This is a genomic window from Roseateles sp. P2_H4 (genome assembly GCF_056403315.1).
This window is the reverse complement of sequence record NZ_JBFUFR010000017.1, coordinates 1-55530: the sequence shown is the minus strand read 5'-3', so window position 1 is coordinate 55530 and position 55530 is coordinate 1. Positions and strand designations below refer to the sequence as shown.

Genomic DNA, 55530 nt, shown 5'->3' with positions numbered 1-55530 from the left:
TGCGCCGGCGCAACGTCGACACCGCCAGCGTCGTGCGTGCGCGGGTGATGCCGACGTACATCAGCCGCCTTTCCTCCTGCAGGGCCTCGGCCGTCAGCTCGGCCTCCTCGCGCTTGAAGGGCAGCAGGCCCTCGTTGACTCCGGCCAGCACGACATGGGGCCATTCCAGGCCCTTGGAGGCGTGCAGCGTCGTCAGCGTGACCTGGTCCTGCTCGTCGCCGCGCTCGGCCAGCGACAGGATGACGCTGATGGTCTGCGCCACGTCCAGCACGCTCTGCTTGGGCTCGGTGAAGCTGACGCCGCCTTCCTCGCTCTGCTGGCCGCCGCAGCGCTTGGCGACCCAGTCGACGAAGTCCAGCACATTGCCCCAGCGCGCCTGGGCGACCTTCTCGTTCTCCTCGTTGTCGAGCAGATGGGCTTCGTAGGCGATGTCCTTCAGCCATTCCGTCAACATCGCGTGGGCGGCGGTGTGGCCTTCGGTGTGCCTGGCCTTGTATTGCAGCTCGTTCACGCTGCGGCCGAACTCGTGCAGCTGCGCGAGCGCACGGGCCGTGACGGCCGTGGCCAGGCTCTCGGAGAACAGGGCCTCGAACATGCTGCACTTCCACTGCGCCGAGAACGTGCCGAGCGCGCCCAGCGTGGTGTGGCCGATGCCACGCTTGGGCGTCGTCACGGCGCGCAGGAAGGCCGGGTCGTCGTCCTGGTTCACCAGCAGGCGCAGCCAGGCGCACAGGTCCTTGATCTCGGCCTTGTCGAAGAAGCTCTGGCCGCCGGAGACGCGGTACGGGATCTGGGCGCGGCGCAGCGCCTGCTCGAAGACGCGGGCCTGGTGGTTGGCGCGGTAGAGGATGGCCACATCGTTGTACTGCGGCGCCTTGCCCTCGCTGCGCAGGGCCTGGATGCGTGCGACCGCGCGTTCGGCCTCGTGCTCCTCGCCGTCGGCCTCCAGCAGCACAACCGGTTCGCCGTCGCCGAACTCGCTCCACAGCTTTTTCTCGAAGATCTTGGGGTTGCCGGCGATGACGTTGTTGGCGGCGCGCAGGATGGAACCCGTCGACCGGTAGTTCTGCTCCAGCGGAATGACCTTGAGCGTCGGGTAGTCGGTCGGCAGGCGCTTCAGGTTCTCGATGGTGGCGCCGCGCCAGCCGTAGATGGACTGGTCGTCGTCGCCCACGGCCGTGAACATGCCGCGCTCGCCCACCAGTGCTTTCAGCAACTCGTACTGCACGGCATTGGTGTCCTGGTATTCGTCCACCAGCACATAGCGCAGCTTGTTCTGCCACTTCTCGCGCGCTTCCGCGTCCCTCGTCAGCAGCTTCAGCGGCAGCGTGATGAGGTCGTCGAAGTCCACCGCCTGGTAGGCCGCCAGGCGCTCCTGGTAGCGCACCATGACGGCAGCGGCCGAGCGCTCGTCCTCGTCCTTGGCGACCTGGGCGGCCTCGGCGGGGCCCAGGCCCTGGTTCTTCCACAGCGAGATGGTCCACTGCCAGCGCCGCGCCTGGTTGATGTCGGTCGTGCTGCCGGCATCCTTCAGCACGTTCAGCACATCGTCGCTGTCGAGGATGGAGAACTGCTCCTTCAGCCCGACCCGCGAGCCTTCCTCGCGCAGCAGGCGCACGCCCAGGCTGTGGAAGGTCGAGATGGCCAGGTCCTTGGCGGCCTTGTTGCCGACGAGGGCCTTGGCGCGCTCGCGCATTTCCTGCGCGGCCTTGTTCGTGAAGGTGATGGCCGCGATCTGGCTGGGCCGGTAGCCGGACACCAGCAGCTGGGCGATCTTGGTCGTGATGACCCGCGTCTTGCCCGAGCCCGCGCCGGCGATGACGAGGCAGGGGCCGCTCAGGTGGTAGACGGCTTCGAGCTGGGCCGGATTGAGTCCGGCGGACGGAGGGGCGCTGGACATGGGGCGCGCATCATGCCACTCGCGCGACGCCTTCCCCTGGCAGGGCCCGCAGGCCCAGGCCGAGCAACAGCAGCATGAAGAAGACGAAGCCGACGCGCGGCACGTCCAGCAGGCTGTCGAAGGCACCGACGGTGCCGAAGCCGATCAGCGCGGCGACGATGGCCGGCGCCAGCGGGTGGTCACGGCCACGGCCGAAGGACAGCCGCGTCAGCGCCAGCAGGTAGGCGCCGCCCAGCAGCGCCAGGCCCACCAGGCCCTGCTCGAACAGCACATGCAGGGCGGCGTTCTTGATGTGCCAGGGCAGGTGGTTGCGGTCGCTGGAGAAGAACCAGCGCGCCATCTCGCGGTTGAAGTCGCCGTTGACCAGCAGCTGGCGGCCCTGGGCGTCCTGCATCGCGATGCGGGCGATGTCGACGCGCGCGCTCCGCGTGTCCAGCGACATGGAGAAGGTCACGAAGCGTGGCGCCCACCAGTCGCCGCCCATGGCCGGCACCGGGCCGAGCTTGAACTGGCTGGTCTGCCAGGCGCCCATGCCAGCGGCATCGGCCGGCGGCGCGGCGGCCTCGGTGGCGCCCTCGACCGGCGCCTCGGTGCGCAAGGGCTTCAACGTCGGCTCGATGCCGTAGCAGTTGTCCGGGTAGATCAGGTTCTTCTCGCAGATCTGCAGCAACAGATGGGCGTCGGCCGCCGTGCGGTGCACCAGGGTGATGGCGACGGGCCCAGGGGCGGGGGCACCGATCCGCTGGCTGACGCGGAACTGCTCGCCGCGACCCAGCACATGCTTGCCGGCCGCCAGCGCGAGATAGGACTCGGTCGGGTCGTGGCGCAGCCGGTAGTCGCCGATCTGGCTGCTGATCGGGCCGTCGTAGAAATTGCTCGGCACGAAGCGCCCGGCGCCCTTGCCCAGCAGCCACTGGCGGCCACCGTGCAGCAGGTGCAGGCCCTCGCGCCAATGCGTCAGGCGGGTGCTGCCGTCTTCCTTCCAGGTGGCCACGCGGTCGCGCAGATAGGCGCCGCCACCCAGGGCTGCGACGATGGCCATGACCAGCAGCAGTCCGGCCACCAGCAGGGCGCGCTTGCGCCAGCCGGCCTTGCCCGTGCTGCCGGCACCCTGCAAGGGCCACAGCCGCGGCTCCAGCAGCATGGCGGCCCACAGGCCGGCCAGGGCCAGGCCGGCGGCCGAGGCCGTCCAGCGGCCCGAGGTGCCGCCCCAGTAGTCGGCCACGATGACCATGGTGGCCAGCAGCCAGAACCAGCAGGTCGACACCAGCAGTACATAGATGGGGCGCGCCTGGCCAGGCGCGTCGCGCCAGCGCAGCGCGGCGCAGCACAGCAGCGCGACGACGTTGAGCAGATAGGCCGCCTTCGGGATCGCCAGCGACAGCGCCCAGCTCGCCCCGCCCAGCAGCAGGGCCAGCAGCCCGCCCATGACCACCGCCGTCAGCCGCTGGCCGAAGGCCGGCAGCCACAGGCTGGCCGGCATGGTCAGCAGGATGATCATGACGAAGAACAGGGCCAGCAGGCCGCGGTAGCCGCCGCCGCCGAAGACCAGGGCGGCCGCCAGCGCGAAGGCGCCGGCCATGGCCAGTGCGCCCACCTTGGCCAGGCGTGGCAGCGGCGCATCCACGGCGCCGAGCGTGCTGTCGATGCTGCTGCTCTCGGGCCCGGAGGCCACGGCACGGCGGCGCTGGCCGTCGGCCAGCATGACCATGGGGATGAGGGCCAGCGGCAGCGCGAGATAGACGCCGCGCGAGAAGGTCGTCAGGCAGGCATAGGCGGCCAGCAGCGCGACGACCAGGCCGATGGCGAAGCGCCAGGGCGAGCGCGTGCGCAGCAGGGCCAGCAGCGCGAAAGGCAGGGTCAGCACCAGGAAGCCGTCCAGGGCCGCGCCGCCGACATGCATCTCCCAGAACAGTGCCGTCGTGCGGTAGTCGGTGGAGAAGTCCAGCAGGCCGGTATAGGCCAGGCGTTCCCACAGCGCCGCCGCGCTGGCGCCGGCCAGGGCCAGCACCAGGCCGAGCAGCAGGCCGCGGGAGAAGCCCCGTGGACGCGCGGTCGCTGCGGCCGTCCACAGCGGCAGCAGGGCCAGGGCCAGGAAGATGGCCTTGGCATTGCGCACCGAATTCATGGCCTCGTGGTAGCCATGGAACCAGCCGAAGGTGAAACCGCCGGCGTCGGCGAACCCGCGCCGGATGCTCCAGGCCGCCGACAGCGCCAGCGCCATCAGCAGCACGACGACGACCGGCGAATAGACCAGGCCGTGGCGCCAGGCCGGGGCGCGGTCGCGGGCGTTCAGTTGCAGCGCATAGGCCAGATAGCCGCCGCAGCCGCAGGCGCTGACGAGGAGGTCCATCTCCTCGAAGCTGATCCAGCCGGTCCACGGCGCCAGGCCCACCAGGGGCAGGGGTGCGAGCAGCAGGACGGGAGTCTTGACCCAGAACAGCGCCGCCAGCAGCACGACGGCACCCCAGGCCGCCAGCGCGAGCTGCCCCGACAGCGGGTGATGCCAGGCCAGTTCGGCGCCGATGAGGCCCATGCCGACGCCGGCCACGAGGGCCAGCCACTGCGCCTTGGTGGCGGGCAGCTTGAGCTGCAGTTCGCCGAAGCCCATCAGGCCCGATGTGACGTTGGCGGGCGCGGCCCCGACGGCGGCCATCAGCGCACCTGCCGGCTCAGGCCGGCGGGGAGAGTGACAAGACGGGTCGCGTACAACGGCGCAAGCAGCGGGCGGGCCATGGAACCTCCGGGGAAGCGCGCATTGTTGCCGAGCACCGTGGGCCCCGCATCCCGGGCAACCCCGGCCGCTGGCGGCGTGGACTCAGCGCCGGCGTCGCAGCAGCGCGAGCAGGCCCAGGCCGCCCAGCAGCAGGGCCGCCTCGCCGGGCTCGGGCACGGCCGTGACCTGGATGTTGTCGATGCCGACGATCTCGGTCACGCCGGCATGGAACTCGCCCTTGATCGTCAGGCTGGTCACGCTGGACAGCACGGCCGACGCCGGCAGCACGAAGGTGTAGTGATGCCATTGGCCGTCGGCCGGCGGGGTGCCGGCTGCCGCCATGTCGAACACCAGGCTGCCGCCCGTGCCGGTGATGGTGACTTCGCCGAAGGGGCTCCAGTCCGGCGCGTCGCCGTTGACATTCCTGGCATCGAAGGACAGCGTGCCGCCGGCATAGGCCGACCAGTTGCCCAGCCAGGCGACGGGGGCGTTCAGCAGGAAGTCGTCGTTGCTGACGTCGGTGACCTGCAGCCAGCCGCCGCCATTGCCGCCAGTGGGCATCCAGACCTGGTCGCCGCCGTTGCTGGTGGTCCAGCCTTCGGCATCGGTGTTGAAGCCGGCCGCCAGCACGGCCGAGGTGGCCAGGGTCAGCGTGGCGGCGACGAAGGGCGCAAAGAGACGACGGGCCATGGCAGGCGCTCCAGGATCGGGTGGGGCGCGCATTGTTGGCCGAGGGGCGGCCTGGGCGACATCCCTAGACAGCCTTCCCTCAGCCGGGCGGCTGACTGTGGGTGCTTGCCGAGGCGGCCGGGCGTTCCGAGACATGGGCCGCCATGGCCAGCAGGCCCACGCCGGCCGCGGCGCCCAGCCACAGCCAGCGCTTCCACCAGGCCACGGGCTTGGGGCTGGCGGTCTCCACCGGCTCGGTGGCGCTGCCGGCATTGCGTGAAGGGCTCAGGCCCAGCCATTCACGCAGTTCATCGGCCATGCTCTCGGCGCCGCGCATGCGCAGTTCGGGCGAGTCGGCCATGGCCGAGCGCAGCACCGCATCCAGCTTGAGCTGCTGGGCTTCTTTCATCGTGGGCCATTGGTCGGCCGCGCTGCCGCGCAGCGGCGCCAGGCCCTTGGGGGTGTCTTCCCAGCCGCAGATGAAGACGCGGGCCAACGCGCCCAGGCCGAACACCTCGCTGGCCAGGCTGGGCGGTTCGCCGTTGCGGCGCTCGGGGGCGACGAAGGCGGGCGAGGCACCCAGGCTCAGGCCGCGGTCGAAGGGATCGGTCGGGTCGGGAATCTTGGCCAGGCCTAGGCCCATCAGGCGCACACCGCCTTCGGGGCCGAGCCAGATCATGGCGGGGTCGATCTCGGCCAGCAGCCAGCCTTGCTGGTGGGCGGAGCGCAGCGCCTCGCAGAGCTGCACCAGCAGCTCGACGCGCGCGCGCAGGCCGAGTTCGTGCAGGCGCGGCAGCACCGGCACGCCATGCTCGCCCTCGACGATCAGATAGGGGTGGGCGTCGGGCGTCACGCCGCTGTCGCTGGGCACGGCGATATGGGTGTGCTGCAGCTTGGCGAGGTCGCCGGCCTGGTCGGCATAACGCAGCATGACGCCGGCGCCCTGGTCGCTGCGATCCAGCACGAGGACGGCGGACTTCTGCTCCTTGGCCATCGCRTGATGGGCGCTGTACCACTGGCCTGCATGGGCCTGCTCGCCGTCGGGCAGCGGCTTTTCCAGCCTCCACACGCCCAGGGCCTGCCCTTCGTCCAGGGGCGCGGCGGCGGCTGGGGGTGGCAGGGAGAGATTGGGCATGCGCATGGCGCGGCATATTAGGGGTGACCCCAGGGGGCTCGCCATCCCCCGTTGTTACAAACGGCGACCGTCCGAGCATTCGCTCACGGGCTTGATACTCGCGCGCCAAGATGCTCGCCGTCCTCGCCACGACCTTCCCATTCTTCGCTCTCGTGCTGTGCGGCTGGCTGGCCGCCGAGCGCGGCCTGCTGCCGGACAGCGCGATTCCCGGCCTCAACGGCTTCGTGCTGTTCTTCGCGCTGCCCTGCCTGCTGTTCCGCTTCGGGCGCGACACGCCGCTGCTGGAGTTGCTGAACCCCGCCCTGCTTGGCGTCTATCTGAGCTCGGCCCTGCTGATCGTCTTCTTCACGGTGGCGACGACGCTGTCCGAGCGCGTCGGCATGAAGGACGCGGCCTTCGGCGCCCTCGTGGCCGCCTTCCCCAACACCGGCTTCATGGGCGTGCCCCTCATCGTCGCGCTGCTGGGCAGTACCGCCGGCGGGGCTGTCGTCAGCACCATCCTGGCCGACCTCTTCGTGACGAGCTCGCTGTGCATCGCGCTGGCCCAGGCAGGCGCCAGCGGTCATGCCGGCCGGGTGGCTTTCGTGCAGGCGCTGAAGGCGGCGGCGTCCAACCCCTTGCCCTGGTCCATCGCGCTGGGCGCGGCGCTGGGCGCCAGCGGCCTGGTGCTGCCGGGGCCGCTGGCCAAGGTGATCTCGATGCTGGGCGATGCGGCCTCGCCGGTGGCCCTGTTCACGATCGGCGCCGTGCTGAGCCGCTCGGGCCGGGCCAACCGCAAGGCGGGCCGGGTGACGCCACCGGCGCTGTATCTGCCGGTGGCGGCCATCAAGCTGCTGCTGCACCCGGCCCTGGTGTTCGCGCTGGGTGCCGCGGCGCGCTGGCTGGGCGCGCCGCTGGCCTGGCCCCAGCTTGTCGCGCTGACGCTGGCGGCGGCCCTGCCCAGCGCCAGCAATGTGTCACTGCTGGCCGAGCGTTATGGCGCCGACAACGGCCGTGTGGCGCGCATCATCCTGGCGTCGACGGCGCTGGCCTTCGTCACCTTCAGCGTGCTGGCCGCCGTCCTCATGTAGGGCGCTAACAGGCCCTCACCTGCGGCAGGCTGATGGCCACGCGCAAACCGCCGTCGTCGCGGTTGTTCAGCGCGATGCGGCCGTCATGCGCCTCGGCGATCTCGCGCGCCAGTGCCAGGCCCAGGCCGGTGCCGCCCTGGGAGCCCGGCTCCGAGCGCTTGGTGGAATAGAAGGGCAGCAGGGCCTGGGCCAGCACCGCCTCGCTCATGCCGGGGCCGCGGTCCAGCACCTCGATGCGCAACTCGCTGCCGACCAGGCCCAGGCGCAGCGAGATTTCATCCGGATCACTGCCCGACTCGTGCGCGTTCTTGATCAGGTTCAGCAGGGCCTGCTCGATCTGTGCCGCGTCGAACCAGCCGGGCTGGCCCGGCACCTCGCCATCGAGATTGAATTCGCCCAGCGTCGCCAGCCGGTTCAGGAAGGCGGCCCAATCGACCTCCTCGCGGCGCGGTGCGGGCAGCTTGGCGAAACTGGCATAGCCCGACAGGAAGCGGTGCAGATGGGTCGCGCGCTCGCCGATGCTGGCCAGCACCTGCGGCAGGCGCTCGGTGTCGCCGCGCCGCGCCAGCTCGGCGCCGCTGTGCGCCAGCGACGAGATCGGCGCCAGCGAGTTGTTCAGCTCGTGGCTCAGCACGCGGATGACGCGCTTCCACGTCGCCACCTCGGCGCGCGACAGCTCCCGCGTCATGCGCCTGAGCAGCCGCAGCCGGTGCGGCTGGCCCTGCAGCCTGAASGCGCGGGTGCTGTGGTGGAAGGTCTCCTCCGAGCCGTCGGGCAGCGTCACCGCGAACAGCCGGTCGCCATCGCCGGAGAGGGCCTCGCGCAGCGTTTCCGGCAGCGCGGCGATGACGGTGGGGAAGTCCAGGCCGGTCAGGCTGCGACCGTCGCCCAGCAGTTGGCGCGCGGCCAGGTTGGCGATGGCGATGCGCTCGCTCGGGGCGGTCAGCACCAGCGCAACGGGCGTGTTCTGCACGACGGTGTCCAGCAGCAGCTCGCGCTGGGCCAGATGCTGGCGCTGCTCGCGCAGGGCCAGGCCCAGTTCGGCATGCAGGCGCGTCAGCATGGCCAGCTCGGGCGGGCCGTCGGGCGCCAGGTTGAGGCTGAAGTCGCCGTCGCGGTAGCTCAGCACCGCGCCTTCGAGGGCACGCATCAGCCGCAGCAGCGGCGCCAGCCAGAAGGCCGCCAGCCAGGCGACCAGCGGCAGCATCACCAGCACCGCGACGGCCAGCGCAATGCCGGCGTCCAGCCCCGCGCGCCGCACGCCGAGGATGACCAGCGGCGGCACGACCGCCGCGGCGCCCAGGGCCAGCAGCGCGCGGGCGCGCAGCGAGAGATGGGGTATCAAGGCGCGATCCCGTAACGCTCCAAGCGCCGGTACAGGGCCTGGCGCGACAGGCCGAGCTGGCTGGCCGCGCGGCTGACGATGCCGCCGGCCGCATTCAGTGCCGCGACGACGGCCTCGCGGCTGGGTTCATCCAGGTTCCGGTAGGCGCCCGCGCCACCGTTGGCCTCTTCCAGGCCGAGCAGGGCCGGCGTGATCTCGCCGCCCTGGCAGAGCAGGGCCGCGCGTTCGACCGCGTTCTTCAGCTCGCGCACATTGCCCGGCCAGCGGTGCGCCAGCAGGGCCTCGCGCGCGGCCTCGCTCAGGCGCGCCCGGCCGGCCAGGAAATGCTCGGCCAGCGGCAGCACGTCGTCGCGGCGCTCGGCCAGGGCCGGCAGCTTCAGCTCGATGAGGTTGAGGCGATAAAACAGATCTTCGCGAAACTGACCTGACTTCACCATCGAGCGCAGGTCGGCATTCGTCGCGCTCAGCACGCGCACCTTCACCTGGCGCGTCTTGCTCGAGCCCAGGCGCTCGAACTGGCCCGTCTCCAGCACGCGCAGCAGCTTCACCTGGCCGGCCAGCGGCAGATTGCCGATCTCGTCGAGGAAGAGGGTGCCGCCGTCGGCCGCCTCGAAGCGGCCGACGCGGGCCTTGGCCGCGCCGGTGTAGGCGCCGCTGTCGCTGCCGAAGAGCTCGGCCTCGATGAGGTCGGCGGGCAGGGCGCCGCAGTTCAGCGCGATGAAGGGAGCGTCGCGCGCGCTCGAATTGGCATGCACGAAGGCCGCGATGCGCTCCTTGCCGGCGCCGTTGGGGCCGGTGATCAGCACGGGTACCGGTGCCGCGGCGATCTGCCCGGCCAGCTCCAGCAGGTTCAGCATGCCGTCCGAGCCGAACACCAGGCCGGCCAGGTCATGGCGCCGGGCCAGTGCGGCACGCCGCTCGCGGCGCGCCTCGCGCAATTGCGCGATCTCGCGGTTGGCTTCGTCGAGCTCGAGCAGGTTCTCGACGGTGGCGATCAGCTTGGCGTCGTCCCAGGGCTTGGCCAGGTAGTCGGCCGCGCCGGCCTTGACGAGGGCCACGGCGGCATCCAGCCGCGTCCAGGCCGTCAGCAGGATGACGGGCAGGTCGGGGCGGCGCGCACGGATGGCGCGAAAGAGCTGCTCGCCCTCTTCGCCCGAGGTCGTGTCGGCCGTGAAGTTCATGTCCTGGATGACGAGACCGAAGGCGCGCTTGTCCAGCAGGGCCAGGCCTTCCTCGGGGCTGGTGGCGACGCTGGCTTCGATGTCGTGCAGGGACAGCAGCAGTTCCAGCGCCTGGCCCACGCCAGGGTGGTCGTCAATGATCAGTGCGCGTCGCATGGCGCGGGAGGATAGGGCGGTTTTGCCCGCGGCCGCGCGGTCCGCTTTAACGTCCGGTTACCTCTGACCATCGGCTCTAGGTATTTACCTGGGCGGCTTTACATGGCAGTGCAACACGCCCCACCGTATTCTGCGCACCTTGCGCGCGAAGACGCGTAATTCTTACCGCCGCGGGGCGCGCGGCCCAACAAACGTCGAAGGGAATTTCTCCATGTCCTCTGTGGGAATTGACGCCGTGCCCGGTCCGGGCCGGAATGCCGGTCTGCTCGACAAGGAGCGCACCATTGCTGGTGCGGGCTTCAACCGCTGGCTGGTGCCGCCGGCGGCCCTGGCCATCCATCTGTGCATCGGCATGGCCTATGGCTTCTCGGTGTTCTGGCTGCCGCTGTCCAAGGCGCTGGGCATCAAGGAAGCCATCAAGTGCGGCCCCGAAGTCGGCTTCTTCCAGGAGCTCTTCGTCAGCAACTGCGACTGGAAGGTTTCCACGCTGGGCTGGATGTACACCCTCTTCTTCGTCTTCCTGGGTTGCGCTGCGGCCATCTGGGGCGGCTGGCTGGAACGCTCCGGTCCGCGCAAGGCCGGCGTCGTGTCGGCCGTGTGCTGGTGCGGCGGCATGCTGATCTCGGCCCTGGGCATCCACCTGCACCAGTTCTGGCTGATGATCCTCGGCAGCGGCGTCATCGGCGGCATCGGCCTGGGCCTGGGCTATATCAGCCCGGTGTCGACGCTGATCAAGTGGTTCCCGGACAAGCGCGGCATGGCCACCGGCATGGCCATCATGGGCTTTGGCGGCGGCGCCATGATCGGCTCGCCGCTGGCGGCCGAACTGATGAAGACCTTCGCCACCGCGACGGACGTCGGCGTGACGCAGACCTTCATCGTCATGGCACTTGTCTACTTCGTCTTCATGATCGGTGGCGCCTTCGGCTATCGCGTGCCGCCCACGGGCTGGAAGCCGGCCGGCTGGACGCCCCCCGCTGCGCAGGCCAGCAACGCCATGATCACGCAGCGCCATGTGCATGTGAAGAAGGTCTGGGGCATCCCGCAGTTCTGGCTGGTCTGGATCGTGCTGTGCATGAACGTGTCGGCCGGCATCGGCGTCATCGGCATGGCCAGCCCCATGCTGCAGGAAGTCTTTGGCGGCTCGCTGATCGGCCTGACGGCCAAGTTCGGTGAACTGGACAAGGCCCAGCTCGCCAAGATCGCCGCCGTGGCCGCCGGCTTCACGGCCCTGCTGAGCCTGTTCAACATCGGCGGTCGCTTCTTCTGGGCCAGCCTGTCCGACAAGCTCGGCCGCAAGGTCACCTACGTGGTCTTCTTCCTGCTCGGCGGCCTGATGTACGCCAGCATCCCGAGCAGCGCCGCGGCGGGTTCCAAGCTGGCCTTCGTCGGCGCGGTCTGCGTCATCCTGAGCATGTACGGCGGCGGCTTCGCGACCGTGCCGGCCTACCTGGCCGACCTGTTCGGCACGCAGATGGTGGGCGCCATCCACGGCCGCCTGCTGACCGCCTGGGCCACGGCCGGCATCCTCGGCCCGGTCGTCGTGAACTACATGCGCGACTACCAGCTGGAACTGGGCCTGCCGCGCGAGCAGGTCTACAACCAGACCATGTACATCCTCGTCGGCATGCTGGTCGTCGGCCTGATCGCCAACCTGATGATCCGCCCGGTGGCCGACAAATACTTCATGACCGACGCTGAACTGGCCGAGGAAAAGCGTCTGGCGCACGAGCGCGCTGCGGCATCCGAAGTGGGGACCGGCAGCGGCGCAGCTGCGGCCACGTCCAGCGCCACCGTGGTCCTGGCCTGGGCGGCCGTCGGCATCCCGCTGGCCTGGGGTGTCTACAAGACCCTGATCAACGTGGGCAAGTTCTTCAACTGATCCAGTCCTGCTAGGCTGACAAGCCCCGCTGCCTGCTCAAGGCGCGGGGCCTTTTTCTTGGTGGTTGTGTGACATGAGTGAACAAAAGATCGAGCTTTACGACGGCCCAGCCGGTGGCTGGGGCGCATTGAAGAGCGTGGCCAAGCATCTCAACGAGCAGGGTGTCGCCGTCAAGGGCGCCAAGACGCTGCTGCATGCCAACCAGACCGACGGTTTCGACTGCCCCGGCTGCGCCTGGCCCGACCGCGACCACCGCTCGACCTTCGAGTTCTGCGAGAACGGCGCCAAGGCCGTGGCCGCCGAAGCGACGGCGCGCCGCGCGACGCCCGAAGTCATCGGCGCGAAGACGCTGGCTGAATGGGCTGCGGCGTCCGATTACGACCTGGAAGCCACCGGTCGCCTGACCGAGCCCATGCTCTATGACGCCCAGACCGACCGTTATCAGCGCACCAGCTGGGACGCCGCCTTCGCGCTGATCGCCAAGGAGCTGCAGGCCCTGCCCAACCCCAACGAAGCCATCTTCTACACGTCGGGCCGCACCAGCAACGAGGCGGCCTTCCTGTACCAGCTGTTCGTGCGCGAGTTCGGCACCAACAACTTCCCCGACTGCTCCAATATGTGCCACGAGCCCAGCGGCTCGGGCATGCGGCCCACCATCGGCGTCGGCAAGGGCACGGTCACGCTGCACGACTTCGAGCAGGCCGACGCCATCTTCGTGTTCGGCCAGAACCCCGGCACCAACCACCCGCGCATGCTGGGCGAGCTGCGCGCCGCCCGCAAGCGCGGTGCGCGCATCGTCAGCTTCAACCCGCTGCGCGAGCGCGGCCTGGAGCGCTTTGCCGACCCGCAGAACGCCATCGAGATGGCGACGCTGGGCGACTCGCCCATCAGCAGCCACTACTTCCAGCTGACGGTCGGCGGCGACTTCGCGCTGCTCAAGGGCATGTGCAAGCGGGTCGTCGAGCTGGACGACGCGGCCCAGGCCGCCGGCCAGCCGCGCGTGCTCGACGTGGCCTTCATCGCCGAGCACACCCAGGGCTTCGAGGCCTTCATCGCCGAGCTGCGCGAGCAGCCCTGGGAGCCGCTCGTCCAGGCCTCGGGCCTGACGCGCGAGCAGATCGTGCAGGCCGCCGACATCTACGCCGGCAGCGAGCGTGTCATCGCCTGCTGGGGCATGGGCATCACCCAGCACCGGCATTCGGTGAAGACCATCCAGATGATCGTCAACCTGCTGCTGCTGCGCGGCAACCTGGGCCGCGAGGGCGCGGGCGCCTGCCCGGTCCGTGGCCACAGCAATGTGCAGGGCGACCGCACCATGGGCATCTACGAGAAGCCCGCGCCGGCCTTCCTCGACAAGCTCGGCGCCGTCTTCGGCTTCGAGCCACCGCGCGAGCATGGCTATGACACCGTGGGTGCCATCCAGGCCATGCTGGACGGCAAGGGCAAGGTCTTCATCGCGATGGGCGGCAACTTCGCCGCCGCCACGCCCGACACCGCCGCCACCTGGCGCGCGCTGCGCCAGTGCGAGCTGACCGTGCATGTGACGACCAAGTTCAACCGCAGCCATGTCGTGCACGGCCGCCAGGCCCTGGTGCTGCCGGTGCTGGGCCGCACCGAGATCGACGTGCAGGCCACCGGGCCGCAAGGCATCACGGTGGAAGACTCCATGAGCATGGTGCATCTGTCGGCCGGCATGAATGCGCCGGCCTCCGAGCACCTGATCTCCGAGCCCATGCTGATCGCGCGCATGGCCGCCGCCACGCTGACCCGGAGCCGCACACCGTGGCTGGCCCTGGCCAGCAACTACGCCGCCATCCGCGACAAGATCGAGGCCGTGCTGCCCGACTTCGCCGGCTTCAACGAGAAGATCAAGGCGCCCGGGGGCTTCCGCCTGCGCAACACGGCCAGCGAGCGCGTCTGGGCCACGGCGAGCGGCAAGGCCGAGTTCAGCACACATGCGATGCCGACCGACCTGGCCACGCAGCGCATCGCCGAGCGCCAGCGTGATGTGCGCGTGTTCACGCTGACGACGCTGCGCTCCCACGACCAGTACAACACCACCATCTACGGCCACGACGACCGCTACCGCGGCGTCTACGGCCACCGGCGCGTCGTCTTCATCAACGCCGCGGACCTGAAGGATCTCGGCATGAAGGCGGGCGACTGGGTGGACATCACCAGCCTCTACGTCGATGAAGCCGGCAGCGACGTGCAGCAGCGCCACGCCGAGCGCTTCCTGCTCGTCGAGTACGACATCCCGCGCGGCTGCCTGGCCAGCTACTACCCCGAGACCAACCCGCTGGTGCCGCTGCAGAGCTTTTCGCTGGTCGCGCGCACGCCAACGTCCAAGTCCATTCCGGTCGTGCTGGCGCCGCATGCGGGAACAGCTGCTGCAAACGCTGCATGAACTCGCACCCGGCGGCGAGCCGGTGGCGCTGACGAGGCTGGCCAAGCGGCTGGACGAGCGCGTCAGCGTGCTGCTGCGCGAGCTGACGGCGCTCAGCGATGCGAGCATCGGCGGCGTGCCTGGGCCGGGCCTGGTAAAGCTGGCTTGCGATGACGCCGGCCGCTGGACCGTGCGGCGGGTCTAGGTGCCTGACGCCGCCTCGGCCTGCTCCCGCGCGTACTGCGTCGGCGGCCGGCCGACATGCCGGGTGAAGGCCACGCTGAACGTGCTTGCGGAGCTGTAGCCGACGCGTTCGGCGACGTCGGCAATGCTGCCTTCGTGGCGGCGAAGCAGGTTCTTGGCGAGAGCCATTCGCCATGCCAGCAGGTATTCCATCGGTGCCACACCGACCGCACGGTTGAAGCGCTCGAAGAAGGTCGAGCGTGACAGCGCGGCCTCCCTGGCCAGCTCCACCACCGTCCATGCCCGCGTCGGCTGCTCGTGCATCGCGCGGATGGCGGCGGCCAGGCGCACGTCGGCGAGCCCGCGCACCAGGCCCGGCGACGCGGCGGTGCCGCCCGTCGACCGCAAGGCCTCGATCAGCAGCACCTCCAGGAGCCGCGCCAGCACCATCTCGCGCGCGGGCCGCTGCTCGCGCGACTCCTCGCCCACCCACTACACCAGCGTCGCCAGGCGCGGCTCGCTGCGCACATGCACGAGTTGCGGCAGCAGCGAGACCAGCAGGGCCGCGTCCGGCGAGCCGAAGCTGCAATGGCCGGCCAGGATGCGCAGGTCCACCGGCCCGTCTGGTGCGCCTATCCTGAACAGGCCCGGTGCCAGCGCGATCGGCATGCTGTTGGCCGTGCCGGCCGGTGCGTCGAGGCTGGACATCGCGACACCGAAGGCGGCGGGCACCAGCACGAAGTCGCCGGCTTGCAGCACCAGCGGCTCCTGCCCGTCCAGGGCCATGCGGCAGCAGCCCTCGAGAACCGCGCAATAGAACGGCTGCCCGGCGTCCGAGCGGCTCACCCGCCAGGAACCCGATCCAACGACGTTCTTGAAAAACCGGGCCGACGGCTGCAGCAGCGCAACGACCTCGGCGAGCGGATCGACCACGGCCGGACTCTCGCAAATGAGATATGGACTTTTGAGTGTAGTGAGTACGGTTTTGCCGTCCTATCGTGAGGTCGTCGCCACCCCCTCATGAAAGCACCTCGATGAAGACCATCCTGATCACCGGCTGTTCCTCCGGCTTCGGCCTCGAAACCGCACGCCTGTTCCTCGAACGTGGCTGGCACGTGATCGCCACCATGCGCACCCCGCGCGAAGGCTTGCTGCCCCCGTCCGAGCGGCTGCGCCTGCTGCCGCTGGATGTCACCGACGCCGAAAGCATCCGCCGCGCGGTGGCGGCCGCCGGGCCCGTCGACGTGCTGGTCAACAACGCCGGCTTCGGCGCGCCCGCGCCCTTCGAGCTGACGAACCCCGGGACCATCCGCGAGCTGTTCGAAACCAACACCTTCGGCACGATGGCCGTCACGCAGGCGGTGTTGCCGCAGATGCGTGAGCGCCAGTCCGGCGTCATCGTCAATGTGACCTCCAGCGCCACGCTGAAGCCGCTGCCGCTGGTGGGCGTGTACCGCGCGGCCAAGGCGGCGGTGAATGCCTTCACCGAGTCGCTGGCGAGCGAGGTCGACCACTTCGGCGTGCGCGTGCGCATCGTGCTGCCTGGCTCCTCGGGCGAGACGAGCTTCCGCGACACGGCACGGTCCTACCTGCGCGGCATGGACGACGCGGTGTACGGCGAGTTCATGACCCAGGCCATCGCCCGCATGCAGGCGTCCACGGGCGCAGGAACGCGCGCGAAGGATGTGGCCGAGGCCGTCTGGCGTGCCGCGACCGATCCGTCGACACCCATGCGCATCCCGGCCGGCGCCGACGCCGTGCAGTGGGCCGCCGAAGCTGAGTGAACCCTAGGCGCCCAGCCGGTCCAGCAGCGCGGCGTCGAGGATGTCGATGCTGCGGTAACCCAGCTTCAACGCGCCCGCCTTGGCCAACTCGCCCAGCTCCTTGCTGAGGGTCTGGCGCGTCAGGCCCAGCATCATGGCCAGCGCCTCCTGCGACACCGGCAGCTGCCGGCGCGGCTCGATGGCCTGCGTGGCATCGCCGCGCGCCAGCAGCGCCAGCCGACGGGCCAGGCGGGCGCGCGTGGGCCGCAGCGTCGCGTCCTCGACGATGCCGAACAGCGTGCGCAGCCGCCCGGCCATCAGCCGGGCCAGCGCCGTCGCGAAGACGGCGTCCCGCATGAAGCGCGCAAAGGCCTCGGCCGGCACCGCGAACACGGCCGTCGCGCCGACGGCGGTGGCATCGTGCACGCGTGGGCCGCCGTCCAGCAGCGAGATCTCGCCGAACCAGTTGCCCGGCTCCAGCACCGCGAGGATGGACTCGCTGCCGTCCGCCGCCACGCTGCTGGCCTTGATCGCGCCGCGGCAGACCGCGTGCCAGTCACCCGGCGCGTCGCCCTGGCGGAACAGCACCTCGCCGGCGGCCAGCTTCTGCACCCGGCCAGCCGCCAGCACGGCCTCGGCCAGTGTCGCGGGCAGCGTGGCGAACCAGGGGTTGGCGCGCAACAGGTCGGATTCGGGCATGCCCTGAATTGTCTGGTTTCAGACAGAGGGCCCAGCCCCTCGCATGCCCCAATCGCGGCACAACAACCCAGGAGACCGAGATGACGACGACCGTGCGCAACCAGGTGAGCGCTGAAGAATGGGCATTGCGCGAAGACCTCGCCGCCTGCTACCGCCTCGTGGCATGGATGGGCTGGGACGATCTCGTCTTCACCCACATCAGCGCCCGCGTGCCCGGGCCCGAGCACCACTTCCTGATCAATCCCTATGGCCTGATGTTCGACGAGATCACGGCCAGCAGCCTCGTCAAGGTGGACGGCGAATGCCGCAAGGTCATCGAGTCGCCCTATCCGGTCAACCCGGCCGGCTTTGTCATCCACAGCGCCGTGCATGCGGCCCGGCATGACGTGCAATGCGTGCTGCACACCCACACCACCGCCGGCGTGGCCGTCAGTGCCCAGGCTGGTGGCGTGCTGCCGATCTCGCAGCAGTCCACCTTCGTGCTGGCGTCGCTGGGCACGCATGGCTACGAGGGCGTCGCCTTCCGCCCCGACGAGGGCCCGCGGCTGCAGGCCGACCTGGGCGCCAACACCTTCCTGCTGCTGAAGAACCATGGCCTGTTGACCGTGGGAGCGTCGGTCGCCGATGCCTTCCTGGCCATGCACGCCTTCGAGGCCACCTGCCGCATCCAGCTCGCCGCGCAGAGCGGTGGCGGCCCGTTGACCGAGGTGCACCCGGCTATCCTGCGCGGCACCGCCGAGGCCATGCGCGTGCAGACCGGCGGCATGGGCGGCGCCTTCGTCTGGCCAGCGCTGCTGCGCAAGCTGGACCGCCTGGGCAGCAACTACAAGGACTGAAGCCATGACCACTGTCGTGCTGACGAACGCGCTGCTCGGCGTGCTGGCCATCGTCATGGCCGGGCTGGGCCTGTCGCTGACCGTGGACGACTTCCGCCGCCTGCGCGAGCATCCGCTCGCCGCGCTGTTGGCGCTCGCGCTGCAACTCCTCGTGTTGCCGCTCGCCTGCGTGGGCGTCATTGCCGCCTTCCATCTGCCACCGCTCTACGCCGTCGGCCTGATGCTGCTGGCCGCGTCACCAGGAGGCATCACGGCAAATCTGTTCAGCCATCTGTTCGGCGGCCATGTGGCGATGAATCTGTCGCTGACGGCGCTGAACACGCTGCTGTCCCTCGTCACGCTGCCGCTGATCGCCAACTGGGCCATCGCCCACTACGCCGGTGGCGGCCAGGTCGTGCCGCTGCCGTGGCAGAAGCTGGCAGAGGTCATCGGCGTCATCGCCGTGCCGGTGCTGGCCGGCATGGCGGTGCGCCGCATGCGGCCCGACATCGCGGCGCGGCTGGACAAGCCCGTCAAGGCGCTGTCGGCCGTGCTGCTGGTGGTGCTGACGGTGCTGGCCATCGCCAAGGAACGCGAGGCCCTGCTCGGCGCCGCGGGCGAGCTGGGCGGCGCGGTACTGGCTTTCAATCTGCTGAGCCTCTCCGCCGGCTATGGCCTGGGCCGAGCGGTGCGGCTGCCGCGGCCGCTGTGCATCGCCATCGGCTTCGAGGTGGGCATCCACAACTCGACGCTGGCGCTCTACCTGGCGCTTGGCGTGCTGCAGCAGTTCCCGGTCGCATTGCCGGCGGCGCTGTACTCGGTCAGCATGTACCTCACGGGTCTGGCCTTCGGGTGGTGGCTGCGACAAGGGCCCCTCGCCCGGTCTCGCGCTGGCTGAACGCCGGCAAGCCCGGTCGGTCCCCCGAGGGGACGGCGATGCCCACGGCTTCGAGCCGCGAGCACATCGCCCAAGGCGGGCCGGCTTGGGAGCGGCCCGGCGCTCGGCCCGCAGTGCAGCGGTGGCTGGATTCAGGGAAGATCGCTGTATGAAACTCCTTGGCCGCCTCACTTCCATCAACGTCCGCAAGGTCATGTGGACCGCCGCGCAACTCGACCTCGCGCTGGAGCGCGAAGACTGGGGCGCGGGCTTTCGCTCGCCGCAGGAGGCGGGCTATCTGGCCATGAACCCCAACGGCCTGATTCCCGTCCTCATCGACGGCGATTTCACGCTCTGGGAGAGCAACAGCATCTGCCGCTACCTGGCCACCAAGGCCGGCGCGACCAGCCTGCTGCCGGCCGAGCCGCAGGCGCGCGCCCGGGTCGAGCAGTGGATGGACTGGCAGGCCGGTGAGCTGAACAACAGCTGGCGCGTCGCCTTCATGGCCCTGGTGCGCGGCCAGCCGGCCACGCCCGAGGCCGTCCAGGCCGGCGTGGCCAACTGGAACAGGCACATGGGCCTGCTCGATGMGCAGCTCGCCAGCACGGGGGCCTTCGTGGTTGGTGCCGATTTCACGCTGGCCGACGTCGTGCTCGGCCTGTCGACGCAGCGCTGGAAGAACGCACCCATCGAGCGCGTGGCATTGCCTGCGGTGGATGCCTGGATGCTGCGCCTGAGCGCGCGGCCCGGGTTTGCCGAGTTCGTCGACAACGGCATGCCTTGAAACCCTTCCTCAAGATGGGGGTCGGGCCCCCCCGGCGGCCCTTCTCCAGCGCTGGCATGAAGCCTAGGATGGGCTGACAAATCACACTGCGAGCGAGGGCTGCCATGTTGACTCCGACTGCCACTCAGCACGACGGTGACCCTCATCCAACGCCGGCTTCGCGGCTGACCCGTCGCCATCTGCTGCTGGGCGCCGCCGGGTTCGCAGGCGCTTCGCAAGCCCTTGGCGAAGACACGCTGCGCCACGAGACGGCCGAAGACGCGCTCGGGCCTTTCTATCCCCTGAGCCTGCCCAAGGACCAGGACTTCGATCTCAGCCGCATCGCCGGCCACAAGGCCCGCGCCCTCGGCCAGCTGCTCTATGTGAGTGGCCGCGTGGTCAACCCGCGTGGCGAGCCCATTGCCAATGCGGTGCTGGAGATCTGGCAGGCCAACGCGGCCGGGCGCTATACCCACCCGGGTGACACCAGCGCCGCGCCGCTGGACCCCGACTTCCAGGGTTATGCGCGCATCCGCAGCGGCCCGGACGGCAGCTATCGGCTCAAGACCATCCAGCCCGGCCTCTACGGTCCGCGCACCCGGCACATCCACTTCGACGTGCGCGGCAAGGCCTCACGGCTGGTCACGCAGATGTATTTCGAGGGCGAGGCCGCCAACGAGGCCGACCCGCTGCTCAAGCTGCAGGAGCCCGAGGACCGCAAGACGCTGATCGCCCGCCCCGGCACGCCGACGGCCCGGCAGGAGAGCGATGCGCTGGCCGTGTCCTGGGACATCGTGCTGGCCTTCGGTTGAGCGCGCTAGGGCTTGGCGCGCAGGGTCTCGATGATCTGCTGGCCAGTGGTCTTGGCCGTGGCCAGTTGCTCGGGCGTGGGGAGGGCCTTGAAGCGGATGACCTTCTGCTGCATCAGCTGCTTGACCAGGTCCTGGCCCTGCTTGCCTGTCAGCTCGCCATAGGCGAAGAGATAGCCCAGCTTCTCAGCGTCGTCCAGACCCCAGGCGTCCGGCGCAATGATGGCGCCGAACAGGCTGCCTGCATGTCCGGAGCGGGCGTCACGACGCAGGGTGTCCAGCACTTCCTGGCGCATGGCCGCCGTCAGCTCGTCCGGTTGCGTCACGCCGGCGTACTTCGCGGCCGCTTCGCGGATGCCGCCGCGCATGGCGCGTAGGGCCAGTTCGCCCAGCATGGCCTGGTGCTGGGGCGTGATGGTCTGGCAGCGCCGCGCCTCGGCATCGGCCTCCTGCATCAGCTGGGTCATCATCTCCGGCGACACGCCCACGCTGCGCATGTGCTCGAAGCTGTTGCGCCGGTCGGCATTGGAGGCGCACAGCTGCAGCCATTTCATGGCCTCCCAGGCCGCGGCCGCATCACCGCCGGCCATGGCGCGATCGATGTGCGGGCCATAGCCCTCGGAGCCGACGCGCGCTGCGGCCGGCTTGGCGGCGGACGCGGGCCTTGCAGTCGCCATTGCCGGCTTGGCAAGCGCCGCGGCGTTGCTGGCGGCTGTGGGTGCGGAGGGCGGCAAGGCCAGGGGTAGTGCGGCCACGGCTGCGGCCTCGGGTTCCGGGACCGGCGCCTTGGCCGGCGCGCTCAGGCCGAACCAGAGGGCGGCGGCGGCGGCGGTGCCGACGGCGATCAGGATCAATACCCAGCGGAAGGCGTCCATGGCGACTCAGCTCGCGAAGTTGTAGCGCACGACGGCCACCGTCAGCGCGAACAGATAGCCGCAGGCGAAGCGGTCGATGCGCAGCACCGGGTCGCCGCGGCGAGCGCGCCACAGGCCCATCAGCGTCATCGCGAAGCCGGCGATGACCGGCGTGATGACGAGATTGACCAGCCGCGGCCAGCCATCGTGCGTCAGGTGCTGCGGCATCAGCCACAGGCTCAGCGCGCCGACGATGCCGCCCAGCAGCAGATAGCCGAGCGCGGCCATCCAGATATTGGGCTGCTTGCGAAAGGGCTCGGCCACGGCGTGCAGGCCGAGCTCTACGAGCAGTTCGCCGAAGACCTGGAAGATCAGCTCGAGCAGCAGTTCAAACAGGATTTCCAGGGTTGCCTCCACGCACGCTGCGTGCTGCGCAGCCTAGCTCAGCGCGGGGCGCGATTCAGCGAACGCTTGATCGTTCGTGAGTTTTTACGTTGGGGCTGGTGAGGTGGCGCCTCGCAACGCCCATGCCGTCCAGGCGGCCCCCGCCACATCCACAAAGCCGAACAGCAACAGCTGCAGCGGAGCACCGGCCAGCAGCACCAGCATCACGCAACCCGTGCAGAAGGCCAGCCGCCCCGCGATCGTGGCCCGGTAGAAAGCGATGGCACCGGCGCGGCCGCAGGCCCAGTAGTAGTAGCCGACAACGAGAGCCAGCAGGCCGACGACGCGGATCCAGATCTCTGAGGGTGTCGCGATGCCGAGCGGGCTCAGCACGGTGCCGGGGCTGGCGATCAGGCCCACGCCGGTCAGCATGGCGTAGACGCCGAAGGCCAGCATGCTCAGCGTTGCGGGGTCGGGGCTTGCGGTCCGGGTAGCGGTGGTCATCCGGGTCTCCTCGGCAACGGATGCGCCGATTCTCCGCAGAACACGCCCTGGGGGAAAGGCGGGCCGGCCCGGCCTGCACGGCCCCGGCCGCCCGCCTTCAGAGGTCAGCCGAGTCGCACCGGCACAAAGATCTGCTGGCCGTCGCGCGCCACCAGCAAGGCCACCGAGGCCGGCTTGCCCTTCAGTGCGTCGCGCACCTGCTCGACGTTCTGCACCGGCTTGCCGTTCAGGGCCAGCAGCACGTCGCCGGGCTGCACGCCGGCCAGTTGGGCCGGACCGGTCACGCGCTCGATCAGCAGGCCATGGTCCAGGCCCGAGCCGCGCAGCTCCTGGCGCTCCAGCGGGCGCAGCGCCAGGCCCAGCGAACCGCCCTGGGGCGAAGCGCTGGCTTCCTGCGTGTCCTTGTCGGCACGGCCCAGGCTGACGGTCTCGCTGACACGCGACTTGTCGCGCCACAGCTCCAGCTTGAGCTTCTCGCCCGGGCAGGCCAGGCCCACGCGGCTGGACACATCGCCCGCCACGCGCACCGGCTCGCCGTCGATGGCCGTGATGACGTCACCGGCCTTCAGTCCGGCCTTGGCGGCGGCGCTTTCGGGCATGACGCTGGACACCAGGGCGCCGTCGGGCGCACCCAGGCCGAAGGACGAGGCCAGCGGCGCCGACAGGTCCTGCAGCGTGACGCCCAGTCGCGCATGCTCGACCTTGCCGTGGGCGACGATCTGGTCCTTGACCTTCAGGGCCACGTCCACGGGAATCGAGAAGGCCAGGCCCTGGAAGCCGCCGCTCTGCGAAAAGATCTGCGCGTTCACGCCGACGACGCGGCCGGCCGCGTCGAACAGCGGGCCGCCCGAGTTGCCGGGGTTCACGGCCGCGTCGGTCTGGATGAAGGGCACGACGCTGTCGCCCGGCAGCGAGCGGCCCTTGGCGCTGACGATGCCCTGGGTGGCCGTCTGCTCGAAGCCATAGGGCGCGCCGATGGCCAGCACATAGTCGCCCACCTGCACCTGCTTGGGGTCGCCCAGCTGCACGGTAGGCAGGCCCTTGGCGTCGAGCTTGAGCACGGCGATGTCGGTGGCGGGGTCGCTGCCCAGCACCTTGGCCGAGAACTCGCGGCGGTCGCTGAGCTTGACGGTGACCTGCTTGGCGTCGCGCACCACATGGGCATTGGTCAGCACGATGCCGTCGCTGCTGATGATGAAACCGGAGCCCTGGCCGCGGAAGGGCTGCGGGCCCTGCTGGGGCATGCGCAGGCCGGGAATGCCGCGGAAAAAGCGGAAGAAGGGGTCATCGTCACCGCGCGCGACCGGGCCTTCGTCGCCGTCGTCATTGCCGACCTTGTGCAGGCCGGCCACCGTGATGCCGACGACGGCMGGGCCCTGGGTCTGCACGATGGCGCGGTAGTTAGGCAGCTGGGCGGGCGGCAGGCTGACGGCCGGCGCGGCCGTGGTGGCCGCTGCCAGGGCCACGGTGGTGGAGGCGACGCTGCCGGGCGTGGCGTCGCTGGTGGCCGCGGCGGGCGCCTTGTGAAACCCGGGCAAGGTCCAGCCCGAAGCCGTGGTGGTCAACGTCACACCGGCAGCCAGCAGCGCAGCGGCCGCGGCAGTTACCGTCAATTTGGCGGTCTGGGTCATCGAGAACTCTCCTCTAGGGGCGGGCTGCGGCGCAGCCGTTGCCGTGGACTCTAGGGAGGGGAGGTGAGGGCTCGATGAGGGGAAGGTGAGGTGAAAGTTAAGGCAGCTTGGGACGTGGAGTCTGCGGTGGGGACTTCAGGCTGGGAGCAGTCTTCAACGGCGGCCGTTCAATTCGTCCAGGACCTTCAGCGCGAGGGCGACTCGTTCCCAGCCTATTCCTCTGTTGTGGCGTGACAGATTCTGTTGGCATGTCACGTCCTCCGACACTTCGATGGACTCGACCTGGTTGTGCGAAGGATAGTTTTCGACCGACCCGTCTTCTCGATCATGGAGGCGTCAAGTCGATGCCGAGCATCGAGCCCAGGCCGAATGTCAGGAACAGCAGGGCGACGAGCAACAGCATGAAGACAACAACCGCCTTTGCGACCGCCCAAAGCAGCGCGCGCTGTGACTCTGGCCCCTTCTCTCTTTTCGCTTTGTCGTAGTGCCACTTGATGGCGATGAACATTCCGATTCCCAGCACGCTCACCTTGAACACAATGAAGACGGTGGGGACCAATTCCATGATTTCGATGTTCCGGACTTCCGCTTGACGCTGTCTTTCGTGAGGCGAACGAGCACAGCAACGGCTTGCCACTGTGCCCTCGGCGAGATGAAAGAAACAGGTTCAGATTCGTAGAAAGCGAACCGGATCAGATGGGCGCCTGCGCGGGCCAACGCGACGGATTGGTAGTGAAGTCACTCTGAAAGCGCCGTGCTGCAACGCGAGAGCGAATTGAGCACTGTATTGATCGAAATTTCCCAAGGCGAGCGCTATGACCACAGCACCACCGCGTGCCTGCCTGGCAACCTACGGTGGCTGCGGTGTCAAGGTCGCATCCAGTTGGCCGAGTTTCTCGACGACGAGATCAATGAACGCCGACACCGCCAGCGGCAGATGACGCCGGCTGGGGTAGAGCACAGTGAGGCCGTGTCCGGGACGCTGGTATTCGGGCAGCACGGGAACAAGGCGTCCGGCCCGCAAGTCATTGATGATGACGGCCCTCGGAAGCAGCGTGATCCCCAGCCCAGCCAGCGTGGCCTTGCGAAGGGCCTGCGCCGTGTTGCCGCTGAAGCGAGCGGCAACCTGCACAGCCTCATCGATGCCGTCCGGTCCGGCCAACCGCCAGGTCACATCACTGCTGCCAGACTGCGCGAACGTCACGCAATCGTGTTCCAGCAGGTCCTGTAGCGCGTTGGGCGCACCCCTCGCTGCCAGGTAGCCCGGGCTGGCCACCAGCCCGTCGTTGCCGGTGCAGAACACATGCCGCCCGACGTATGCCGAGTCCTCAAGGGGACCGCCACGAAACGCCACGTCGATGCGATCCGCGATCAGGTCCGCCTTTGAATCGCTGAGCACCAAGGCGAGTCGAACCTTGGGATAAGTTGCCAGGAACTCGGCGATCCACTCCATCACGAACAAGTCGAGAAAGTCGGCCGGGGCGCCAACGCGAACAAGTCCACTCGGCTCCCGGCTTCCCGAGCTCAGCTCTTGCCCGGCTTCGAAAAGTCCGGTGACCAGACCGGCGCAACGCGCGTTGAACTCCTCGCCTGCGCTGGTGAGCGTGAGCTTGCGGGTCGATCGTTGCAACAGCCGGGTGCCGAGGTGTTGTTCGAGCCCCTGGACTCGCCTGCTGACGGTGTTCGATGGCACGCCAAGCTGCCGCGCCGCGCCCGCAAAGCTGCCGCTGCGCACGACGCGCACGAACAAGGCGATGTCGTTCAGATCGAGCATGAGCACCTATTAATTCGATTTTTGGACGGATGCACTCCGATAGCGCCGCCTAGTACATCGATCCTAGCGCTCCTATCGTTCACGCATCGAATGCAGCAGCCCAGGCGTCATGCCTTCGCCGAGCGCACTTCACATCAAAGCCAAGGACGACCGATGACCGCATCACAAGCCATTTCTGGCAATCCGACCCTCGATCAAGCATCGAGCGCCGGCGTGCGGGCCATCGTCCACCGCACGCATGGAAGCACCCATGGACCGATCACGCGGCTGGTGAGCCCGAGTGACCTCGGCGAGCTCTTGAAGCCGTTCGTGTTTCTCGACCTCAACAGTTTCGCCCCCGATGTTGGCAGCCAGGGTTTCGCAATGCATCCGCATTCGGGCATCGCCACGCTGACCTTCGTGATGACAGGCAACCTTCGCTACGAAGACACGACCGGCAAGAAGGGCGTGCTGCCCGCTGGCGGGGTGGAGTGGATGCGCTCCGGCAACGGCGTGTGGCACATCGGTGCACCCGTCGGCGACGTGCAGATGTCGGGCTTTCAACTCTGGGTCGCCTTGCCGCCCTCGGAAGAAAACGCACCCGCGGAAAGCCTTTACCTGTCACCTTCAGATGTTTCGCACGAAGGCCCTGCCCGTGTGCTGCTCGGAAGCTACGGCAAGGTCCGGAGCCCGATTCCAGCGCCTTCGGGCATGAACTACCTGGCCGTGAGCTTGAAGGACGGCGAACGCTGGCGGTACACGCCGCCCGCCGGCCACACCGTGGCCTGGTTTGCGGTCAGCGTGGGAGGAGTCGACGTGAATGGGATGGTGGGCACCGGTGAACTCGCCGTGTTCGAGGAATCGGAGCAAGCCATCGACTTCGTCGCCCACGGCGACACGTCCTTCGTCCTCGGCTCGGCGGTGAAGCACCCACACGACTTGGTGATGGGCTACTACTCGGTGCACACCAGCAAGGCCGCCCTCGCACAGGGGGAGGCCGAGATTCAGCGCATCGGCGCTGAGTTGCGGCGTGACAAGCGGATCGGCTAAAGCACCGTCATCGGCGTCGACCGCTTGGTTTCCACCGAGTTATCTGCGAATTCAGCAACCAACCAATTGAAATTATTTGCCCACCGGGGCCGCACCATGCCGCACGTACTGGTCGACGACATATTCATGCGCTGGAATGCACGATTCCCCGCAGCCTAGAACAGCACATCTAGTTCCCCATTTGAAAGTATCAGCCCATCGGAGAATCACATGAAGCGTAGAGAGATGCTTATTAGCGGCGCCGCAGTTGGCGGAGCGACATTGCTGACAACGGCGGCGACAGCGGCAAACCAAGCCGCCGCGGCTGCAGGAGGTGTATCCAGTTCCGAAAACAAAGGAAATGAAATGACAAACAAGTGGATGATTGACCCCAAGGATGCTGTATTGCTGCTGATAGACCATCAGAGCGGCTTGTTCCAGTTGGTCCGTGATATGGAGTACAGAGAACTCCGCAACAACGTAGTTGCGCTTGCGAAGGTAGCGAAGATCGCGAAGATCCCGACCGTTGTAACGGCATCAGTTCCCGACGGTGCTAATGGCCCAAGCATTCCCGACATCCTTCTGAGCAACCCCGATGCGGTGTACGTTCCGCGTAACGGCCCGATCAACGCATGGGATCACCGCCCCTTTGTCGAAGCCATCGAGAAGACCAAGCGGAAGACACTGCTCATTGCAGGCACGCTCACGAGCATTTGCATGGTATTTCCTGCACTGAGCGCCCTCGCACAGGGATATAAAGTGTTCTGCATCGTGGATGCCTCGGGTAATTGGTCGAAGATGGCAACCGACATCTCCATTGCCCGGGTCACGCAGGCGGGCGCAATGCCAATTGACACATTTGCGGCGATTACGGAGGTGATGCACACGTGGAATCGCCCAGACGCGATGGAATTCGCCAAAGTCTTTGTAGACCACGTCGAACCCGCATATGGGGCGTTGTTTGAAAGCTATTACGCGGCACAGAAAGCCGTGAAATAGCTTCAGACAAAAACTGGACTTGGGTCACCTGGCGACAGGTGGCCCCTCAGCCTTCCGTAGCGCTCTGTCCGAAGAGGGCGACGGCGGGGGCTGTCGCCAATGCGCCAGCGCCAGTTGTCGTGAAGACCGCTTATTGGCGCTTTGCGTGAGTTCGAGCGAGGGCAACGAACGCCAGCAATCGCTGCAAAGCGAGCGTCCGCTATTTGATCCTGGGCCCCACGTCCTGGACCTCGCGGGATTACTTCGCAAAGCGCCTGCGGTACTCCGCCAAACTGACCCCCAGCCTTCGCGCAAACGCGCGCCTGAAACCGTCCGCATTCGCATACCCCACCGCATCCGCCAGGCGCTTGGCCGGCAGGTCCGACTCCTCGGCCAGGCGGCGGGCGGCGTCGATGCGGGCGTGATCGACAAAGGCCGCGGGCGTGGTGCCGGTCTCGCTGCGGAAGGCCCGCGCGAAGCTGCGCTCGCTCATGCCGGCGCGCGCGGCCAGCGCGGGCACGGAGAGATCGCCCTTCAGATTCGCCAGCACATGGTCCTGCATGTCGCGCACCTTCGAGTGCTCGGACGTCTGGGCGGCCAGGTGGGCGCTGAACTGGCTCTGGCCACCGGGGCGCTTGAGAAACATCACCAGCTCGCGCGCCACGCGCAGTGCCAGCTCACGGCCGTGGTCCTCTTCCACCATCGCCAGCGCGAGGTCCATGCCGGCCGTCACGCCGGCTGACGTGAAGAGCTTGCCGTCCTTCACGTAGATGGCGTCCGCCTCGACGCAGGCCGCCGGGTAGGCCGCCGCGAGGCGGGCCGTGGAGTTCCAGTGCGTGGCCACGCGCTTGCCGTCGAGCAACCCGGTGGCCGCCAGCACGAAGGCGCCGGTGCACACCGAGCCGTAGCGCCGCACCGTGCGCGACTGGCGCCGCAGCCAGTCCTGCAGCGGCGTGTCGCTCGCCATGTCCTCGATGGCGGGGCTGCCCGCCACCAGCAGGGTGTCGATGCGCCCGCGATGCGTCGCCACGGTCGCGTCCACGGCCAAGCGCAAGCCGCAGCTGCTTTTGAGCCAACCTTCCTCGCCGGCGATCAACTGCACCTGATAGGCCCGGGGATTGCCGAGCTGGCGCGCGGCTTCGGCAAAGACGTCGGCGGGCCCGGCGACGTCGAGCAGTTGGAAGCGCGGAAAGGCGAGGATGGCGACACGCATGGCGGGCTGTGGCCGATAAGGCCCGATGACTGGCAGAAAACGACGCGGCGTGGAAGACACGTCCGGGCGAGTCTGGCAGAAACTGCTTGCACCAGCAAATTCAGCCACGAGTGACCGTCATGCAGATCCTGTACACCGATTCGGCCCCGCTCCTTCCCGCTGCCCATGCCGGCGGCTCCGTTCGCAACCTGCCGGTGAGCCTGTTCGGCTCGGTCATGGGGCTTTCAGGGCTGGCGCTTGCGTGGCGCCTGGCGCGCGGCGGCCTGGGCGCGCCGGCCTGGGTCGGCGAAGCCATCGCAGCCTTGGCCTTGGGGGTGTTCCTGCTGCTTTCGTTGGCTTATCTCGCCAAGCTCGCCCTGCATCCGCAGGCCGTGCACGCCGAGTTTCAGCATCCCGTGGCCGGCAATTTCTTCGGCACCATCGCGATTTCCTTGCTGCTGGTGTCCGCCCTTGTCGAGCCCTACGGCGCGGCCGCTGCCCACACACTCTGGGCGGTTGGTGCGCTGGTGACGTTCGCTCTGTGCTTCGTCGCGATCTCCCGCCTGCTCAAGGGCCAGGTCGACTTGTCGCATGCGGTGCCGGCGGCGTTGATCCCCGGCGTGGCCACGCTGGACATCGCCGTGACGGGCCGCGCCATGCCCATGGCCTGGGCAGCGGAACTCAACCTGATGGCGGGCGCCGTCGGCGCCGTGCTGGCCTTGCTGCTCTGCGTTCTGATCTTCAGCCGGCTCGTGCATCGCGACCCGCTCGCGCCCGGCATGACGCCGTCGCTGATGATCCTGGTGGCGCCCTTCGCCGTGGGCTTTCTCGCCTACAGCAATGTCGCCGGTGGCATTGACCGCTTTGCCGCGGTGCTCTTCTACTTCGCGCTGTTCATGTTCGCTGTGGTCGCACCCAAGGTGTTTCGGCCCAGCATCAGCTTTTCTCCGGCCTGGTGGGCGATCGGCTTCCCGCTGGCTGCCTTGGTCAATGCGGCGTTGAAGTACGCGGAGTTCCGGGACAGCGGCCCACTCTGGGTGCTTGCCGCGGTGCTGCTGGGCCTGCTGAGCCTGGCCTTGGCGGTTCTGGCCGTGCGGACAGTGTGGCTGCTGCTCAACGGCAAGCTGTTCACATGAGGCCCGCCGCAGCCCCCGAGTGAGCGCCCGGCCAGGCCACCTCCACCCGCAGCCCGCCCAGCGGCGAGTCGGCCAGGCTGACGCTGGCCCCCTGCTGCCGCGCCGCCGCCTGCACGATGGCCAGGCCCAAGCCGCTGCCTTCGACCGTCGAATCCTCACCGCGCTGGAAGCGGCCGAAGACGCGCTCGCGCGCTTGCAGCGGAATGCCCGGGCCGTCGTCGTCCACGCGCAGCAGCGGCGCGCCGCGAAGGCCGCGCAAGGCGCTCACCTGCACCGTCCGGGCGCCGTACTTGACGGCGTTGTCGATGAGGTTGCGCAGCGCGCCGCGCAGGGCCTGGGGATCGCCGGTCAGGGGCAGCGGATCGGGCGCCGTCAGCGACACGGCGACACCGGCCTTGTCGGCCAGGGCCTGCACATCCGCCACGGCCTGGCGCGCCAGGTCGACGAGGTCGAGCGGCAGCGTCGCCGCCGACGCGCCCGGTTCGGCGCGGGCCAGCGCCAGCAACTGCTCGACGAGGTGCACCGCACGGTCGATGCCGCCGCGCAGGCGGGCGATGGATTTGTCCTGCTCTTCTCCGGGCGCCGCGTCGCGCAGCAGGCCCAGCTGCAGCTTCAAGGCCGTCAGCGGCGAGCGCAGCTCATGGGCCGCGTCGGCGACAAAGCTGCGCTGGGCGTCGAAGGCCGACGCCAGCCGCCCGAGCAGGTCGTTGAAGGCCTCCACCAGCGGCGCCACCTCGCCGGGCAGGTCGGCGGTGGGCAGGGGGTCGAGCGCGTTGGCACCGCCGGCCTGGGCCGCGCGGGTCACGCGGGCCAGTGGCGCCAGTGACACGCCCAGCAGCCACCAGATGGCCGCCGCGACCAGCGGCAGGGCCACGGCGACGGGCACGACGCTGCGCAGCGCGGCCACCGCGGCCAGGCGCTGACGCACGGCCAGCGGCTGGGCCACCTGGACGACGCGCAGCGGCGTCGCCGCGCTGAACACGCGCCAGTCCTGCCCGGCCAGGTGCAGGTTGGAGTAGCCCAGCACCGCGCGCGCCGGCAGTGCCTCGGTCATGCCCTGGGGCCGGCTGGAATAGATCTCCAGGCCCTGCACGGACCAGATCTGCACCAGGTAGTCGAGGCTGGGGTCGGCCAGCGCCGCGGCCTCGTCGCCAGCGATGCGGCCCTGGTCGCGCAGCGACAGCGCCGTCTGGCGCAGCTGGTAGTCGAACAGCTCGTCGGCTTCGGCACGCACGCTGACATAGGTGGCGCCGGCGACCGCCAGGGCCGTCACGGCGCCGAGGAGGGCGAGCAGCGCGAAGAGGCGGCCGCGCAAGGTGCCCAGCCACTTCATGGCGCGCCGCCTTTTTCAGGGCCGGCGTAGTAGCCCAGGCCGCGCACGGTATGCAGCAGATCGGCACCGAGCTTCTTGCGCAGTTGGTGCATGTAGACGCTGATGGCGTTGCTCTCCAGCTCCTCGCCCCAGCCGTAGAGGCGGTCCTCGAGCTGGGCGCGCGACACGATGGCGCCGGGGCGCTCCAGCAGTGCCTGCAGCAGGGCGAACTCGCGCGCCGACAGCAGGATGGGTTTGCCAGCCCGCGTGACCTCGCGCGTGGCCGGGTCCAGGCGCAGGTCGGCCACGGCCAGGGCCGTGTCGGTGCGGCCGCCGTGGCGGCGTGCGAGGGCGCGCAGCCGAGCCAGCAGCTCGTCCAGCTCGAAGGGCTTGACGAGGTAGTCGTCGGCGCCGGCGTCCAGGCCGGCCACCTTGTCGCTCAGCGCGTCGCGCGCGGTCAGCACGATGACGGGTGTCGCGTCACCGCGGGCGCGCAGGCTCTTCAGCACGTCGATGCCGCCGCGCTTGGGCAGGCCGAGGTCCAGCAGCACGGCGTCGAAGCGCTCGCCGCTGGCCAGCACGCCATCGGCGGCCTGGCCGTCGCGCACCCAGTCGGCCGCAAAGCCCTGGCGGCGCAGCGCCTCGCGCAGGCTCTCGCCGATCATCGTGTCGTCTTCAACGAGAAGGAGGCGCATGGCTCAGCGGGCCAGCGCGGGCTGGCACTCGGCGCCGGGCCAAACCGGCCAGAACGGCGAGCCGGGCGTGCGCGAGATTTGGGGCACGTGGACGACGGCGCGGCGCCAACTGTCAAGCAGGCGGACGATCTGGGTTTCGGCCTGCGGGTTGTTGCGGGCACCGGACGGGGGCCAGGTCATGCCGACCTGCATGTCGATGATGAGGAGCACGGGCATGGCGCGAGGTTAACGTCATCCACTGCAAGGCCCCCTAGCCACGGTACTGCCACCGGCTTGCCACAAACCGTGAGCAGAATTTTCCGAACGGCGCGCATCGCGCCTTCGAGCCGAGAGGATGCAAGACATGACGAAGATCAACCGCCGCGCGCTGCTGCGCGGTATGGCAGGGGCGGGCGCCGCGGCCGCGCTGCCCGACAGCATCCGCCAGGCGCTGGCCGTCCCCGCCCAGGGTGCGACCGGGACCATCGCCGATGTCAAGCACATCGTCGTGCTGATGCAGGAGAACCGCTCCTTCGACCACTACTTCGGCACGCTGCGGGGCGTGCGCGGCTTTGGCGACCCGCGCGCGGTGAAGCAGTACGGCTCGGGCAAGCCCATCTTCGAGCAGCCCAACCTCAACGCGGCCGGCGCCACGCAGAACCCGCCGACCATCTTRCCCTTCCACCCCACCGCGGCCAACCTGGGCCAGCAGTTCCTGACCGGCCTGCCGCATGCCTGGGCCGATGCGCACAAGGCCTGGAACGACGGCCACAACGACCGCTGGGTGCCCGCCAAGGGCAAGGTCTCCATGGCCTATCTGCAGCGCGCCGACATCCCGTTCTACTACGCGCTGGCCGACGCCTTCACGATCTGCGACGCCTATCACTGCTCGATCATGGCGTCGACGGACCCTAACCGCTACTACCTGTGGTCGGGCTGGTGCGGCCAGAACGGCACGCTGCCGGGTGGCATCAATGTGACCAACACCGGCAGCACGCCGGGCACCCTGGCCCTCAATGCCAGCGGGAGCAACGCCGGCAACGGCACGCCGCCCCAGGGCCCGGTCGTCAACAACGCCGAGCAGGGCTACAACTGGACGACCTACCCCGAGCGTCTGCAGCAGGCCGGCGTCACGTGGAAGGTCTACCAGGACGTCGGCCACGGCCTGGACGCCACCGGCTCCTGGGGCTGGGACGGCGCCAATCCCTACATCGGCAACTACGGTGACAACGCGCTGCTGTACTTCAACCAGTACCGCAATGCGCTACCCGGCAGCCCGCTTTACGAGCGCGGCCGCACCGGCACCAACCTGCTCAATGGCGGTGCCTTCAACAACGGCACGCTGTTCGACCAGCTGCGCGCCGACGTGCTGAACGGCACGCTGCCGCAGGTGTCGTGGATTGCCGCGCCCGAGGCCTACAGCGAGCACAGCAACTGGCCCACCAGCTATGGCACCTGGTACATCCAGAACGTGCTGAACGCGCTGACCGCCAACCCCGCGGTCTGGGCCAGTACGGTCTTCATCATCTGCTTCGACGAGAACGACGGCTTCTTCGACCACATCGTCGCGCCCACGCCGCCGGCCACCGCCGCGCAGGGCAAGTCCACGGTCAGCACCGTCAACGAGATCTATCCTGGGGCCGGCAGCTACGCGGCAGGCCCCTACGGCCTGGGCGCGCGCGTGCCCATGCTCGTGATCTCGCCGTGGAGCAAAGGCGGCTGGGTCTGCTCCGAGACCTTCGACCACACCTCCATCATCCGTTTCATCGAGAAGCGCTTTGGTGTCGTGGAGCCCAACATCTCGCCGTGGCGCCGCGCCGTCTGCGGCGACCTGAGCTCGACGTTGGACTTCACGCTACCCAACGCGACGGCCGCGCGCCTGCCCAGCACCGCGTCGTACGCGCCGCCGCAGGCCGACGTTGTCAGTGGCAAGAAATACAGCACCTACACGCCACCGGTGCCGGCCAACCAGGCCATGCCGGTGCAGGAGAGCGGCACGCGGCTGGCCCGTGCGCTGCCTTACGAGCTGCAGGCGGACTGGACGCCGCTGTCCAGCAGCGGCTTCAGCCTCGACTTCGCCAACACGGGCAGCGCCGGCGCCTGGCTGCATGTGCGCACGGCCAATGGCTGCGTCGCCGGCGGCGGTACCGGCCCCTGGGGCTACACGGTGGAGACCGGCAAGACCTTGGCCGACACCTGGACGACGCCGGCCGGTGGCGCCTACGACGTGAGCGTGAACGGCCCCAACGGCTTCTTCCGTCGCTACGCCGGCAGCCTGGATGCGGGTGCCGCGAAGCTGACCGTGCGCGGCAGCACCAGCCGCGCGACGGGTGGCCTCTCACTGACCGTGACCAACGCCGGCAAAGCGGCCGTGACGGTCACCGTGACGGACCGCTACACCAACGCCAGCTCACACCAGGCGCTGCAGCCCGGTGCCAGCTTCCGTTCCGATTGGTCGCTGCAGACCAGCTCGCGCTGGTACGACCTGGCGGTGAGCGCCGACGGCGACGCGCGCTTTCTCGCCCACTTCGCCGGCCACATCGAGACCGGCGCCGCCGGCATCAGCGACCCCTTGCTCTGAGGATCACCATGCACTTGCTTCGCACCCTGCTGACTGCGGCTATCGTGGCGGCGATGCCCTCCGCCCACGCCGCCACGCTGTTCGACAACCTCGCCGGCTCCCGTGACGGCGCCGATCCGCTGCTGAGCTTCGGCCCGCTGGCCGACTCCTTCAACACCGGCGCCAACGCCGGCCTCGTGCTGACCCAGGTCACGGCGCTGCTGAAGAGCGACAACGCCCAGGTTGTCGGCGACGTACTCGTCAGCCTGCACGCCGACAGCGCCACCGGCCCCGGCGCGCTGATCGCCACGCTGGGCACGCTGTCCAGCGCGGCGGTGGCGACGACCGACTTCGCCGCCTACACCTTCAAGCCAGCGGCCGGTGTCCAGCTCGCCGCCAACACGACCTACTGGGTCCAGCTGGAAGCTGTCGGTGCGAACGCGGTGGAGTGGTCCTGGTCCCAGGACCTGAGCGGTCCCGGCGTGGCCGGTGGCGCCAACTACAGCGCGACGCTGGGCCTCAGCGCCAACGCGGCAGCCGCGCCCTACCAGCTGTCGGTCGCCGTGCAGGCCGTGCCGGAGCCGGCTTCGGCCGCGCTCCTGCTGGGCGGTGCCGGCCTCATCGGCCTCACCGCGCTCGCGCGCCGCCGCAAGGGCTAAATGTCAAGGTTGTCCTCGACGCTCAGCAGGCGCATGCGGACACCATAGCGTTGCGAGGCGTCAGCGGGCCAGCAGGGCGGTGGCTGCGTCGGTGTCGATGACGCTGGCGTATTCGCCCTGCAGATTGGCCAGGGCCATCTGGTGCACCTCCTCGGCGGGGTGATCGACGCCGCGCAGATCGGTCTTGCCGAAGGCGAAACAGGCGTCCGCCACCACATGGGTCTCAAAACCCAGGTTGCCGGCGCTGCGGGCGGTCGACTCGACCGAGTTGTTGGTGCTGACCCCGGCGATGACCAGCGAGCGGTGGCCACGGGCGTGCAGCCAGCGTTCCAGGCCGGTGAGGGTGAAGGCGTCGGGCACGTTCTTCTCGACGACGTGCTCGCCGTCGCGGGGCGCCAGCGCGGGCTGGAACTCGGCGCCCGGCTGGCCCGGCCAGAACGGCGAGCCGGGCGTGCGCGACATGTGACGCACGTGGACGACGGGCGCGCCGGCCTCACGCCAGACGCCCAGCAGGCGCGCGATGTGGGCCTCGGCCTGCAGGTTGTTGCGGCTGCCGGATTGGGGCCAGGTCATGCCGACCTGCATGTCGATGATGAGAAGAAGCGGCATGGAATGAGAGGAGGGAAGGTGTCAGCGGCAGGTGTCGAAGCCTGCACCCCTCGCAGGGACGGTTGCGACCGTGCGTCTACCAGTTTCGCCACGCTGACGCCGCGCATCGTAGGACGAACACAGGAGGCTGCGGGCGACGGGCGTTGTGGGCCGTCGCGCAAGGCCGCGCCTGTGCACCCTACGATGACCCGGGGTCGCGAGTTGCTACCCAAGCCGGATTCGAAGTTCAATGCCGAGCTTCTCGATCACGACGGGATGCCCGGCGCTCGTCACTGTCGGCAAGGCGGAGTGAAGGATGTTTCTCGCGTTGGACGGAATGGGTGACCTGCAGGCGCAGGTGCTGAGGGCCTTGAAGCAGGGCATACAGGACGGGCGCTTGGCGGCCGGGTCGCGCCTGCCGTCGACCCGCGAGCTGGCGGCCAAGCTCGGCGTCTCGCGCAACACCGTCATCGCCGCCTATGAATCGCTGTGCGCCGAACAGTTCGCCGTGGCGAAGTCGGGTTCGGGCACACGCGTTGCGGCCCGCCCGCCACGGCCGCAGCCGGCGCAGCCGCCCTTGCCCGTGCAGGCGCAGAGCCGCTATGCCGGCCGGGTGAGGTCGCTGCCGCCGGTGACGCTGGAAAAGCGCGAAGAGGGGCTGCGCTGGAATCTGCAATATGGCGAGCCCATGGTGGACGTGGCCCTGTTCACCATCTGGCGGCGGGCGCTGATCCACGCGGCGCAGCGCACCGGCGCCCATGGCGCGCCGGCCCAGGGCCTGCTGGAGTTGCGCAGCCAGATTGCCGACCACCTGGGCAAATACCGCGGCATCCGCTGCACGGCCGCCGACGTCGTGATCGTCAACGGCACGCAGCAGGCCATCTCGCTGGCCGCGCGCGTTCTGGTCGACGAAGGGGAAAAGGTGGTGCTGGAGGAGCCGCACTACCAGCTCGCGACGCAGGCCTTCACGGCCCATGGCGCGGTGGTGCAGCATGTGCCGGTGGACGACGAGGGCATCGAGGTCGACGCCCTGCCCATCGAAGGCATCAAGCTGGCCTATGTGACGCCCTCGCACCAGTTCCCGACCGGGCGCGTGATGTCGCTGCAGCGCCGGGCCGCCATGCTGGAGCGCGCCGCCGCGCAGGGCTTCTGGATCCTGGAGGACGACTACGACGGCGAGTTCAAGTTCGACGGCCGGCCGCCGCCCGCGCTGCATTCCCTGGACAGCCACGGCCGGGTTCTCTACATCGGCACGTTCACGAAGACGCTGCTGCCGTCGATACGGCTGGGCTACATGATCGCGCCGGAGCCGGTACGCCGCGATCTGATCAGGGCCAAGATGCTGGCGGACATGCGCTGCAGCGCGGTGGAGCAGGCGGCGGTGGCACGGTTGATGTCGAGCGGCGCCTATGTGCGCCACCTCAAGCGCGCCACCCTCGAACTCAAGAAGCGCCGGCGCGCGCTGCTGGCTGGCCTGCAGGCCCATTGCGGGGCCTTCGTCCAGATCGATGACAGCGGCGGAGGCATGCATCTGATCTGCTGGTTTCCCGAGCTCAGTTACGCCCAGCTGGCCGCGCTGATCGCGCTCGCCACCGCGCGAGGCCTGGGCCTGCATGAGGTGGAGCATCACTACACGAAGAAGCCTCGGCTTCCAGGGCTGCTGATGGGCTTTGCCGCGCTGTCCGTTGCCCAGATCAACGCGGCCACCGCGATGCTGGGTGAATGCCTGGCCGACGTGATGCGCGGCGACGCACGGGCGCTCCTCTAGACCCCGCTCCCGTCCCGATCGGCCCATGACGATGGTCACGGGGGACTTTCCCTGTGGCCGCCAATTGGCTCCAAGTGAGTGCTTGGAAAGTGGCCCTATCCGCTGCCAAGGGGGCGTCCCAGACTGGCTCGTCCCAACCGTTCGAGACGACGCCACCCCATGAAACACCAACTCCAACCGATCGCCTTGCTGGTGCGAGGCCTGGTCACCATCACCACGATCACGCTGTGCGCCAGCGCCCAGGCACAGACTGCGGACGCCTCGGGGCAGCAGCTTGAGCGGGTGCTCGTGACGGGCTCCTCCATCAAGCGCGTGGACTCCGAGACCGCGCTGCCCGTGCAGATCATCACCAAGGCCGACATCGCGCGCACCGGCGCCACCAGCACGGAGCAATTGCTGGCATCGATCTCGGCGGCCTCCAGCATGGGCTCCACGACGAATGCGATGGGCGCGGGCTCGTCCACCGGCGGGCTGTCCTCCGTCTCCCTGCGCGGCCTGACCGCCGACCGCACGCTGGTGCTCGTCAACGGCCGCCGCCTCGCGCCGTTTCCGGGCGGCGCCCAGGCCTCGGTGAACGTCAACACCATCCCGCTGGCCGCCATCGAGCGCGTGGAGATCCTGAAGGACGGCGCCTCGGGCGTCTATGGCAGCGACGCGGTGGCCGGTGTCGTCAACTTCATCCTGACCAAGTCCTTCGACGGCGTGCAGGTGGGCGTGTCGGCCGGCGCCCCGACGCGCGACGGCGGTGGCAAGAACCACAAGGCGTCCATCGTGGCCGGCTTCGGCGACCTGGATGCCGACCGCTTCAGCGTCGTCGCGTCCGCCGCCTACGAGAAGGAAGACGCGCTGTACGGCCGAGAGCGGGACTTCGCCCGCAGCGGCAATGTGCCGCCCTTCTACACGAATGGCGCCACCGGCCAGGGCAATATCGAAGGGGCCTGGATCCCCGGCAAGACGCTGCAGGAGGTGGAGGCCACGCCGGGCTATCGCTTCTTCCGCTCTCCCAACAGCAGCTACGGCAGCCCGGTGGACTGCACGACGATCGGCATGTTCAAGCGTGCCAGCGGCGGCTTCCAGGGCGCCCCGGTCTGCTCCTTCGACAGCGCGCCCTATGTGGGCCTTGTTCCCAACCGGGAACTGAAGAACCTCACCGCCAACCTGATCTGGAAAGCGTCCGAGAACCTCGAGGTGTTCGCCGATCTGCTGTGGGGCCAGAGCAAGATCACGCAGAGCTTCCAGGCCAGCCCCATCCGCGCCTCCTTCCTGGAGACCGACAACCTGTTTGGCCAGCGCCACGTCGACCCGGCCCTGCTGCTGCTGCCCGGCAACCCCAACTACCCGACGGCCTATCTGCAGTCGCGCGGCTTCACCGACCTGATCGGCAAGCCGCTGGCCGTCACGGTGCGCGAATCGGCGCTGGGCAGCCGCATCAACAGCGATACCAGCACGCAGGCCCGCATCACGCTGGGCGCCAACGGCCATGTCGGCGAGCACGACTACGAGCTGGCCGCGTCGCACAACGAGAGCAAGCTCAAGGGGCAGGCCGTCAACGGCTATTTCTCGCAGGTCGGCTATGCGGCCGTCATCAACGATCCGGCCAACAACAGCTTGTGGAACCCTTGGGCATCGGGCGGCCAGCAATCGCAGCAATTGGTCGACAAGCTCAAGGCCACGGCCTACACCGGCCAGACCCTGAACGGCCTGGCCAAGACGGACGTGGTGGACGGCAAGGTGGCCGGCCCCGCCTTCAGCCTGCCCGCCGGCGCCGCCCAGTACGCCCTCGGCTTCCAGTACCGCAAGGAGGCCTACAAGACCGACCCGTCCGCGGCCCTCTTCAGCGGCGACATCGCCGGCCTGGGCGGCTCGGTGGCGCCCATCGACCGCTCGCGCAATGTGAAGGCGTTGTTCGGGGAGTTGAGCGTGCCGGTGTTCAAGTCGCTGGAGGCGTCGCTCGAGGTGCGCAGCGACCGCTACAACGACGTGGGCTCGTCCAGCAACCACAAGGGCAGCCTGCGCTGGCGCGCGGCCGACGGCCTGGTGTTTCGCGCTTCAGCGGGGACGGGCTTTCGGGCGCCCACCCTCGTCGACCTCTGGACGCCGCAGACCCTGGGCTCCTCGGAGCAGTTCGACGACCCCGCGACGGGCCAGACCGACCTGCAGGTGAACGGCCTGTCGGGCGGCAACCCCAACCTGAAGCCTGAGCGCTCGCGCCAGAGCCAGGTGGGCTTCGTGCTGTCCCCCATTCGCCAGTTCTCCGCCACCGTCGACTTCTTCAAGATCCGCCTCAAGGACATCATCAACGCGCCCTCCGCCCAGGAGGTGGTCTCGGGCTTCCGGCGCGGCGACCCGGCCTATGCCGGTCTCGTCAAGGTGAGCCCGGCCAACGAGATCCAGCAGATCACCACCGCCCTGACCAATGCCGGCGACGCGAAGCTGTCCGGTTTCGACGTCGACCTCGTCTGGCGCGACACCTATGCCTTCGGGCGGCTGGACGTGAACCTCGTCGGCACCTATATGAGCAAGTTCGACGAAGCCAGCGCCGGCGGCTTCCTGTCGCACAAGGTGGGCACGACCGTCGAGAGCGACGGCTCGCCCGTGCTGGGCGCCAACGGCGGCGGCGTCGTACTGCGCTGGAAGCACATGCTGAGCGCGACGTGGACGAAGGGACCGTGGTCGGCCACGCTGGTGCAGAACTACTACACGGGCTATCGCGACGGCGACGACCTCAACGGCAACGCCCACCGTGTGCCGAGCCAGGCCCTCTACGACGCGCAAGTCAGCTGGAAGGGCTGGCGCGGCCTGCAGCTGGCCGTGGGCGTCAAGAACCTGTTCGACAAGGACCCGCCGACCTATATCTTCGTCAGCAACCAGTTCCAGTACGGCTATGACGTGTCGCTGTACGACCCGCGCGGAAGGTTGGCCTATGTCAACGCGACGTACCGCTTCTGAGGCCTGGGCGGCGGCCCTGCTGGTGGTCGCCCTGGCCGCCATCCTGGCGGCCTTGCCCGCTGTCGCGGCGCCGGGTGAGAGCTGCGCATTGAAGGCCAGCGGCACGCCGCCCACCGTCGTCGAGACCTACACCTCGGAGAAGTGCAGCTCCTGCCCGCCCATCGAAGCCTGGCTGTCCACGCTGGCGGGCGACAAGTCCGTGCTGCCGCTGGCCTTCCACGTCGACTACTTCGACGACAAGCACTGGAAGGACCGCTATGCCAGTGCGGCCTACACGCGGCGGCAGAAGGAGGTGCTGGCCGTCAGCGGGGCCGCGGGCATCTACACGCCGCAGGTGCTGGTGAACGGGCGCGACCGCACGCTGCCGCCCGTTCCCGCCGCCACGGACGCCGGCGTGGCGGTGGAGATGCAGGTGGAAGGACGCCGGCTCTCTGCACGCGTCTCGTCGCAGTCGTCAAAGCCCCTGGAACTGGTCGGCTACTGGGCCGCCAGCGAGAACGGCCTGAGCAGCTATGTGGGCGGCGGCGAGAACGCCGGCCTCACGCTGAAGCATGACTTCGTCGTGCGCGACTACCGCAAGCTGCGTCCCTTCAAGCTGGCACCGGGCATGCCCGTTCAGCTGGCCTACGAAGGCGAGCTGGACGGGACGCGCGAGGTCGCGCTGGTGCTGACCGATCCATCGAGCGGCAGGCCGGTCCAGGCCCTGCGCTGGAAGCCGCGCTGCTGAAGCGGCTCCTTGTGACGCAAGGGCCGGTGGCTCTTCAAGGGCCCGGCTGCCATGCCCATCATGAGGCCATGAACGCACCCGACCTGTTCCTGGCCTCCAGCGCTCGCCACGCCACCCAGGACCTCCTCAGGCATCGCCTGCCCTATCTGATCGATGCCACCGGCGAGGACCTCAGGGTGAGCCGCGGCTCGCTGCCGCTGGAACTGCTGCGCGCCGGCTTCGTCGAGTGGGCCGGCATGAAGTCGCGTTCCGACGCCTTCGCCCGCCAGGGGCCGGAGGCGCTGGACGGGCTCTACAGCTATCTGCCGGTCGTGCTGTGCCGGGATAGTCAGTCCGTGCGCCAAGCCCTGGCCTGCGAGCTGCGCGCGGGGCTGCTGGTCATCGGGACGCCGGCCTGCGCTTCGGACGCGCGCGTCCAGTGGCCCGTCGACGCGCCCGACAACATCGAGATGTCGGCCACAGCCTGGTTCGGAGCGCCGGCGCATGTGATCAGTGGCCAGGATCTCTGGCAGCTGCCGCTGGCCTGCGACACGCGCAGCCTGTCCGTCGACACGATCAGCAGCCGCCTGCGCGAGGTCGAAAGCCTGTGGCTGCGCTGCGGCGTCAGCCAGGGTTTCGTGCTGCTGAGCCTGGACGGCATGGGCTCGCTCAGCGAAAGGCGCAACGGCATCGCCGACGAGGTCTTCGCCGCCGCGCTGGCGTGGGCGCAGCGCGGCTTTCATGACGCGACGGTCATCGTCTACGGCGAGGGCGTGGCCTCCAGCAAGGGCCAACTGGCCATGGGCGAAGTCGCCCGCCACCTGGGCCGTGCGCTGTTCAGGCCTGCGGGTGGTTGGGGTGTTCGCGCCGCACGTCCGTGACGGCGTCGGCGATCCGTCGTTTCGTGTGAAGGCAAGCGGAATCGCTGGCCCTTGCGACGAGCATCGGTAGTGCGGCCCTCGGCAGAGACACGGGGTTGAGCTGGAACCGAGAACCGCTCGCGACTATCCTCAGTCGGCGAGCGGCTGCACACTGGCAGCGGCAATCCATGGGTCGATAGGCAGAGAGAACCGAGATGCGCACAAGCTCGAACATGGCCGTTGGTGCGGTCCATCGCCTGGCAGTTGACAGCCAGGTGCTCGCCGGCAATCTGCTCGGGGACCCCACCCTGCGCGCGATCGACGTCTACGTGCCGGCCGGGCATGATGGCCGCGGCCTGCCGCTGTTGGTCGATGTCGTGGGGTTCACCGCAGGCGGTCCGGCCCACACCAACTGGAAGAACTTTGGCGAGAACGTGCCCGAGCGGCTCGACCGCTTGATTGCGACCGGCGCGATGCCGCCCGTGGTCGTGGCCTTCCCGGACTGCTTCACCCGCCTCGGCGGCAATCAATATGTGAACTCGACCGCGGTAGGACGCTGGGACGATTTCCTGCGGGCGGAGGCGGTGCCTTTCGTCGAAGCCCGCTTTGGCTGTGGCGGGCCGGGCCGGCGCGGCATCTTCGGCAAGTCGAGCGGCGGCTACGGCGCGATGGTCCATGCACTGCTGCACCCCGACTTCTGGAGCGCGGCGGCCGTGCATTCCGGCGACATGGGGTTCGAGCTTCTCTACCGGCACGAATTCGTGCCGGTGCTGCGCGCGCTCGCCAAGAAGCCCGAGATCGGCGCGTGGATCGACGCCTTCTGGAAAGCCAGGAAGGCCAAGGACAGCGATGTGCACATCCTCATGATGCTGGCCCAGGCGGCGAGCTTCGACCCGGATCCTTCGATGCCCTATGGCGTTCGCCTGCCGGTGACGCTGGACACCTGCGAACTGATCCCCGAGCGCTGGGCGAACTGGATGGCCTGGGACCCGCTGACCCTGGTTGAACAGCATGGCCACGGACTGGCGACGCTCAAGGCCCTGTACATCGATTGTGGCGACGTCGACCAATACAACCTGGTCTATGGCGCCAGGCGCATGCACCAGCGGCTGGTCGCCATGGACATCGCCCATGTCTACGAGGAATTCGGCGACGACCATACGGCGGTGGACTACCGGATGGACATCAGCCTGCCGATCCTGGCCAAGGCGCTCAACCAACCATGAACAGCGCAAATCAGGACGAGCGTCGGAAATCCAGAGCGACGGCCATCGTGCTCGGGGCTGTCGCTGCCGTCGTCACTGCGGGCGCGGTGTCATGGGCCACGCCGGATGGCAACCTCGTCGTGACCTTGGTGCCAGCCCTGGCGATGGGGCTGCTCGTCTTCGGCGTGGCGCTGTGGCGCTTGCGTCGTGTCCACGCAGGTCCTTGAAGTCGACCCCAAGCGGCCAGGAGATGTCGCTGACGATCGGCAGCTTTCGGGTAGGCTGACGTGCATGCTTGGCGATGCTCTTGTCGTCGAGGCCGTGCGATAACCAAGGAAATTTCCATGAATCTCCATCTCGGCCTTGCCCCGATCATCTCCCTGCTCGCCGGCATCCTGATCCTCGTGGTTCCCAGGTTGCTCAACTACATCGTCGCAATCTACCTGATCGTGATCGGGCTGATCGGCTTGGTGGGCGCCGGTCAGATGCACCTGGGTTAGGCGGGGCTCACTGCCAATTTCGCGGACCGGCCAGGAGCGGCCCTCGGGGAGCGTCCGCTTTGAGATAGGCTAAACCGCATGCCACGAGATCGGAGCCCGCTTGAGAAGGCCGCAGGGAAGCTCGTCTCCGCCATCCAAAAGGAGTGGCTTGAAGAGATGGCGGCCGCCGAGGCCAACGAAAGCGAACAGGTGATGCACACATCGCACTTGCTGTTGCAGGCAGCGTCTGCGTCAGGGTCGATTGCTAGCGTTATCGGCGGGGGCTCGGTAGCCGCCTTCCTTGGTCAACGCTGGGTCGACGCGCATCCAATTGTTTTGCCCTTCATCCGCACCCTTGAAGGGCTTGAGGCGGGCGCTGTGGAATGAGCCCTATCGGCCGGAACCGGCCTTCGGCAATAGACCGCTTCCGAACTGAGTGGTGACAGCCCCTCAGGAAAATCAGGCCGGGAGGAGATTCAAATGTGGCTGAGAAGAGATGTTGACGACAGCAACGTGTACCGGGTGGCGCTGCGCCAGGAGCCTACCGGTCGGCGTTCGCTTCACTTGCTGCCCGACGGTCATGAGGCGCCCGTCGACACGGTTCTGCGAACCGAAGTTGTACCGATCGACCTCCTGTTGCGCCGAGACTTTCATGGAATCTCCAAGGCTGTGAAGCTGACGTCTGGCGAGTCGTTCTGGGTTGATGCACACGGCGTCTGGTTCACACGGGCAGAGGCTGAGGTCTTCGGCGACGTAGATTGGAACGAAATGCCGTGGCTGAATGATCTGCCGCCGCTATTGGCGCCCAAGTAGTGGCCGAGGGCCCGTTTCGGCCAAATCCGGTCCTCGACGAACGACCCGATTCGGGTAGCCTAGGACGCTCATCAAGAGGGATAGACATGGGTTCGTACGGATGTCCTTGCGGACATGGATTTAAGGACTACACACCCGATCAAGCTCAATTGATTTCAATGCAGGATTGGGAAGACTTTATGGAGGTTTCGCAGGCGTCAAAACTGAACCTTGCTTGGCACTTCGTTAAGGCGACCCTTTACCAATGCCCCTCGTGTCTTCGTCTTCACGTACACATGCGGAAGGGGTTTGATCATTCCGCTGGCACGTCGGACCACACATTCACACCGGATCACAAAGACTCGGCAGAACTGCTGCGGTCTGTCCAGGGGAGGCGCTGGAAGCGCGTACTTCACGGAACCTGGTCTGACCCAAATAAACAGGGTTACGTTCATTGGGGGAGCCCTGGGTATCCGGGAAGGGACGATGACCAAGGCGATCATGGGAGCGTGACATTGAACAGCTGGGCCGAGATCGAGAGCCTCTATCACGACGTATATCAACGACTTGTTGATGCCAAAAAACTTGGCGTGGCGACGCTCCAACGCAATGGTGAATTGGTGCATTCGTGGAGCTCGCGTCCGTTTTGGCGGGAGGCTTAGTGATATTTCAGGCCCTAGCGAATGCACGCAAGGAAGGCGCCAAAGCCTAACCCGTCATTTGTGTGGGGCGGCTTCGTCTCCGCACGCCTTGCGCGTTGGACGACCAGTATCAGGCGCCCAAATCGGCACCCCCAAGGACTGCTCCGGGTCGGAAGCCGTCAGCCGAACGCACCCACGCGAGGACCGCACCCCGCCTGAAGCAGCCCTCGGCGCCTGACTGGCCTCCCTAGAAGGCGCTCTTCGTCGTGCCGCCGTCCACGCGCAACGCCGCGCCGGTTGTGGAGGACGCCAGCGGGCTGGCGACATAGGTCACCATGGCCGCCACCTCCTCGGGCGTCGAGAAACGCTTGATCAACGAGGTGGGCCTGACCTTCTCGAAGAACTCGGTCTCGAACTCGGCAAAGGACTTGCCGTTGGAGACCTGCTCGACGAAGTCGTTGACGCCGCGTGAGCGCGTCGGGCCAGGCAGCACGCTGTTGACGGTGATGCCGGTGCCGGCCAGGGACTCGGCCAGGCCGCGCGAGACGGCGAGCTGGGCGGTCTTGGTCATGCCGTAGTGAATCATCTCGGCCGGGATCTGCACGGCGCTTTCGCTGGAGATGAAGATGATGCGGCCCCAGTCGGCCGCCTTCATCGCCGGCAGCACCAGCCGCGCCAGGCGCACGCCGCTGAGCACGTTGACGTCGAAGAAGCGCTGCCAGTCGGCGTCGGGGATGTCCTCGAAGGGCTTGGCCTCGAAGATGCCGAGGTTGTTGACCAGGATCGCTATGCCAGGATGGGCGCGCACCAGCGCTTCGGCCACGTCGGGCTGACTGAGGTCGCCGGCGAAACCGAGCACCTGCTGGCCCGTGGTGGCCTGGATCGACGTGACGGCCGCGTCGACCGCCGGCTGCATGCGGCCATTGACGATGACGCGCGCACCCTCGGCGGCGAGCGATTGCGCGATGGCAAAGCCGATGCCGGCGGTGCTGCCGGACACGAGGGCGAGGCGGTTCTTCAGTTGCAGGTCCATGACTGGCCTTTCGGTGGGATGACGCAGCCGTTGGTGTAGCCGATGGGGAACACCCCGATTCGCCTTGGGGCTGTTCGGCACCGTGACAGTGCGACGAAGCGGCGAGTCGGCCCAAATCTTGTGCGCCCGGCTTGCATACAAGCCTGAAGCGCGCTGGCACGGAAGCTGCAAAGAGCCCCCGCATGGGCATTTCAGCCACCGACATCAGCCAGCGCATCGTCGAAGCGGTGCTCGCGCAGAAGCTCGCGCCCGGTGCGCGCCTGGGCGAGCAGCAACTCGCGCTGCTGTTCGACTGCAGCCGCACCATCGTGCGCGAGGCGCTGACGCGGTTGGCGGCGCGCGGCATCGTCACGGTCAGCGCGCGGCGCGGCTGGTATCTGATCGCACCGAGCCCGGAAGAGGTGCGCGAGGCCTTCGAGGCGCGCCGCGTCATCGAGCTCGGGCTCATCCGCGGCCAGCCGCAATTGCCGGCCGACGCGATTGCGCGCCTGAACCAGCATCTGTTGCAGGAGCAGGCGGCGCTGCGCGGCGAAGACGTCGGCACCCGCAGCTTCCTGCTCGGCGACTTTCACGTCTGCCTGGCCGAATGCCTGGGCAACAGCCTGCTGGCCGACACGCTGCGCGACTTCACCGCGCGCACGACGTTGATCGCGATGCGCTACCAGTCCTCGCACGACGCGGCCCTGTCCTGCCAGGACCATGTCGCCATCGTCGCGGCCCTGGCCGCCGGCGACAGCGCCCGCGCTGAAGCCTTGATGGCCGAGCACCTCAGCAGCGTGCAGGCCGCGCTGCGCCTGCCCGCCGATGACGACCCACTGCAGCAGTTGCGTGAGGCGCTGGCGCCTCTTCCCCCGTCCGTCACGTCCGAATCCGCTGAACCCGCTGATCCTGTTTATCTAGGAGCCCTGCTATGACCCCGACGCTTTCCCGCCGCCTGATGCTGATCGCCGGCCTGAGCCTGCTGGCCGCCGCTGCCCAGGCCCAGACCGCGCTGGACACCATCACCAAGAGCAAGACGATCAAGATCGCCATCCCGACCGACTACCCGCCCTATGGCTTCGTCGGCCCCGACATGGCACCGCAGGGCCTGGACGTGGCGGTGGCCCAGCTCATCGCGGCCAAGCTGGGCGTGAAGGTGGAACTGGTGCCGGTCACCAGCGCCAACCGCATTGCCTATCTGCAGACCAAGAAGGCCGACCTCGTCATCTCGACGCTGGGCAAGAACCCCGAGCGCGAGAAGGTCATCAACTTCAGCGCGGCCTACGCGCCCTTCTACCAGGCCGTGTTCGCGGCCAAGAGCCTGCCCATCAAGAGCTGGGCCGACCTGGGCGGCAAGAGCGTGGCGGTCACGCGCGGCGCGATGGAGGACCAGGAGCTGGCCAAGGTCGCGCCGGCCACGCTGGAATACAAGCGCTTCGAGGACAACAACGCCACCATCGCCGCCTTCGCCGCGGGCCAGACCCAGCTGCTGGCCACCAGCGCCGCCGTCGCCGGCAACCTGATGCAGCGCAACCCGGGGCTGAACACCGAATACAAGCTGCTGCTCAAGGACAGCCCCTGCTTTGTCGGCGTGGCCAAGGGCGAGGACGCGCTGCTGGCCAAGATCAACGACATCATCGTGGCGGCCAAGTCGGCGGGCGAGCTGGAGGCGCTGTCCAAGAAGTGGCTGGGCCGCGGCACGGGCGACCTCCCGCTCTGAGCCGACCATGATCAGCTTCGACTTCCTCGCGGTGCTGGCCGAATGGCCGCTGCTGCTGAAGGGGCTGGCCTGGACGCTGGGGCTCACGCTGGTTGCCACGCCGCTGGGCCTGGTCATCGCCACGCTGGGTGCCTGGTCCCGCGCCAGCGGCCCCACGTGGCTGCGCCGGCTGCTGGGCGCCTATGTCGAACTGCTGCGCAACACGCCCTTCATCGTGCAGCTCTTCTTCATCTTCTTCGGCCTGCCCGCCGCGGGCGTGAAGCTGTCACCCGAGGCCGCGTCGCTGATTGCGATGACGCTCAACCTCGGCGCCTATGGCACCGAGATCCTGCGCGCCGGCATCCAGGCCACGCCGCGCGGCCAGTGGGAGGCCGCGCAGAGCCTGGCGCTCAGCCCCGTGCAGGTCTTCACGCGCGTCGTGCTGCCGCCGGCCCTGCAGCGCGTGTGGCCCGCCATGACGAGCCAGATCATCATCGTCATGCTGGGCTCGGCCGTCTGCGGCCAGATCTCCACCGAGGAGCTGAGCTATGCGGCCAACCTGATCCAGAGCCGCAACTTCCGCGCCTTCGAGGCCTTCATCATCGCGACGCTGGCCTATCTGGCATTGGCCATCATGGCGCGCAAGCTGCTGACCTGGGCCGGGCCGCGCTTCATCTTCGGCAGGCGGTCGGCATGATCGAGTTCACCCTCTGGGACATCGTCCGCAACCTGCTGCTGGCGCTGCGCTGGACGGTGGCCCTGTCGGCCATCGCCTTCATCGGCGGCGGCCTGGTGGGCGGCCTGCTGCTGACGCTGCGCTTGCGCCTTGGCGCGCGCACGCGGGTCGCCATTGCCCTCTATGTGCAGCTCTTCCAGGGCACGCCGTTGCTGATGCAGCTCTTCCTCGCCTATTTCGGCCTGGCCCTGCTGGGCATCGAGGTATCGGCCTGGACGGCCGCAGCGCTGGCGCTGACCCTCTACACCAGCGCCTACCTCGTCGAGATCTGGCGCGGCTGCGTGGACGCCGTGCCGCGCGGCCAGTGGGAGGCGGCACGCAGCCTGGCGCTGAGCTTCGGCGAGCAGCTGCGCCACGTCATCCTGCCGCAGGCCGCTCGCCTGGCCATCGCGCCGACGGTGGGCTTCCTGGTGCAGGTCATCAAGGGCACGGCGCTGGCCTCGGTCATCGGCTTCATCGAGCTGACCAAGGCCGGCAGCATGATCGCCAACGCCAGCTTCAAGCCCTTCCTCGTCTTCGGCTGCGTGGCGCTGCTGTATTTCGCGCTGTGCTTCCCCGTCAGCCTGTTCGCACAACATCTGGAAGGCAAAGCCCATGGCCGCCCAACTTGACGATCTGCAGGCCGCGCCCGTCGTGCCTGGCGCTCCCATCGTGCGCATCACCGCGCTGCGCAAGTCCTATGGCGCCAACGAGGTGCTCAAGGGCATCGACCTCGACGTCCTGCGCGGCGAGGTCATCGCCATCATCGGCAAGAGCGGCTCGGGCAAGAGCACGCTGCTGCGTTGCATCAACGGGTTGGAGCAGTTCCAGGACGGCTCGCTGACCGTCAACGGCAAGCCCCTGCTCTACGAGAGCGCCATGGCCATGCGCGCGCTGCGCCAGCAGGTCGGCATGATCTTCCAGGGCTTCAACCTCTTCCCCCACCTGAGCGTGGGCCGCAACGTGATGCTGGCGCCGACGCTGGTGAAGAAGCGCAGCGCCCATGAGGCTGCCGAGCTGGCGCGAGAGCTGCTCGCGCGCGTCGGCCTGGCCGAGAAATTCGACGCCATGCCCGACCAGCTCTCCGGCGGCCAGCAGCAGCGCGTGGCCATTGCCCGCGCGCTGGCGATGGAGCCAGCGGTTTTGCTGTGCGACGAGATCACCTCGGCGCTAGACCCGGAGCTGGTCGGCGAGGTGCTGAGGGTCGTCGAGACGCTGGCCGACGAAGGCATGACGCTGCTGATGGTCACGCACGAGATGAGCTTCGCTCGCAAGGTGGCCGACCGCGTCATCTTCATGCACCAGGGCCGCGTGCACGAGATCGGGCCGCCGGCCGGGATCTTCGGCGCGCCGCAGACGCCGGAGCTCAAGCAGTTCCTGTCCTCACTGCACGACTAGCTCGTCCAGCAGCGCGGCGGCGCCGGGTGTGAGTTCGCCGAAGCACAGCAGCAGCTGACGCACGGCCCAGGTATCTCTCAAGGGGCGTATGCGGACCTGCGGGGACGCCAGCCGCGACGCGGTCAACGCGGGCACGACGGCCACGCCGACGCCATCGGCGACGAGGCGCAACAACGCGTCGAAGCCCTGCACCTGCACGCGATGGTGCAGGCCGCGGCCCTGCTGCAGCGCGCGAGCCTGCAGGAAGCGGCTCAGGCCCGCCTCCGCCGGCAGCCCGACAAACGGATGGGTCAGCAAGTCGGCAAAGGCGATGGGCCGCGCGCGCCCCTTCACCAGCGCGGCGGGCAGCACGGCGACGAGCTGGTCCTGGCGGAAGGCGCGCGTCGCCAATCCTTCGGTATTGACATAGTCAGCCACGATGCCCAGATCAGCACGCTCCTGGCGCATGGCGAACAGCACGTCCTGGCTGTCCAGCTCGCGCAGCTCGACGTCGATGTCGGCATGGGTGGCGAGAAAGGGCCCGAGCAGCGGCGGCAGATGCTCGCTGATCGCCGCGGTGTTGCACAGCAGACGCACGGTGCTGCGCACACCATGGGCATGGCCGGCCATGCCGGCATGCAGCGCCTCCATCTCGCGCTGCAGCCGGCCGGCGTGCCGCAGCAGCGTGCGGCCGGCGTCGGTCAGCGTGATGCCGGTCTTGGCGCGCTGCATCAGCTGGGCGCCGACCGCCTGCTCAAGCCGCTGCAGTCGCGTGCTGGCGGCCGCCAGCGACAGATGCACCGCCCGCGCGCCGGCCGTGATGGTGCGGCCTTCGGCCACGGCGGCGAAGAGGCGCAGGTCGAAGGGGTCGATGCGGTAATGCGGATTGCGCTCGGTCATGGCTCATCCTTCGGCAATGCCTGAGGATATGCGCGGCAGTGCGCGATGGACGCAGGCCGGCGCCGCGCCGACCATGCCGGCATGGATGACATCGAATGGTTGTCGGCCGGCATGCTGGCCTGGGTGGCGCTGACCTTCTTGCTGGCGGGCTTCGTGAAGGGCGTTTCCGGCATGGGCCTGCCGACGCTTGCGATGGCCTTGCTGAGCCTGCGTCTGCCCGGCGCGGCGGCCGCGGCGCTGATGCTGCTGCCCGCGTTGCTGACCAATATCGCCCAGTGCCTGGGCCCGCATGGCGGCATGCTGCTGCGCCGGCTGTGGCCGCTGTGGGCCGGACTGGTGCTGGGTACGCTGTTCGCACCCGTGCCGGGCCTGGGCTCGGGCCATGGCGAGGCCCGCCGGGTGCTGGGCGTCGTGCTGCTGGCCTACGGGCTCTTCGGCCTCGCACGGCCGCAGCTGCCTGCGCCGGGTCGGCATGCGCTCTGGCTTGGCGCCCTGGCCGGCGGGCTCGGCGGCGCGTTGAGCGCGGCCACGGGCGTCTTCGTGCTGCCGCTGGTGCCCTATCTGCAGTCACTGCAGTTGCGAAGGCCGCAGCTGATCCAGGCACTGGGCATCAGCTTCACGCTGGCTGCGCTTTCGCTGGCCGCGCGCCTGGGAGGGCTGGAGGCGGCGGCGCCGCCCGACGCCGTGGCGAGTGGCCTGGCTTTGCTCGCCGCGCTGGCCGGCATGAGCCTGGGCGCCCGCCTGCGGCAGCGCCTGCCCGGCCTTGTCTTCCAGCGCGCGCTGTACGGCGTGTTCGCGCTGCTGGGCCTGCTGATGCTGCGCTGAAGTGGGTTTAGGCTTGAGCCTGGCTTCGCTTCGAGAACCCCCATGAGCAAGACCCCCACCGCGCCGCCCGCCGCGGCGCTGATCGACGAACGGATTGCCAGCCTCGGCGGCTGGCGTGCCGAGACGCTGGCCGCGCTGCGGGCGCTGATCCACGAGGCCGACCCCGACATCGTCGAGGAATGGAAGTGGAGCAACCCGGTCTGGTCGCATGACGGCATCGTCTGCACCGGCGAGGCCTACAAGAGTGCCGTGAAGATGACCTTCCCCAAGGGCGCGTCCCTGGCCGACCCGAAGAGCCTCTTCAACTCCAGCCTGGAAGGCCATGTGCGCCGCGCCATCGACTTCAAGGAGGGCGACAAGATCGACAAGCCGGCCCTGAAGGCACTGATCAAGGCGGCCGTGAAGGCCAACCAGAAGAAGGGCTAAACCTTCATCGCGCTCTTGTAGATGGACTGCCGCGGCTGCGCCATCAGCCGCCGCAGCATCGGCTCGAAGAAGGCCAGCGGCAGCGCCTCGGCCTGCGGGTCGAAGGCCGGGTTGTCATAGCGCTCGACGAACTCGGCGGTGCGCTCGAAGTGGGCGTGGCTGCGGAACTGCTCGCGCATGTCGCGGTCCAGGCCGATGTGGTGGAAGAAGTTGTGGCCCTGGAAGATGCCGTGCTGCTGCACCATCCAGAGGTTCTCTTCGGTCACGAAGGGCTTGAGGATGGCGGCCGCGATGTCGGGGTGGTTGAAGGAGCCCAGCGTGTCGCCGATGTCGTGCAGCAGCGCGCAGCAGACGTACTCCTCGTCGCGCCCGTCGTGGTGCGCCAGCGTGGCCGTCTGCAGGCAGTGCGTCAGCCGGTCGACCGGGAAGCCGCCGAAGTCGCCGTCCAGCAGGCGCAGATGCTCGAGCACGCGGTCGGGCAGGGTGCGGGACATCCTGATGGCCTCGGGCACGATGACGCCCCAGTCCTCGCGGGTACTTTCGTCCATGCGGGTGAAGCTGGCGCGTGCGTTCATGTCGGGCTCCGGTGGCTGGCGCGGATTCTGTGCCGTCGGCCTGGCAGCGGCTGTCACGTCCGGCACTGTTCAGCTTCCTGGAGGCTCACGTGAGCGTCGAGTCCTACACCTGCCGCCCGCCCTTGCGCGGAGAGTCGGTGCAGGCTCACGGCACGCCGGCTCCGGTCGCGTCGCCTGAACCACTTGGCAATCAAGAGGAGATGGCTATGAGTCTCGGTGCAATTCTGCTGATCGTGTTGATCCTGCTGCTGGTCGGCGCAATCCCGACCTGGCCCCACAGCCGCGGTTGGGGCTATGGGCCCTCGGGCGGCTTGGGCCTGGTGCTGCTGATCGTGCTGGTGTTGCTGCTGATGGGGCGCATCTAGCGTCTATAGYGGCGCCGGCGACGTATCGCCAAAGCGCGCGGCGGGCAGGGCCAGCGAGATGACGGCGCCGCCGTCCTTGCGGTTGGCGGCCCAGATGCGYCCGTCGTGGGCCTCGGCGATGCGCCGGCAGATGGCCAAGCCCAGGCCGGTGCCGCCGGCGGCGTTGCGCGTCGCGCTGGACTGCACGAAGGCCTCGAAGATGCTTTCCAGCTCGTCCGGTGGAATGCCCGGGCCACGGTCGGCCACGTCGACGCGCACTTCGTCGGCCTCCTGGTCGTGCCAGGCGGTCAGTTCGATATGGCCCTCGACGGGCGAAAAGCGGATGGCATTGGCCAGCAGATTGCGCAGCAGCTGTTGAAGGCGCCGCGGGTCGGCCAGCACGACGAGGTCCTCGTCGCCCAGGGCCATGGCCAGGCTCAGCTGGCGCGCGGCCAGCAGCGGCTCGAGCTCGCGCCCTACCTCCACCGCCAGCGGCCGCAGGTCCAGGCGTTCGGGCTGAAGGGGCTCGGCGCCGCGCTCGATCTTGCTGAGGTCGAGCAGGTCGTTGACGAGGCTGAGCATGCGCTGGCCGGCGCGATGCACATCGCTGAAAAGCTCGGCCAGGCGGGGCTCGGCACGGGCGCGCAGCACGCCGATCTCCGAGAAGCCGAGGATGGATTGCAGCGGCGTGCGCAGCTCGTGGCTGACGTTGGCGATGAAGTCGGACTTGGCGCGCGACGCGTGCAGGGCCGCGTCGCGCGCCGACCGGGTGGCGCGCTCGGCTTCACGGAACTCGCTGATGTCCATGAAGCAGACGACGAGGCCCATCGGCCGGCCATGGGCGTCGGGGAAGGTGGACTTGCTGACGTAGAGATCGCGGCGGCGCCCGTCGCTGCCATGCCAGACGGCCTCGTAGTTCATCTCGCCGCCGCGGGCCAGCAGCTCGGCATCGCGGCTTTCATGCAGGGCTGCCTCGTCGGGGCGCAGATAGCTGGCGGCCTTGCGGCCCAGCACTTCGCTGCGGCGCCGGCCGGTGAACTGCTCCCAGGCGCGGTTGACGTCGAGATAGCGGTTTTCGCCATCCAGCACCGACATGGGCAGCGGGCTGCTGGCGAGCAGCGAGCGCGCGAGCCCGAGCTGGGCGCGCAACTCGGCCTGGGCGCGCACCAGGCCGCTGACGTCGGCGGCACTGCCCACCCATTCGAGGACACCGGCCTGGCGGCGCAGCGGCACCAGATGGATCTCGAAACTGCGCGCCCGGCCATCGGGCGCGATCCAGTCGGCGCGCAGCTCGTGCGGCCTGGCGTCGTGCACGTCGCCGGCCGAGAACAAGGCCGCCACGGCCGTTGCACCGCCGAACAGGTCCTGCAGCGGCCGGCCCAGCACCTGGGCCACCGGATGGCCGCTGAGGCGGGCATAGCCCTCGTTGATGAAGGTCAGGTGGCCGGCGGCGTCGGTGCGGAAGAGCAGGTCCTGCACGCTGCCGAAGATGGCGCTGAGCTCGCGCTCGCGCTCGGCCACCTGGCGCTGCGCCTGGTCGAGCTGCAGCAGGGAGCGCTCGCGCGCATGCTGGGCCACGGCACCCACCGCCGACAGCGCCAGCAGCGCGGCGGCAAGGCCGATGGCCGGCAGGCCGAGATCGCGCATGGTGGACAGCCACTGGGCGTGCAGATCGTCCAGTGGCAGCTCGACGACGACGACGAGGGGGCGGCTGCGCAGCGCGCGGAAGGCGCCGAGCTGCTCGGCGTCGCGCAGGCCGGGGCCGTCCCAGCGGCCGTATTCGCTGCCGGTGCGCACGCGTGCCAGCGGCCCGGTGGGCCTTTGCAGCGAGTCCAGGCGTTCGCCCGCGAGGTGGTCGGCGCCGGCGGTGGCGGCGAGCAGCCGGCCATCCAGGTCGACGAGGGCGGCCGCGGCGCGCGTGTCGTTCAGCGTCAGCTCCTGGAAGGTGGCCAGCGCGTCGGGGTTGAGCAGGGCGGCGAGCAGGGCCGGGCGGCCGTCGGGTAACTTGATCCCACGCAGCAGCGGGATGAAGCCGACGCCGGGCGGCACGGCGGCCGCCGGACTGCCTGGTGCGACGCCAGCGAGGCCGGCCAGGCTGCGCGCGGCGACGAAGCCGCCGAGGGCGTCCTGGCCCAGCGCCGGCCAGGGGCCGAGGCGGGCCGTCACGATCTGCGCGCCACGGTCGGCCGGGTCGGCCGCGGCCAGCACGTGGCCGGCCTCGTCGAGCAGGGCGACGCCGCGCAGGAAGCCAAGGCTGGCCTGGGTCTGGCCCAGCAGGGCCTGCAGCACCTCGGGCGGCGCGCCACGCTCGGCCACGTCGGCCAGGCCGGCCAGGGCCAGCTGGGTGGCGTCCAGGCTGCGGCTGGCGTGGTCCTCGAGCACACGAGCGAGCAGGGCCTGGCGGGCGGCGGTCTCGGTCGTCAGCTCGCGCTTCTCGCGCCAGATGCTGTAGCCCGCGCCGGCGAGCAGCGTGGCCGCGAGCAGGACGCCGGCGCTGGCGATGATGATGCTTGGGCGCCAGCGGCTGCGGTGCGGCACCTCAGAGCCTCCCCGCGGGCCGAGCGACGGGCCTGCCATGGGCCAGAGGCCCATGTCCTTCCGTAGGCACAAGCAGTCCGCAGGGACTGCTTGTGTCCGACTCCAGTTCCCTAGCC

53 protein-coding genes and 1 pseudogene (1 of these 54 only partly in view) are annotated in these 55530 nt (G+C 68.8%); 31 read left to right on the top strand and 23 right to left on the bottom strand.

The genetic code is table 11. From position 1 onward, the window contains the following. From AC1DW3_RS14340 to AC1DW3_RS14325, 4 genes are all read right to left on the bottom strand, one after another. Positions 1-1900 carry the 5' portion of an ATP-dependent helicase gene (locus AC1DW3_RS14340; protein ID WP_477931997.1) on the bottom strand. The gene continues 155 nt to the left of window position 1, outside the view, so the window shows 1900 of its 2055 coding nt (coding positions 1-1900); it begins with the start codon at positions 1898-1900; the stop codon falls past the left edge of the window. A gap of 10 nt (positions 1901-1910) precedes the next feature. Further along, positions 1911-4556 carry a hypothetical protein gene (locus AC1DW3_RS14335; protein ID WP_477931996.1) on the bottom strand — a complete coding sequence of 882 codons (2646 nt, stop codon included), beginning with the start codon at positions 4554-4556 and terminating at the stop codon, positions 1911-1913. 162 nt (positions 4557-4718) lie between these two features. After that, positions 4719-5306: a PEP-CTERM sorting domain-containing protein gene (locus AC1DW3_RS14330; protein WP_477931995.1), complete on the bottom strand. Its 588-nt coding sequence runs from the start codon at positions 5304-5306 to the stop codon at positions 4719-4721. Positions 5307-5385: 79 nt separating this feature from the next. Further along, a complete protein-coding gene (locus tag AC1DW3_RS14325) occupies positions 5386-6426 on the bottom strand; it encodes a serine/threonine-protein kinase (protein WP_477931994.1) in 1041 nt (346 codons plus the stop codon). A 104-nt stretch (positions 6427-6530) separates the two neighbouring features. Here AC1DW3_RS14325 and AC1DW3_RS14320 point away from each other — a divergent pair, with 104 nt between their 5' ends. Continuing rightward, positions 6531-7490: an AEC family transporter gene (locus AC1DW3_RS14320; RefSeq protein WP_477931993.1), complete on the top strand. Its 960-nt coding sequence runs from the start codon at positions 6531-6533 to the stop codon at positions 7488-7490. Positions 7491-7494: 4 nt separating this feature from the next. Here AC1DW3_RS14320 and AC1DW3_RS14315 read toward each other — a convergent pair whose 3' ends face one another. Further along, positions 7495-8835, bottom strand: coding sequence for a sensor histidine kinase (locus AC1DW3_RS14315; protein WP_477931992.1), 1341 nt, complete (start codon positions 8833-8835; stop codon positions 7495-7497). Then, positions 8832-10172: a sigma-54-dependent transcriptional regulator gene (locus tag AC1DW3_RS14310; RefSeq protein WP_477931991.1), complete on the bottom strand. Its 1341-nt coding sequence runs from the start codon at positions 10170-10172 to the stop codon at positions 8832-8834. Before AC1DW3_RS14310 ends, AC1DW3_RS14315 begins: the two co-directional genes overlap by 4 nt. Before the next feature lie 211 nt (positions 10173-10383). Between AC1DW3_RS14310 and AC1DW3_RS14305 the strand changes: the two genes are divergently transcribed. The 3 genes from AC1DW3_RS14305 (at position 10384) to AC1DW3_RS14295 (ending at position 14645) form a co-directional block, all read left to right on the top strand. Then, a complete protein-coding gene (locus AC1DW3_RS14305) occupies positions 10384-12054 on the top strand; it encodes an OFA family MFS transporter (protein ID WP_477931990.1) in 1671 nt (556 codons plus the stop codon). 73 nt (positions 12055-12127) lie between these two features. Next, positions 12128-14461 (top strand): FdhF/YdeP family oxidoreductase, encoded by a 2334-nt coding sequence (locus AC1DW3_RS14300; RefSeq protein WP_477931989.1) that lies wholly within the window; start codon positions 12128-12130, stop codon positions 14459-14461. Then, the gene (locus AC1DW3_RS14295) at positions 14430-14645 is read left to right on the top strand and encodes a hypothetical protein (RefSeq protein WP_477931988.1); all 216 of its coding nucleotides are present in this window, start codon (positions 14430-14432) and stop codon (positions 14643-14645) included. The genes AC1DW3_RS14300 and AC1DW3_RS14295 overlap by 32 nt, the downstream gene beginning before the upstream one ends. Here AC1DW3_RS14295 and AC1DW3_RS14290 read toward each other — a convergent pair. After that, positions 14642-15556: pseudogene (locus AC1DW3_RS14290) on the bottom strand (AraC family transcriptional regulator). The gene AC1DW3_RS14295 and the pseudogene AC1DW3_RS14290 sit on opposite strands and share 4 nt — an antisense overlap. 101 nt (positions 15557-15657) lie before the next feature. Here AC1DW3_RS14290 and AC1DW3_RS14285 point away from each other — a divergent pair. After that, on the top strand, positions 15658-16407 hold the full coding sequence (locus AC1DW3_RS14285) for an SDR family oxidoreductase (RefSeq protein ID WP_477931987.1): 750 nt from the start codon (positions 15658-15660) through the stop codon (positions 16405-16407). 3 nt (positions 16408-16410) lie between these two features. Here AC1DW3_RS14285 and AC1DW3_RS14280 read toward each other — a convergent pair whose 3' ends face one another. Next, on the bottom strand, positions 16411-17085 hold the full coding sequence (locus tag AC1DW3_RS14280) for a Crp/Fnr family transcriptional regulator (RefSeq protein ID WP_477931986.1): 675 nt from the start codon (positions 17083-17085) through the stop codon (positions 16411-16413). Positions 17086-17165: 80 nt separating this feature from the next. On the opposite strand from AC1DW3_RS14280, the gene AC1DW3_RS14275 reads away from it, so the two are divergent. The 4 genes from AC1DW3_RS14275 (at position 17166) to AC1DW3_RS14260 (ending at position 20352) form a co-directional block, all read left to right on the top strand. Then, complete coding sequence (locus AC1DW3_RS14275) at positions 17166-17921, top strand: class II aldolase/adducin family protein (protein WP_477931985.1); 756 nt, start codon at positions 17166-17168, stop codon at positions 17919-17921. A gap of 4 nt (positions 17922-17925) precedes the next feature. Continuing rightward, a complete protein-coding gene (locus tag AC1DW3_RS14270) occupies positions 17926-18798 on the top strand; it encodes a bile acid:sodium symporter family protein (RefSeq protein ID WP_477931984.1) in 873 nt (290 codons plus the stop codon). Between the two features lie 148 nt (positions 18799-18946). Beyond that, the gene (locus AC1DW3_RS14265) at positions 18947-19561 is read left to right on the top strand and encodes a glutathione S-transferase family protein (protein WP_477931983.1); all 615 of its coding nucleotides are present in this window, start codon (positions 18947-18949) and stop codon (positions 19559-19561) included. Positions 19562-19665: 104 nt separating this feature from the next. Further along, on the top strand, positions 19666-20352 hold the full coding sequence (locus AC1DW3_RS14260; RefSeq protein WP_477931982.1) for a dioxygenase family protein: 687 nt from the start codon (positions 19666-19668) through the stop codon (positions 20350-20352). Between the two features lie 5 nt (positions 20353-20357). Here AC1DW3_RS14260 and AC1DW3_RS14255 read toward each other — a convergent pair whose 3' ends face one another. The 6 genes from AC1DW3_RS14255 to AC1DW3_RS14230 form a co-directional block, all read right to left on the bottom strand. Continuing rightward, positions 20358-21224 (bottom strand): hypothetical protein, encoded by an 867-nt coding sequence (locus tag AC1DW3_RS14255; RefSeq protein WP_477931981.1) that lies wholly within the window; start codon positions 21222-21224, stop codon positions 20358-20360. A 6-nt stretch (positions 21225-21230) separates the two neighbouring features. Further along, positions 21231-21620, bottom strand: coding sequence for a hypothetical protein (locus tag AC1DW3_RS14250; RefSeq protein WP_477931980.1), 390 nt, complete (start codon positions 21618-21620; stop codon positions 21231-21233). 72 nt (positions 21621-21692) lie between these two features. Next, the gene (locus AC1DW3_RS14245) at positions 21693-22091 is read right to left on the bottom strand and encodes a hypothetical protein (RefSeq protein ID WP_477931979.1); all 399 of its coding nucleotides are present in this window, start codon (positions 22089-22091) and stop codon (positions 21693-21695) included. Between the two features lie 104 nt (positions 22092-22195). Further along, positions 22196-23722: a Do family serine endopeptidase gene (locus tag AC1DW3_RS14240; RefSeq protein ID WP_477931978.1), complete on the bottom strand. Its 1527-nt coding sequence runs from the start codon at positions 23720-23722 to the stop codon at positions 22196-22198. A 325-nt stretch (positions 23723-24047) separates the two neighbouring features. Continuing rightward, on the bottom strand, positions 24048-24287 hold the full coding sequence (locus tag AC1DW3_RS14235; protein WP_477931977.1) for a hypothetical protein: 240 nt from the start codon (positions 24285-24287) through the stop codon (positions 24048-24050). 285 nt (positions 24288-24572) lie between these two features. Beyond that, on the bottom strand, positions 24573-25496 hold the full coding sequence (locus tag AC1DW3_RS14230; RefSeq protein WP_477931976.1) for a LysR family transcriptional regulator: 924 nt from the start codon (positions 25494-25496) through the stop codon (positions 24573-24575). Between the two features lie 153 nt (positions 25497-25649). Here AC1DW3_RS14230 and AC1DW3_RS14225 point away from each other — a divergent pair, with 153 nt between their 5' ends. Further along, on the top strand, positions 25650-26525 hold the full coding sequence (locus AC1DW3_RS14225; RefSeq protein ID WP_477931975.1) for a pirin family protein: 876 nt from the start codon (positions 25650-25652) through the stop codon (positions 26523-26525). 345 nt (positions 26526-26870) lie between these two features. Next, positions 26871-27503 carry an isochorismatase family protein gene (locus AC1DW3_RS14220; protein WP_477932144.1) on the top strand — a complete coding sequence of 211 codons (633 nt, stop codon included), beginning with the start codon at positions 26871-26873 and terminating at the stop codon, positions 27501-27503. A 238-nt stretch (positions 27504-27741) separates the two neighbouring features. Here the strand turns inward: AC1DW3_RS14220 and AC1DW3_RS14215 are convergent, their stop codons facing one another. Further along, positions 27742-28695 (bottom strand): GlxA family transcriptional regulator, encoded by a 954-nt coding sequence (locus AC1DW3_RS14215; RefSeq protein WP_477931974.1) that lies wholly within the window; start codon positions 28693-28695, stop codon positions 27742-27744. 119 nt (positions 28696-28814) lie between these two features. Here AC1DW3_RS14215 and AC1DW3_RS14210 point away from each other — a divergent pair, with 119 nt between their 5' ends. After that, a complete protein-coding gene (locus AC1DW3_RS14210) occupies positions 28815-29810 on the top strand; it encodes an SLAC1 anion channel family protein (RefSeq protein ID WP_477931973.1) in 996 nt (331 codons plus the stop codon). Here AC1DW3_RS14210 and AC1DW3_RS14205 read toward each other — a convergent pair. Genes AC1DW3_RS14205 through AC1DW3_RS14195 form a run of 3 tightly spaced genes read right to left on the bottom strand, consistent with a single transcriptional unit; the run spans position 29803 to position 32033 of the window. After that, the gene (locus AC1DW3_RS14205) at positions 29803-31143 is read right to left on the bottom strand and encodes an ATP-binding protein (RefSeq protein ID WP_477931972.1); all 1341 of its coding nucleotides are present in this window, start codon (positions 31141-31143) and stop codon (positions 29803-29805) included. The genes AC1DW3_RS14210 and AC1DW3_RS14205 overlap by 8 nt on opposite strands. Continuing rightward, on the bottom strand, positions 31140-31817 hold the full coding sequence (locus AC1DW3_RS14200) for a response regulator (protein ID WP_477931971.1): 678 nt from the start codon (positions 31815-31817) through the stop codon (positions 31140-31142). Before AC1DW3_RS14200 ends, AC1DW3_RS14205 begins: the two co-directional genes overlap by 4 nt. A gap of 3 nt (positions 31818-31820) precedes the next feature. Further along, positions 31821-32033: a cysteine hydrolase family protein gene (locus AC1DW3_RS14195; RefSeq protein WP_477931970.1), complete on the bottom strand. Its 213-nt coding sequence runs from the start codon at positions 32031-32033 to the stop codon at positions 31821-31823. Between the two features lie 127 nt (positions 32034-32160). Here AC1DW3_RS14195 and AC1DW3_RS14190 point away from each other — a divergent pair, with 127 nt between their 5' ends. Both AC1DW3_RS14190 and AC1DW3_RS14185 read left to right on the top strand, forming a co-directional pair. Further along, positions 32161-34377, top strand: coding sequence for a phosphocholine-specific phospholipase C (locus tag AC1DW3_RS14190; protein ID WP_477931969.1), 2217 nt, complete (start codon positions 32161-32163; stop codon positions 34375-34377). A gap of 8 nt (positions 34378-34385) precedes the next feature. After that, complete coding sequence (locus tag AC1DW3_RS14185; RefSeq protein ID WP_477931968.1) at positions 34386-35015, top strand: choice-of-anchor R domain-containing protein; 630 nt, start codon at positions 34386-34388, stop codon at positions 35013-35015. Positions 35016-35075: 60 nt separating this feature from the next. Here the strand turns inward: AC1DW3_RS14185 and AC1DW3_RS14180 are convergent, their stop codons facing one another. Beyond that, entirely contained in the window at positions 35076-35624 is a 549-nt protein-coding gene (locus tag AC1DW3_RS14180) for a cysteine hydrolase family protein (RefSeq protein WP_477931967.1), read from the bottom strand. Positions 35625-35919: 295 nt separating this feature from the next. On the opposite strand from AC1DW3_RS14180, the gene pdxR reads away from it, so the two are divergent. The 9 genes from pdxR to AC1DW3_RS14135 all read left to right on the top strand — a co-directional run bounded on the left by pdxR (position 35920) and on the right by AC1DW3_RS14135 (position 44383). Then, positions 35920-37371, top strand: coding sequence for a MocR-like pyridoxine biosynthesis transcription factor PdxR (gene pdxR, locus AC1DW3_RS14175; protein WP_477931966.1), 1452 nt, complete (start codon positions 35920-35922; stop codon positions 37369-37371). A gap of 159 nt (positions 37372-37530) precedes the next feature. Continuing rightward, the gene (locus AC1DW3_RS14170) at positions 37531-40320 is read left to right on the top strand and encodes a TonB-dependent receptor (protein WP_477931965.1); all 2790 of its coding nucleotides are present in this window, start codon (positions 37531-37533) and stop codon (positions 40318-40320) included. Next, complete coding sequence (locus AC1DW3_RS14165; RefSeq protein ID WP_477931964.1) at positions 40295-41047, top strand: DUF1223 domain-containing protein; 753 nt, start codon at positions 40295-40297, stop codon at positions 41045-41047. The genes AC1DW3_RS14170 and AC1DW3_RS14165 overlap by 26 nt, the downstream gene beginning before the upstream one ends. A gap of 68 nt (positions 41048-41115) precedes the next feature. Continuing rightward, positions 41116-41907, top strand: coding sequence for a hypothetical protein (locus AC1DW3_RS14160; protein WP_477931963.1), 792 nt, complete (start codon positions 41116-41118; stop codon positions 41905-41907). Positions 41908-42119: 212 nt separating this feature from the next. Further along, positions 42120-43112 (top strand): alpha/beta hydrolase, encoded by a 993-nt coding sequence (locus AC1DW3_RS14155; RefSeq protein WP_477931962.1) that lies wholly within the window; start codon positions 42120-42122, stop codon positions 43110-43112. Beyond that, on the top strand, positions 43109-43318 hold the full coding sequence (locus AC1DW3_RS14150) for a hypothetical protein (protein WP_477931961.1): 210 nt from the start codon (positions 43109-43111) through the stop codon (positions 43316-43318). Before AC1DW3_RS14155 ends, AC1DW3_RS14150 begins: the two co-directional genes overlap by 4 nt. 117 nt (positions 43319-43435) lie before the next feature. Continuing rightward, positions 43436-43591, top strand: coding sequence for a DUF3096 domain-containing protein (locus AC1DW3_RS14145; protein ID WP_082532451.1), 156 nt, complete (start codon positions 43436-43438; stop codon positions 43589-43591). A 78-nt stretch (positions 43592-43669) separates the two neighbouring features. Beyond that, positions 43670-43957, top strand: coding sequence for a hypothetical protein (locus AC1DW3_RS14140; protein ID WP_477931960.1), 288 nt, complete (start codon positions 43670-43672; stop codon positions 43955-43957). Between the two features lie 93 nt (positions 43958-44050). Then, positions 44051-44383: a hypothetical protein gene (locus tag AC1DW3_RS14135; RefSeq protein ID WP_477931959.1), complete on the top strand. Its 333-nt coding sequence runs from the start codon at positions 44051-44053 to the stop codon at positions 44381-44383. A gap of 867 nt (positions 44384-45250) precedes the next feature. On the opposite strand, the gene AC1DW3_RS14130 is transcribed toward AC1DW3_RS14135, so the two are convergent. Further along, positions 45251-46036, bottom strand: a complete 786-nt coding sequence (locus AC1DW3_RS14130) for an SDR family NAD(P)-dependent oxidoreductase (protein WP_477931958.1) — start codon at positions 46034-46036, stop codon at positions 45251-45253. Between the two features lie 182 nt (positions 46037-46218). Between AC1DW3_RS14130 and AC1DW3_RS14125 the strand changes: the two genes are divergently transcribed. Genes AC1DW3_RS14125 through AC1DW3_RS14105 form a run of 5 tightly spaced genes read left to right on the top strand, consistent with a single transcriptional unit; the run spans position 46219 to position 49827 of the window. Then, a complete protein-coding gene (locus tag AC1DW3_RS14125; RefSeq protein WP_477931957.1) occupies positions 46219-46950 on the top strand; it encodes a GntR family transcriptional regulator in 732 nt (243 codons plus the stop codon). Beyond that, on the top strand, positions 46947-47735 hold the full coding sequence (locus tag AC1DW3_RS14120) for a transporter substrate-binding domain-containing protein (RefSeq protein WP_477931956.1): 789 nt from the start codon (positions 46947-46949) through the stop codon (positions 47733-47735). The genes AC1DW3_RS14125 and AC1DW3_RS14120 overlap by 4 nt, the downstream gene beginning before the upstream one ends. Before the next feature lie 7 nt (positions 47736-47742). After that, positions 47743-48411: an amino acid ABC transporter permease gene (locus AC1DW3_RS14115; protein ID WP_477931955.1), complete on the top strand. Its 669-nt coding sequence runs from the start codon at positions 47743-47745 to the stop codon at positions 48409-48411. Further along, a complete protein-coding gene (locus AC1DW3_RS14110; RefSeq protein WP_477931954.1) occupies positions 48408-49061 on the top strand; it encodes an amino acid ABC transporter permease in 654 nt (217 codons plus the stop codon). Before AC1DW3_RS14115 ends, AC1DW3_RS14110 begins: the two co-directional genes overlap by 4 nt. Next, positions 49045-49827, top strand: coding sequence for an amino acid ABC transporter ATP-binding protein (locus tag AC1DW3_RS14105; protein ID WP_477931953.1), 783 nt, complete (start codon positions 49045-49047; stop codon positions 49825-49827). The genes AC1DW3_RS14110 and AC1DW3_RS14105 overlap by 17 nt, the downstream gene beginning before the upstream one ends. On the opposite strand, the gene AC1DW3_RS14100 is transcribed toward AC1DW3_RS14105, so the two are convergent. Continuing rightward, positions 49813-50706, bottom strand: coding sequence for a LysR substrate-binding domain-containing protein (locus AC1DW3_RS14100; protein ID WP_477931952.1), 894 nt, complete (start codon positions 50704-50706; stop codon positions 49813-49815). The two genes, AC1DW3_RS14105 and AC1DW3_RS14100, sit on opposite strands and share 15 nt — an antisense overlap. A gap of 45 nt (positions 50707-50751) precedes the next feature. Here AC1DW3_RS14100 and AC1DW3_RS14095 point away from each other — a divergent pair, with 45 nt between their 5' ends. After that, positions 50752-51531 (top strand): sulfite exporter TauE/SafE family protein, encoded by a 780-nt coding sequence (locus AC1DW3_RS14095; protein ID WP_477931951.1) that lies wholly within the window; start codon positions 50752-50754, stop codon positions 51529-51531. Between the two features lie 42 nt (positions 51532-51573). After that, positions 51574-51957: a DUF1801 domain-containing protein gene (locus AC1DW3_RS14090; protein WP_477931950.1), complete on the top strand. Its 384-nt coding sequence runs from the start codon at positions 51574-51576 to the stop codon at positions 51955-51957. Here the strand turns inward: AC1DW3_RS14090 and AC1DW3_RS14085 are convergent. Next, complete coding sequence (locus AC1DW3_RS14085; protein WP_477931949.1) at positions 51954-52532, bottom strand: HD domain-containing protein; 579 nt, start codon at positions 52530-52532, stop codon at positions 51954-51956. The two genes, AC1DW3_RS14090 and AC1DW3_RS14085, sit on opposite strands and share 4 nt — an antisense overlap. A 206-nt stretch (positions 52533-52738) precedes the next feature. On the opposite strand from AC1DW3_RS14085, the gene AC1DW3_RS14080 reads away from it, so the two are divergent. After that, positions 52739-52897, top strand: a complete 159-nt coding sequence (locus AC1DW3_RS14080) for a DUF3309 family protein (protein WP_477931948.1) — start codon at positions 52739-52741, stop codon at positions 52895-52897. A gap of 3 nt (positions 52898-52900) precedes the next feature. Here AC1DW3_RS14080 and AC1DW3_RS14075 read toward each other — a convergent pair whose 3' ends face one another. Further along, positions 52901-55414, bottom strand: a complete 2514-nt coding sequence (locus tag AC1DW3_RS14075; RefSeq protein ID WP_477931947.1) for an ATP-binding protein — start codon at positions 55412-55414, stop codon at positions 52901-52903. Positions 55415-55530: the final 116 nt, after the last annotated feature.

Coding starts and splice junctions, on each gene's coding strand:
- AC1DW3_RS14225 (WP_477931975.1), top strand. CDS start 25,650: ATGACCGCATCACAAGCCATTTCTGGCAATCCGACCCTCGATCAAGCA.
- AC1DW3_RS14140 (WP_477931960.1), top strand. CDS start 43,670: ATGCCACGAGATCGGAGCCCGCTTGAGAAGGCCGCAGGGAAGCTCGTC.
- AC1DW3_RS14185 (WP_477931968.1), top strand. CDS start 34,386: ATGCACTTGCTTCGCACCCTGCTGACTGCGGCTATCGTGGCGGCGATG.
- AC1DW3_RS14205 (WP_477931972.1), bottom strand. CDS start 31,143: ATGAAGTGGCTGGGCACCTTGCGCGGCCGCCTCTTCGCGCTGCTCGCC.
- AC1DW3_RS14085 (WP_477931949.1), bottom strand. CDS start 52,532: ATGAACGCACGCGCCAGCTTCACCCGCATGGACGAAAGTACCCGCGAG.
- AC1DW3_RS14165 (WP_477931964.1), top strand. CDS start 40,295: ATGTCAACGCGACGTACCGCTTCTGAGGCCTGGGCGGCGGCCCTGCTG.
- AC1DW3_RS14170 (WP_477931965.1), top strand. CDS start 37,531: ATGAAACACCAACTCCAACCGATCGCCTTGCTGGTGCGAGGCCTGGTC.
- AC1DW3_RS14150 (WP_477931961.1), top strand. CDS start 43,109: ATGAACAGCGCAAATCAGGACGAGCGTCGGAAATCCAGAGCGACGGCC.
- AC1DW3_RS14105 (WP_477931953.1), top strand. CDS start 49,045: ATGGCCGCCCAACTTGACGATCTGCAGGCCGCGCCCGTCGTGCCTGGC.
- AC1DW3_RS14145 (WP_082532451.1), top strand. CDS start 43,436: ATGAATCTCCATCTCGGCCTTGCCCCGATCATCTCCCTGCTCGCCGGC.
- AC1DW3_RS14080 (WP_477931948.1), top strand. CDS start 52,739: ATGAGTCTCGGTGCAATTCTGCTGATCGTGTTGATCCTGCTGCTGGTC.
- AC1DW3_RS14220 (WP_477932144.1), top strand. CDS start 26,871: ATGACAAACAAGTGGATGATTGACCCCAAGGATGCTGTATTGCTGCTG.
- AC1DW3_RS14230 (WP_477931976.1), bottom strand. CDS start 25,496: ATGCTCGATCTGAACGACATCGCCTTGTTCGTGCGCGTCGTGCGCAGC.
- AC1DW3_RS14255 (WP_477931981.1), bottom strand. CDS start 21,224: ATGGACGCCTTCCGCTGGGTATTGATCCTGATCGCCGTCGGCACCGCC.
- AC1DW3_RS14100 (WP_477931952.1), bottom strand. CDS start 50,706: ATGACCGAGCGCAATCCGCATTACCGCATCGACCCCTTCGACCTGCGC.
- AC1DW3_RS14095 (WP_477931951.1), top strand. CDS start 50,752: ATGGACGCAGGCCGGCGCCGCGCCGACCATGCCGGCATGGATGACATC.
- AC1DW3_RS14320 (WP_477931993.1), top strand. CDS start 6,531: ATGCTCGCCGTCCTCGCCACGACCTTCCCATTCTTCGCTCTCGTGCTG.
- AC1DW3_RS14120 (WP_477931956.1), top strand. CDS start 46,947: ATGACCCCGACGCTTTCCCGCCGCCTGATGCTGATCGCCGGCCTGAGC.
- AC1DW3_RS14275 (WP_477931985.1), top strand. CDS start 17,166: ATGACGACGACCGTGCGCAACCAGGTGAGCGCTGAAGAATGGGCATTG.
- AC1DW3_RS14330 (WP_477931995.1), bottom strand. CDS start 5,306: ATGGCCCGTCGTCTCTTTGCGCCCTTCGTCGCCGCCACGCTGACCCTG.
- AC1DW3_RS14305 (WP_477931990.1), top strand. CDS start 10,384: ATGTCCTCTGTGGGAATTGACGCCGTGCCCGGTCCGGGCCGGAATGCC.
- AC1DW3_RS14235 (WP_477931977.1), bottom strand. CDS start 24,287: ATGGAATTGGTCCCCACCGTCTTCATTGTGTTCAAGGTGAGCGTGCTG.
- AC1DW3_RS14270 (WP_477931984.1), top strand. CDS start 17,926: ATGACCACTGTCGTGCTGACGAACGCGCTGCTCGGCGTGCTGGCCATC.
- AC1DW3_RS14335 (WP_477931996.1), bottom strand. CDS start 4,556: ATGGCCGCCGTCGGGGCCGCGCCCGCCAACGTCACATCGGGCCTGATG.
- AC1DW3_RS14280 (WP_477931986.1), bottom strand. CDS start 17,085: ATGCCCGAATCCGACCTGTTGCGCGCCAACCCCTGGTTCGCCACGCTG.
- pdxR (WP_477931966.1), top strand. CDS start 35,920: ATGTTTCTCGCGTTGGACGGAATGGGTGACCTGCAGGCGCAGGTGCTG.
- AC1DW3_RS14180 (WP_477931967.1), bottom strand. CDS start 35,624: ATGCCGCTTCTTCTCATCATCGACATGCAGGTCGGCATGACCTGGCCC.
- AC1DW3_RS14195 (WP_477931970.1), bottom strand. CDS start 32,033: ATGCCCGTGCTCCTCATCATCGACATGCAGGTCGGCATGACCTGGCCC.
- AC1DW3_RS14130 (WP_477931958.1), bottom strand. CDS start 46,036: ATGGACCTGCAACTGAAGAACCGCCTCGCCCTCGTGTCCGGCAGCACC.
- AC1DW3_RS14090 (WP_477931950.1), top strand. CDS start 51,574: ATGAGCAAGACCCCCACCGCGCCGCCCGCCGCGGCGCTGATCGACGAA.
- AC1DW3_RS14135 (WP_477931959.1), top strand. CDS start 44,051: ATGTGGCTGAGAAGAGATGTTGACGACAGCAACGTGTACCGGGTGGCG.
- AC1DW3_RS14245 (WP_477931979.1), bottom strand. CDS start 22,091: ATGACCACCGCTACCCGGACCGCAAGCCCCGACCCCGCAACGCTGAGC.
- AC1DW3_RS14200 (WP_477931971.1), bottom strand. CDS start 31,817: ATGCGCCTCCTTCTCGTTGAAGACGACACGATGATCGGCGAGAGCCTG.
- AC1DW3_RS14295 (WP_477931988.1), top strand. CDS start 14,430: ATGCGGGAACAGCTGCTGCAAACGCTGCATGAACTCGCACCCGGCGGC.
- AC1DW3_RS14260 (WP_477931982.1), top strand. CDS start 19,666: ATGTTGACTCCGACTGCCACTCAGCACGACGGTGACCCTCATCCAACG.
- AC1DW3_RS14155 (WP_477931962.1), top strand. CDS start 42,120: ATGGCCGTTGGTGCGGTCCATCGCCTGGCAGTTGACAGCCAGGTGCTC.
- AC1DW3_RS14215 (WP_477931974.1), bottom strand. CDS start 28,695: ATGCGTGTCGCCATCCTCGCCTTTCCGCGCTTCCAACTGCTCGACGTC.
- AC1DW3_RS14285 (WP_477931987.1), top strand. CDS start 15,658: ATGAAGACCATCCTGATCACCGGCTGTTCCTCCGGCTTCGGCCTCGAA.
- AC1DW3_RS14210 (WP_477931973.1), top strand. CDS start 28,815: ATGCAGATCCTGTACACCGATTCGGCCCCGCTCCTTCCCGCTGCCCAT.
- AC1DW3_RS14125 (WP_477931957.1), top strand. CDS start 46,219: ATGGGCATTTCAGCCACCGACATCAGCCAGCGCATCGTCGAAGCGGTG.
- AC1DW3_RS14310 (WP_477931991.1), bottom strand. CDS start 10,172: ATGCGACGCGCACTGATCATTGACGACCACCCTGGCGTGGGCCAGGCG.
- AC1DW3_RS14115 (WP_477931955.1), top strand. CDS start 47,743: ATGATCAGCTTCGACTTCCTCGCGGTGCTGGCCGAATGGCCGCTGCTG.
- AC1DW3_RS14160 (WP_477931963.1), top strand. CDS start 41,116: ATGAACGCACCCGACCTGTTCCTGGCCTCCAGCGCTCGCCACGCCACC.
- AC1DW3_RS14300 (WP_477931989.1), top strand. CDS start 12,128: ATGAGTGAACAAAAGATCGAGCTTTACGACGGCCCAGCCGGTGGCTGG.
- AC1DW3_RS14110 (WP_477931954.1), top strand. CDS start 48,408: ATGATCGAGTTCACCCTCTGGGACATCGTCCGCAACCTGCTGCTGGCG.